53 protein-coding genes, 1 tRNA gene and 1 pseudogene (2 of these 55 only partly in view) are annotated in these 56,703 nt (G+C 71.1%); 37 read left to right on the forward strand and 18 right to left on the reverse strand.

The features are described from left to right. Both E6P78_RS10445 and ligD read right to left on the reverse strand, forming a co-directional pair. Positions 1-449 carry the beginning of a PBS lyase gene (locus E6P78_RS10445; protein WP_136203262.1) on the reverse strand. It extends 1,666 nt beyond the left edge of the window, so the window shows 449 of its 2,115 coding nt (coding positions 1-449); its start codon is at positions 447-449; its stop codon lies off the left edge, out of view. A 148-nt stretch (positions 450-597) separates the two neighbouring features. After that, positions 598-1,494, reverse strand: coding sequence for a non-homologous end-joining DNA ligase (gene ligD / locus E6P78_RS10450; protein WP_136203263.1), 897 nt, complete (start codon positions 1,492-1,494; stop codon positions 598-600). A gap of 62 nt (positions 1,495-1,556) precedes the next feature. Between ligD and E6P78_RS10455 the strand changes: the two genes are divergently transcribed. Beyond that, the gene (locus tag E6P78_RS10455) at positions 1,557-2,723 is read left to right on the forward strand and encodes a Ku protein (RefSeq protein ID WP_136203264.1); all 1,167 of its coding nucleotides are present in this window, start codon (positions 1,557-1,559) and stop codon (positions 2,721-2,723) included. A 143-nt stretch (positions 2,724-2,866) separates the two neighbouring features. On the opposite strand, the gene E6P78_RS10460 is transcribed toward E6P78_RS10455, so the two are convergent. After that, positions 2,867-4,783 (reverse strand): S53 family peptidase, encoded by a 1,917-nt coding sequence (locus E6P78_RS10460; protein WP_136203265.1) that lies wholly within the window; start codon positions 4,781-4,783, stop codon positions 2,867-2,869. Between the two features lie 402 nt (positions 4,784-5,185). On the opposite strand from E6P78_RS10460, the gene glyA (E6P78_RS10465) reads away from it, so the two are divergent. Then, positions 5,186-6,469, forward strand: coding sequence for a serine hydroxymethyltransferase (gene glyA / locus E6P78_RS10465; RefSeq protein ID WP_136203266.1), 1,284 nt, complete (start codon positions 5,186-5,188; stop codon positions 6,467-6,469). 60 nt (positions 6,470-6,529) lie between these two features. On the opposite strand, the gene E6P78_RS10470 is transcribed toward glyA (E6P78_RS10465), so the two are convergent. Further along, positions 6,530-6,835, reverse strand: a complete 306-nt coding sequence (locus E6P78_RS10470) for a DUF397 domain-containing protein (protein WP_136203267.1) — start codon at positions 6,833-6,835, stop codon at positions 6,530-6,532. Beyond that, positions 6,832-7,695 (reverse strand): helix-turn-helix transcriptional regulator, encoded by an 864-nt coding sequence (locus tag E6P78_RS10475; protein ID WP_136203268.1) that lies wholly within the window; start codon positions 7,693-7,695, stop codon positions 6,832-6,834. The genes E6P78_RS10470 and E6P78_RS10475 overlap by 4 nt, the downstream gene beginning before the upstream one ends. A 498-nt stretch (positions 7,696-8,193) precedes the next feature. Here E6P78_RS10475 and E6P78_RS10480 point away from each other — a divergent pair, with 498 nt between their 5' ends. The 3 genes from E6P78_RS10480 to E6P78_RS10490 all read left to right on the forward strand — a co-directional run bounded on the left by E6P78_RS10480 (position 8,194) and on the right by E6P78_RS10490 (position 11,255). Then, on the forward strand, positions 8,194-9,120 hold the full coding sequence (locus tag E6P78_RS10480; protein ID WP_136203269.1) for a MarR family transcriptional regulator: 927 nt from the start codon (positions 8,194-8,196) through the stop codon (positions 9,118-9,120). Between the two features lie 71 nt (positions 9,121-9,191). Then, entirely contained in the window at positions 9,192-9,644 is a 453-nt protein-coding gene (locus E6P78_RS10485) for an ATP-binding protein (RefSeq protein WP_136203270.1), read from the forward strand. A 177-nt stretch (positions 9,645-9,821) separates the two neighbouring features. After that, complete coding sequence (locus E6P78_RS10490) at positions 9,822-11,255, forward strand: ATP-binding protein (protein ID WP_136203271.1); 1,434 nt, start codon at positions 9,822-9,824, stop codon at positions 11,253-11,255. A gap of 102 nt (positions 11,256-11,357) precedes the next feature. On the opposite strand, the gene E6P78_RS10495 is transcribed toward E6P78_RS10490, so the two are convergent. Then, positions 11,358-11,429: transfer RNA gene (locus E6P78_RS10495), tRNA-Arg, on the reverse strand. A 216-nt stretch (positions 11,430-11,645) separates the two neighbouring features. Between E6P78_RS10495 and E6P78_RS10500 the strand changes: the two genes are divergently transcribed. The 25 genes from E6P78_RS10500 to E6P78_RS10620 all read left to right on the forward strand — a co-directional run bounded on the left by E6P78_RS10500 (position 11,646) and on the right by E6P78_RS10620 (position 38,039). Beyond that, positions 11,646-12,059 carry a response regulator gene (locus E6P78_RS10500; protein WP_136203272.1) on the forward strand — a complete coding sequence of 138 codons (414 nt, stop codon included), beginning with the start codon at positions 11,646-11,648 and terminating at the stop codon, positions 12,057-12,059. Positions 12,060-12,106: 47 nt separating this feature from the next. Next, positions 12,107-13,606, forward strand: coding sequence for an ArgS-related anticodon-binding protein NrtL (gene nrtL / locus E6P78_RS10505; protein WP_346765563.1), 1,500 nt, complete (start codon positions 12,107-12,109; stop codon positions 13,604-13,606). A 25-nt stretch (positions 13,607-13,631) separates the two neighbouring features. Further along, complete coding sequence (gene lysA, locus E6P78_RS10510; protein WP_136203274.1) at positions 13,632-15,023, forward strand: diaminopimelate decarboxylase; 1,392 nt, start codon at positions 13,632-13,634, stop codon at positions 15,021-15,023. A 125-nt stretch (positions 15,024-15,148) separates the two neighbouring features. Then, positions 15,149-16,459 (forward strand): homoserine dehydrogenase, encoded by a 1,311-nt coding sequence (locus E6P78_RS10515; protein ID WP_206307776.1) that lies wholly within the window; start codon positions 15,149-15,151, stop codon positions 16,457-16,459. A 6-nt stretch (positions 16,460-16,465) separates the two neighbouring features. Further along, positions 16,466-17,536, forward strand: a complete 1,071-nt coding sequence (gene thrC / locus E6P78_RS10520; RefSeq protein ID WP_136203275.1) for a threonine synthase — start codon at positions 16,466-16,468, stop codon at positions 17,534-17,536. 308 nt (positions 17,537-17,844) lie between these two features. Further along, positions 17,845-18,762, forward strand: coding sequence for a homoserine kinase (gene thrB / locus E6P78_RS10525; RefSeq protein ID WP_136203276.1), 918 nt, complete (start codon positions 17,845-17,847; stop codon positions 18,760-18,762). Between the two features lie 405 nt (positions 18,763-19,167). Next, positions 19,168-21,222 (forward strand): transcription termination factor Rho, encoded by a 2,055-nt coding sequence (rho, locus tag E6P78_RS10530; RefSeq protein ID WP_136203277.1) that lies wholly within the window; start codon positions 19,168-19,170, stop codon positions 21,220-21,222. A gap of 355 nt (positions 21,223-21,577) precedes the next feature. After that, the gene (locus E6P78_RS10535; RefSeq protein ID WP_136203278.1) at positions 21,578-22,678 is read left to right on the forward strand and encodes an LCP family protein; all 1,101 of its coding nucleotides are present in this window, start codon (positions 21,578-21,580) and stop codon (positions 22,676-22,678) included. 143 nt (positions 22,679-22,821) lie between these two features. Beyond that, positions 22,822-23,046, forward strand: coding sequence for a 50S ribosomal protein L31 (gene rpmE, locus E6P78_RS10540; RefSeq protein WP_136203279.1), 225 nt, complete (start codon positions 22,822-22,824; stop codon positions 23,044-23,046). 150 nt (positions 23,047-23,196) lie between these two features. Then, positions 23,197-24,273 carry a peptide chain release factor 1 gene (gene prfA / locus E6P78_RS10545; RefSeq protein ID WP_136203280.1) on the forward strand — a complete coding sequence of 359 codons (1,077 nt, stop codon included), beginning with the start codon at positions 23,197-23,199 and terminating at the stop codon, positions 24,271-24,273. A 52-nt stretch (positions 24,274-24,325) separates the two neighbouring features. Beyond that, positions 24,326-25,171 (forward strand): peptide chain release factor N(5)-glutamine methyltransferase, encoded by an 846-nt coding sequence (prmC, locus tag E6P78_RS10550; RefSeq protein ID WP_136203281.1) that lies wholly within the window; start codon positions 24,326-24,328, stop codon positions 25,169-25,171. A 64-nt stretch (positions 25,172-25,235) separates the two neighbouring features. Continuing rightward, entirely contained in the window at positions 25,236-25,883 is a 648-nt protein-coding gene (locus tag E6P78_RS10555; protein ID WP_136203282.1) for an L-threonylcarbamoyladenylate synthase, read from the forward strand. After that, on the forward strand, positions 25,880-26,521 hold the full coding sequence (locus tag E6P78_RS10560; RefSeq protein WP_136203283.1) for a protein-tyrosine-phosphatase: 642 nt from the start codon (positions 25,880-25,882) through the stop codon (positions 26,519-26,521). The genes E6P78_RS10555 and E6P78_RS10560 overlap by 4 nt, the downstream gene beginning before the upstream one ends. A gap of 120 nt (positions 26,522-26,641) precedes the next feature. Then, positions 26,642-27,901, forward strand: a complete 1,260-nt coding sequence (gene glyA / locus E6P78_RS10565) for a serine hydroxymethyltransferase (RefSeq protein ID WP_136203284.1) — start codon at positions 26,642-26,644, stop codon at positions 27,899-27,901. A gap of 116 nt (positions 27,902-28,017) precedes the next feature. Next, complete coding sequence (locus E6P78_RS10570) at positions 28,018-29,439, forward strand: MraY family glycosyltransferase (protein ID WP_136203285.1); 1,422 nt, start codon at positions 28,018-28,020, stop codon at positions 29,437-29,439. A gap of 262 nt (positions 29,440-29,701) precedes the next feature. Next, positions 29,702-30,139: a hypothetical protein gene (locus tag E6P78_RS10575; RefSeq protein ID WP_136203286.1), complete on the forward strand. Its 438-nt coding sequence runs from the start codon at positions 29,702-29,704 to the stop codon at positions 30,137-30,139. Between the two features lie 226 nt (positions 30,140-30,365). After that, on the forward strand, positions 30,366-31,187 hold the full coding sequence (gene atpB, locus E6P78_RS10580; RefSeq protein ID WP_206307777.1) for a F0F1 ATP synthase subunit A: 822 nt from the start codon (positions 30,366-30,368) through the stop codon (positions 31,185-31,187). 68 nt (positions 31,188-31,255) lie between these two features. After that, entirely contained in the window at positions 31,256-31,504 is a 249-nt protein-coding gene (gene atpE / locus E6P78_RS10585) for an ATP synthase F0 subunit C (RefSeq protein WP_018102636.1), read from the forward strand. Between the two features lie 37 nt (positions 31,505-31,541). Continuing rightward, the gene (locus tag E6P78_RS10590; protein ID WP_018550041.1) at positions 31,542-32,087 is read left to right on the forward strand and encodes a F0F1 ATP synthase subunit B; all 546 of its coding nucleotides are present in this window, start codon (positions 31,542-31,544) and stop codon (positions 32,085-32,087) included. Next, entirely contained in the window at positions 32,084-32,899 is an 816-nt protein-coding gene (locus E6P78_RS10595; protein ID WP_136203287.1) for a F0F1 ATP synthase subunit delta, read from the forward strand. The genes E6P78_RS10590 and E6P78_RS10595 overlap by 4 nt, the downstream gene beginning before the upstream one ends. Positions 32,900-33,036: 137 nt before the next feature. Continuing rightward, positions 33,037-34,608 (forward strand): F0F1 ATP synthase subunit alpha, encoded by a 1,572-nt coding sequence (gene atpA, locus E6P78_RS10600; RefSeq protein ID WP_136203288.1) that lies wholly within the window; start codon positions 33,037-33,039, stop codon positions 34,606-34,608. Positions 34,609-34,611: 3 nt separating this feature from the next. Beyond that, positions 34,612-35,526, forward strand: a complete 915-nt coding sequence (locus E6P78_RS10605) for a F0F1 ATP synthase subunit gamma (RefSeq protein ID WP_136203289.1) — start codon at positions 34,612-34,614, stop codon at positions 35,524-35,526. Further along, a complete protein-coding gene (gene atpD / locus E6P78_RS10610; RefSeq protein ID WP_136203290.1) occupies positions 35,526-36,968 on the forward strand; it encodes a F0F1 ATP synthase subunit beta in 1,443 nt (480 codons plus the stop codon). Before E6P78_RS10605 ends, atpD begins: the two co-directional genes overlap by 1 nt. Before the next feature lie 109 nt (positions 36,969-37,077). Next, a complete protein-coding gene (locus tag E6P78_RS10615) occupies positions 37,078-37,452 on the forward strand; it encodes a F0F1 ATP synthase subunit epsilon (protein ID WP_136203291.1) in 375 nt (124 codons plus the stop codon). Positions 37,453-37,592: 140 nt separating this feature from the next. Further along, positions 37,593-38,039, forward strand: a complete 447-nt coding sequence (locus E6P78_RS10620) for a DUF2550 domain-containing protein (protein ID WP_136203292.1) — start codon at positions 37,593-37,595, stop codon at positions 38,037-38,039. A gap of 279 nt (positions 38,040-38,318) precedes the next feature. Here the strand turns inward: E6P78_RS10620 and E6P78_RS10625 are convergent, their stop codons facing one another. The 3 genes from E6P78_RS10625 to E6P78_RS10635 form a co-directional block, all read right to left on the reverse strand. Then, positions 38,319-40,220 carry a glycoside hydrolase family 18 chitinase gene (locus tag E6P78_RS10625; protein WP_136203293.1) on the reverse strand — a complete coding sequence of 634 codons (1,902 nt, stop codon included), beginning with the start codon at positions 40,218-40,220 and terminating at the stop codon, positions 38,319-38,321. A 179-nt stretch (positions 40,221-40,399) separates the two neighbouring features. Then, the gene (locus E6P78_RS10630; protein WP_136203294.1) at positions 40,400-41,050 is read right to left on the reverse strand and encodes a response regulator transcription factor; all 651 of its coding nucleotides are present in this window, start codon (positions 41,048-41,050) and stop codon (positions 40,400-40,402) included. Beyond that, positions 41,047-42,252, reverse strand: a complete 1,206-nt coding sequence (locus tag E6P78_RS10635) for a histidine kinase (protein ID WP_136203295.1) — start codon at positions 42,250-42,252, stop codon at positions 41,047-41,049. The genes E6P78_RS10630 and E6P78_RS10635 overlap by 4 nt, the downstream gene beginning before the upstream one ends. A gap of 152 nt (positions 42,253-42,404) precedes the next feature. Between E6P78_RS10635 and E6P78_RS10640 the strand changes: the two genes are divergently transcribed. Further along, complete coding sequence (locus E6P78_RS10640) at positions 42,405-42,959, forward strand: hypothetical protein (protein ID WP_136203296.1); 555 nt, start codon at positions 42,405-42,407, stop codon at positions 42,957-42,959. A gap of 24 nt (positions 42,960-42,983) precedes the next feature. Here the strand turns inward: E6P78_RS10640 and E6P78_RS10645 are convergent, their stop codons facing one another. Then, positions 42,984-43,556 carry a cob(I)yrinic acid a,c-diamide adenosyltransferase gene (locus E6P78_RS10645; protein ID WP_136203297.1) on the reverse strand — a complete coding sequence of 191 codons (573 nt, stop codon included), beginning with the start codon at positions 43,554-43,556 and terminating at the stop codon, positions 42,984-42,986. Further along, positions 43,544-43,793: pseudogene (locus tag E6P78_RS10650) on the reverse strand (hypothetical protein); the annotation flags it as partial. The pseudogene E6P78_RS10650 and the gene E6P78_RS10645, both read right to left, overlap by 13 nt. A 70-nt stretch (positions 43,794-43,863) precedes the next feature. Here E6P78_RS10650 and E6P78_RS10655 point away from each other — a divergent pair. The 4 genes from E6P78_RS10655 (at position 43,864) to E6P78_RS10670 (ending at position 48,780) form a co-directional block, all read left to right on the forward strand. Further along, positions 43,864-44,505, forward strand: a complete 642-nt coding sequence (locus tag E6P78_RS10655; RefSeq protein WP_136203298.1) for a TetR/AcrR family transcriptional regulator — start codon at positions 43,864-43,866, stop codon at positions 44,503-44,505. A 131-nt stretch (positions 44,506-44,636) separates the two neighbouring features. Next, entirely contained in the window at positions 44,637-45,485 is an 849-nt protein-coding gene (locus tag E6P78_RS10660; RefSeq protein WP_136203299.1) for a 3-hydroxyacyl-CoA dehydrogenase family protein, read from the forward strand. 237 nt (positions 45,486-45,722) lie between these two features. Then, a complete protein-coding gene (locus E6P78_RS10665; RefSeq protein WP_018102617.1) occupies positions 45,723-46,046 on the forward strand; it encodes an STAS domain-containing protein in 324 nt (107 codons plus the stop codon). Between the two features lie 253 nt (positions 46,047-46,299). Next, complete coding sequence (locus E6P78_RS10670; RefSeq protein ID WP_136203300.1) at positions 46,300-48,780, forward strand: ATP-binding protein; 2,481 nt, start codon at positions 46,300-46,302, stop codon at positions 48,778-48,780. A gap of 60 nt (positions 48,781-48,840) precedes the next feature. Here E6P78_RS10670 and nucS read toward each other — a convergent pair whose 3' ends face one another. Next, a complete protein-coding gene (gene nucS, locus E6P78_RS10675) occupies positions 48,841-49,512 on the reverse strand; it encodes an endonuclease NucS (protein ID WP_136203301.1) in 672 nt (223 codons plus the stop codon). 263 nt (positions 49,513-49,775) lie between these two features. Between nucS and E6P78_RS10680 the strand changes: the two genes are divergently transcribed. After that, complete coding sequence (locus E6P78_RS10680; RefSeq protein ID WP_018102614.1) at positions 49,776-50,168, forward strand: SCO5389 family protein; 393 nt, start codon at positions 49,776-49,778, stop codon at positions 50,166-50,168. Between the two features lie 100 nt (positions 50,169-50,268). Here the strand turns inward: E6P78_RS10680 and E6P78_RS10685 are convergent, their stop codons facing one another. Further along, a complete protein-coding gene (locus tag E6P78_RS10685; protein WP_136203302.1) occupies positions 50,269-51,315 on the reverse strand; it encodes an LLM class flavin-dependent oxidoreductase in 1,047 nt (348 codons plus the stop codon). Positions 51,316-51,513: 198 nt separating this feature from the next. On the opposite strand from E6P78_RS10685, the gene E6P78_RS10690 reads away from it, so the two are divergent. Then, on the forward strand, positions 51,514-51,843 hold the full coding sequence (locus E6P78_RS10690; RefSeq protein WP_136203303.1) for an ATP/GTP-binding protein: 330 nt from the start codon (positions 51,514-51,516) through the stop codon (positions 51,841-51,843). 13 nt (positions 51,844-51,856) lie between these two features. Here E6P78_RS10690 and E6P78_RS10695 read toward each other — a convergent pair whose 3' ends face one another. The 5 genes from E6P78_RS10695 to E6P78_RS10715 form a co-directional block, all read right to left on the reverse strand. Next, on the reverse strand, positions 51,857-52,753 hold the full coding sequence (locus tag E6P78_RS10695; RefSeq protein ID WP_136203304.1) for an ABC transporter permease subunit: 897 nt from the start codon (positions 52,751-52,753) through the stop codon (positions 51,857-51,859). Next, positions 52,750-53,958, reverse strand: coding sequence for an ABC transporter ATP-binding protein (locus E6P78_RS10700; protein ID WP_136203305.1), 1,209 nt, complete (start codon positions 53,956-53,958; stop codon positions 52,750-52,752). The genes E6P78_RS10695 and E6P78_RS10700 overlap by 4 nt, the downstream gene beginning before the upstream one ends. A 159-nt stretch (positions 53,959-54,117) precedes the next feature. After that, positions 54,118-54,897, reverse strand: a complete 780-nt coding sequence (locus tag E6P78_RS10705) for an ABC transporter permease subunit (RefSeq protein ID WP_136203306.1) — start codon at positions 54,895-54,897, stop codon at positions 54,118-54,120. Positions 54,898-54,902: 5 nt separating this feature from the next. Further along, on the reverse strand, positions 54,903-55,898 hold the full coding sequence (locus E6P78_RS10710) for an ABC transporter ATP-binding protein (RefSeq protein ID WP_136203307.1): 996 nt from the start codon (positions 55,896-55,898) through the stop codon (positions 54,903-54,905). Positions 55,899-55,987: 89 nt separating this feature from the next. Continuing rightward, a protein-coding gene (locus E6P78_RS10715; protein WP_136203308.1) for a cellulose-binding protein crosses the window boundary here: on the reverse strand, positions 55,988-56,703 show its 3' portion. It continues 223 nt past the right edge of the window; the window shows 716 of its 939 coding nt (coding positions 224-939); the start codon falls outside the window, past its right edge — the gene reads right to left on this strand; it ends in the stop codon at positions 55,988-55,990.

The following is a 56,703-nucleotide window of genomic DNA, read 5'->3' on the forward strand; positions in this document are numbered from 1 at the left end:
TCGTGCAGGGTGGCCAGGGCGAGCGGGGCGGAGAGCCGTACGCCCCGGTCCTCGTCGGCCATCAGGGGGAAGAACACCCCGGCGCCGGCGGAGACGGCCGCAGCCGCCATCGCGTAGTTCGCCGCGCCCTCCGCCTCGTCCTCGTCGATCTCCTCCTCGTCGTCCTCGTCGAGGTCGATGCCGCCGATGCTGGTCAGCAGCTCGACTATGTCGCCCCGGTCCGGGACCGCCGGATCGACCACCAGCTCGAAGAGGAAGGGGATGCAGGCGAGCGTGCACGCGTAGACGTCGCCCTGGTGGTGCACCGCCCCGTACATCCCGTCCAGGGCGCCTTCGCGCTCCGCGGGATCGGCGGACGCCAGGCCGCGCAGCAGTCCGGGCACGTCGTCCGCAGGCCCGTAGGCATGCTCCATCGAGGCCCAGTCGACCTCTTCGATCCCCGCGAACACGCCATCGCCTCCCCACCGACGTCCACGAAAGCAGTGTCTGGGCAGAGTGTGCACCACGGCTCGGACAATCCGACCACCGCCCGCACGCATTTACCCTTGGACATGACAAGACCCGCGCGCGTGCGGTATGGGTGCGGGGCGCGTACGCCTACGCGGGGTCCGGGATCGGCCGGCCCCGGCCGGGCTCGTGGAGCGGGGCGAGCAGATCGCCGTGGCGGGCCAGCCGCCCGGCCATGTCACCCGCCAGGAAGACCAGATCGCCGGGGGCGCGGCACTGCTCGATCTCCGCCCAGGTGACCGGCGCCGATACGGAGGGCTCGGCCCGTGCGCGCAGGGTGTAGGGCGTGGCTGTGGTCTTCGCGGCGGCGTTCTGGCTGAAGTCCACGAACACCTTGCCCGGCCGCAGCGCCCGCCGCATCCGGTGCACCACCAGGTCCGTGAGCTCCCGCTCCGCCCGGACGGCCAGCCCCTTCGCGTACGCCGAGACCGCCGCCGAAGCGGTGGGGACGATCGGCACCAGCAGGTGCAGGCCCTTGGAGCCCGAGGTCTTCCCGTACGCCTCCAGGCCGTCCTCGGCCAGCCGCTCGCGCAGCCACAGCGCGACCCGGCAGCATTCCACGACCGTGGCGGGCGCCCCCGGGTCCAGGTCGAACACCAGCCGGTCGGCCACCGCGGGCGTCTCGGCCCGCCACTGCGGGGTGTGGAACTCCACCACCAGGTTCGCGGCCCACATCAGGGAGGCCAGATCCTGGACGACCACCTGTTCGGCCGGTTCGCTCTCGCGGTGCGGCACCGTCGTCCTGCGTACCCAGGACGGAGTACCGGGCGGCGGTTTCTTGGCGAAGAACAGCTGCCCGTCCGGCCCGTCCGGGTAGCGCAGGAAGGACACCGGCCGGTCCCGCAGATGCGCGAGCAGGACCTCGGACGCCGTGGCCGCGTAGTAGTGCAGCACCTCGCCCTTGGTGGTGCCGGTGGCCGGATACAGCACCTTGTCCAGGTTGCTCAGTGACAGGCGTCGCCCCTCCACCTCCGTGATCGGCGTCATACGATAAGAATCACACGTAAATAGGTATTTTCTTCGTATATGCGGACGTAAGGGGTGAACCGGTGAGGTCCATCTGGAACGGCGCCATCTCCTTCGGGCTGGTCAGCATCCCGATCAAGCTGGTCAACGCCACCGAGAACCACTCGATCTCCTTCCGGCAGATCCACGTCGAGGACGGCGGCCGCATCCGCTACCGCAAGGTGTGCGAACTGGACGGCGAGGAGGTGACCCCGGCCGAGATCGGCAAGGCGTACGAGGACGCCGACGGCACGATGATCCCGATCACCGACGAGGACCTGGGCAAGCTGCCGCTGCCCACCGCCAAGACGATCGAGATCGTCGCCTTCGTGCCGGCCGACGCGATCGACCCGCTCCAGATGGACGCGGCGTACTACCTCTCCGCCAACGGCGTTCCGGCCGCCAAGCCGTACACCCTGCTGCGCGAGGCGCTGAAGCGGAGCCGGAAGGTCGCGCTCGCCAAGTACGCGCTGCGCGGGCGCGAGCGGCTGGGCATGCTGCGGGTCGTGGACGACGTGATCGCCATGCACGGGCTGCTCTGGCCGGACGAGATCCGCGCCCCCGAGGGCGTCGCGCCGGAGTCCGACGTGACGGTGCGCGACGCCGAGCTCGACCTCGCGGACGCCCTGATGGACACCCTCGGCGAGGTCGACATGGACTCGCTGCACGACGACTACCGCGAGGCGGTCGAGGAGCTGATCGCCGCCAAGGCGTCGGGCGAGGTCCCGGAGCCGGCCGAGAAGGGCACCTCCGGCGGCGGCAAGGTCATCGACCTGATCGCCGCCCTGGAGAGCAGCGTCCGGGCCGCGAAGGAGGCCCGCGGCGAGGAGACGGACGAGGAGGCGGGCGGCGACGGCGGCGAGGGCGACGGCGCGGGCGAGCGGCCCGTCGCCGGCGTCACCTCGATCGCCGACCGCAAGGCGTCCGGCTCCGCCCGCAAGAAGGCCGCCTCGGGCTCCGGCTCCGGTTCCGGCGGCTCGGGCTCCGGCGGCTCCGCGAAGAAGTCCGCCTCCTCGCCCAAGTCCTCCGGAGGTAAGAAGTCCACGGCGGGCACGGGCAAGGCGTCCGCGAAGAAGACGGCCTCCAAGAGCGCGGCCTCCAAGAGCGCGGCCTCCAAGAGCACGGCCAAGAAGACGGCCGCCAAGAAGACGCCGGCCAAGAAGCAGACAGCCTCGAAGAGCGGCACCTCCCGCAAGCGCGCCTCGGCCTGACCGGACCCGCGCGAACCCGGCCGCGTGAACCCGCACGCGGGAGCCCGGCCGCGTGAACCCGGCCGCGTGAACCCGCACGCGGGAGCCCGCACGCACGGGGCCGGCCGCCGAGAACCGGCGGCCGGCCCCACACCCCCCGGAGATCAGCGCCGGCGGTAGGAACTCACATAGCCGGCGGCCGGCGTGCCGACGCCCGTCACGTCGTCGTATCCGCGCACCGCCGACAGCGAGGCGTCCTTGCCCAGGCTCCGCACCGACGTCTTCAGGCCGTCCGCCGCGTCATAACCGTTGGCGAAGTCCACCCGGGCCACCGCCAGGTCACGCCGCGCGCCCAGCGGGTGGTCCGTCACGTCGTGGTACGCCTTCGAGTGGTACCGGGCGTAGATCGCCGGGTTGGCGAAACCGATCGGCCGGCCGTGCTGGGCCTGCTGCACCAGCGCCTGGATGCCGGCGATGACCGGGGCCGCCAGCGAGGTGCCGCCGATGCGGTACTCGTCGTAGCCCAGCGAGCCGTCGGGCAGCGTCTGGGTCTGGCCGACCAGGAAGCCGGTGTTCGGGTCGGCGACGGCCGCGATGTCCGGGGCCGTGCGCATCCGGGTCTTCCCGTTCGCCCTGGCCAGCGAGTCGGGCACGATCCCGCGCTGGTAGGACGGCTGCTTCACGGTGGAGCTGGTGCCGCCGCCCGCGCCCGAGCTGTACGCGCCGGGGAACCCGGTCCAGCTCCGGCCGTCCGCCGCCAGCGGGGCGTTCAGGGTGCCCCAGCCGGTCTCCCACTGGTACGTGTCGTGCTTGCCGACCGCCAGCGACGTACCGCCGACCGAGGTCACCCACGCCGAGTTGGACGGGACGTCGATCTGCTTGGTGCCGGTGGAGGCCACGTTGTCGCCGGCGTCACCGGAGGAGAAGTAGAAGCCGATGCCCTCGACCGCGCCCATCATGAACACCCGGTCGTAGGCGAGCGCCAGATCGGGGGTCTGGTTCGCCTCGATGTCGCCCCAGGAGTTGGAGACGATGTCCGCGAGCCGGTGGTCGACGACCTTGTTCAGCGAGTCGAGCAGGTCGTCGTCGTAGCAGGAGGCGCCGCCCACGTACACGATGTCGGCGGCGGGCGCGACCGCGTGCACGGCCTCGACGTCGAGGGTCTCCTCCCCGTACCAGCCGGAGGCGCCGCACTCCTCGGTCTTCGTGTACGCGTCCGGCAGCACCTGGCGCAGCTGGCCGCGCCGGTAGGCCGCGTCCCCGTTGCGCTTGGCGTACTCGGCGGCGTCCTTCGCGATGGTGGGGGAGGCGTACGCGTCGGTGATCGCGACGGTCACCCCCTTGCCGGTGTAGCTCCCGGCCCCGTACGCGGCGCGCAGCTGCTTGCCGGTGTACCCCTTGACCGCGTACGGCACCTTGGAGCCGTACGCCTTCGGCAGCGAGGAGGCGGTCCTGGAGCCGTAGTACGAGGAGAACGGGCCGGAGTTTCGGAACACATCGTCCGGGGGCGGCAGCACGTCGTCGTGACGTGAGGTGTGCGGGGCGTTGTCCAGGCCGGACACGGCGAGCACGACGTCGCCCAGCGCGGCCGGCACCGAGGCGGTGGAGGCGGGCGCCCGGTAAGTGCGGCTGCCCTTACGGTAGTTGCGCAGCTGGGTGCTGAACGCCTTCTCGGCGGCGGCGACCTCACCGGTGGCCGAGACGTAGTGCTGGTCGGCGCCGGTGACCGTCAGCCCGCTGGACTTCAGCCACGTGCTGACCCGGTCGATCTGCTCCCGGGTGGCCCCGAACCGGGCCTGCGCCTGCGCGGGGCTCAGGTACTTCCCGTACGAGGGGGACTTCGGGTCGGAGACGGCGGCGGCGTAGGCGGCGAGGCCCTTCGCGTCCCGCCCGGCCAGGTGGACCCGGACGGACACCTTCCCGCTGTCGGAGGTGGCTCCCTGGTCGGCCGTGGCGGTGGCCCAGGCCGGCTTGGTGCCCTGCAACGCGTCCCGGGCGCCGGGCGCGGAATCGGCACTGGCGTCGGGTATCCCGAGGGCGAGCGCCCCGGCGAGCAGCGGCAGTGTCACTGCCAGGCTCATCCCGGCGCGTCGTCGGGCGCGGCTGATTCTCAAAACAACCCCCTGCGATGTGGGTCTCGCGGATGGATCATGTGCCGGATGATGTGCACATGTAAGGCGCCACTCTGGCGAGGAACACCTCATGCAGGGGGCATGCATTCACCAAGACTCGGCCAAACGGCCCCGTACGACGGCCGGTTCGTCACAAATCGCCGGGTACCCGAGCCTTGCGTGCCCCGCCCGCCCGCCCGGTAAAGTGCGAGACGCCGCGACTGGCGCGCATCCCCGCGCGGGGTGCTCAGTGGAATCGACCACGAGGGAGCGGCACACCCCGGGCGTGCCCGGGGGCGTCATGCCGGAGAGCCGTCCGCCTGGGCATCCGGGTCCACGCCGCAGCCATGCGACCGACCCGGGAGGAACCCCGTGACCGCGTCCGTACCCGCACAGCCCCGCCACCCCGCCCTGGCGGCAGCCGATCCGGAGCTCGCCGCACTCGTGGCCGCCGAGGAACAGCTCCAGGCCGACACCCTGCGCCTGATCCCCAGCGAGAACTACGTCTCCGCCGCCGTGCTCGAAGCCTCCGGCACGGTGCTCCAGAACAAGTACTCCGAGGGCTACCCCGGCAAGCGCTACTACGAGGGCCAGCAGGTCATCGACCAGGTCGAGACCCTCACCGCCGAGCGCGCCCGCGCCCTTTTCGGCATGGACCACGCCAACGTCCAGCCGTACTCCGGCTCACCCGCCAACCTCGCCGTCTACCTGGCCTTCCTCAAGCCCGGCGACACCGTGCTCGGCATGTCCCTGCCGATGGGCGGCCACCTCACGCACGGCTGGGGCGTCTCCGCCACCGGCACCTGGTTCAACGGCGTCCAGTACGGCGTGCGCCGCGACACCGGCCGCGTCGACCTGGACGAGGTCCGCGACCTGGCCCTCGCCGAGCGGCCGAAGCTGATCTTCTGCGGCGGCACCGCCGTGCCCCGCGAGATCGACTTCGCGGGCTTCGCGGAGATCGCCCGCGAGGTGGGCGCGGTCCTGGTCGCCGACATCGCCCACATCGCGGGCCTGGTCGCGGGCGGCGCCCACCCCTCGCCCGCCCCGCACGTGGACGTCGTCTCCACCACGACGCACAAGACCCTGCGCGGCCCGCGCGGCGCGATGCTGCTCAGCCGCGTCGAGCACGCCCGCGCCCTGGACCGCGCCGTCTTCCCCGGCCTCCAGGGCGGCCCGCACAACCAGACCACGGCCGCCATCGGCGTCGCCCTGAACGAGGCGGCCACCCCGGCGTTCTGCTCCTACGCCCACAGGGTGGTCGCCAACGCGCGAGCGCTGGGCGGGGAACTGGCCGCCCGGGGCTTCGACCTGGTCTCCGGCGGCACCGACAACCACCTGCTCCTGGTGGACCTCACCAGCAAGGACATCCCCGGCAAGACCGCCGCCAAGGCCCTCGACCGCGCCGGCATCGTCGTCAACTACAACGCCGTCCCCTACGACCCCCGCAAGCCCTTCGACCCCTCCGGCATCCGCATCGGCACCCCGGCGCTCACCTCGCGGGGCGTCCCGGGGTCGGAGATGGCGGCCGTCGCGGGGTGGATCGACCGCGTGATCACGGCCGCCCGCGCGGGCGACGAGGCCACGATCGGCGCGGTTCGGGCCGAGGTGAAGGAGCTGATGGCCGGATACCCGGCACCGGGGCTGCCGGTCGCCTGACGCGGCGCGCATGACTGTGCCCCGCACCGGAGTCGACCGGTGCGGGGCACGGCTTGGGGCTCAGCCCCGGGCGGCGTACGTGACGAACTCGCCCCACGCGGCGGGGGAGAGGGCGAGTTCGGGGATGCGCTGGTCCTTGGAGTCCCGGACGTGGACGGCGGCGGGGCAGGCGGCGACCTCGACGCAGCTGTCGCCCTGGGAGCCGCTGTAGCTGGACTTGTGCCAGTCCATTGCCACCTCGACGCAGTTGTCCCCCTCCGAGCCGCTGTAGCTCGACTTGCGCCAGTCCATCGCCACCTCGACGCAATCGTCACCCTGCGAGCCGCTGTAACTGCTCTTGAACCAGGTCAGGCCGGACGTGCTCATAGCGCTCCTCGCATTCGCTTCAGCAGGCTCAGCGAGTCCTCGGGAGTCAGAGCCTGTGAGCGCAGTTTCGCATACCGCTGCTGGAGGATGCTGATCTCTTTCGGGTCGGAAATCAGCCGTCCGTTCTGCTGCCCCTCCGAGTACGCGAACCAGCGGTGCTCAGGAGTCTCGGCCAGCCGCATGGGTCCGTCCGTCCCGGCATGCGATACCCGTCGCGTAGGCATGATCTGAAACTCCACGTTCCAGTTCCCCTCGATCAACTCGATCAGGTGATCAAGGAGTTCACGCGTGACGTCGTCCCCGCCCGTGTGCCGCTCCAGCACCGACTGCTCCACGATGAAGCTGAACGCGGTCGGAGGCTTCCGGCTGACGGACAGCAGTTCCTGACGGGCCATCCGCGCCGCGATCCGCTCTTCCAGCTCCTCAGGGTCCGGCAGGGGCGGTACGTCGAGCGAGATGGCTCGTGCGTACGCCTCGGTCTGCAACAGGCCGGGGATCACCCGGCATTCGTACGTGTAGAGGCTGATCGCCGTCGCCTCCAGGCGTGCCCACTGCACGAACCAACTCGCGAGACCGGCCTGCCGGGTCAGATACGGTGCGGCCTTGCGAAGGGCACCCGTGTTACCGAGCACAGGCTCCGCGCTCTCCACGAAGCCGCGCTCCGGCCAGCGGCGGCCCTGCTCGATGGAGGCGATCGTGTGCTTCGAGTAGCCGACGAGGGCGCCGAACTCCTCGCGGCTCAGGCCCGCGTGTTCGCGTAGGGCATGGACGACCGCGCCGAACGTGCGCAGACTGTCCGAAGCCCCCGGCTCCGTACCGCCCGCAGATCCCGTACCGCCGTCCGTGTTCCCGTAGGCCATCGTGGCCACCTTTCGCGCCGCACCCCGTCGTACCGCTTCTGACTCGGTGTCATGGTCGAGGCGGGGGTTACGTACTGTCCACCAGGCGTGTGCGTACGCTGACGCAGCGTACGCGCTGCGAGCCTGGCGTGAACGGGGATTTCGGCGTTGCGTGCGAAGTGCCGTGCCGGGGCATCGACCACCTGTGCGTTCCGGCCGCACGGTCGGGTCTCGGGTCTCGGGTCTCGACTCTTGGGTCCCGGGCGGTGTGTTCGGGGTGCCCTTGGGCTTCGAGATCCAAGACCCGAGCGGTGTTTTCCATCCGGCGGGGAGGGCGGGAAGGGGAAACCCTCCCACCCTCCCCACCCCGTCACGGCCAGCAAGTATGACTAATAGTGAGCGAGTTGCAGCGGAAAGTCGCGACTGCTTACGGTGCCCCCAACGAAACGACCCCGACGCGGTGTTCTCGCACCGGCCGGGGTCTGACCCAAGATCGACACCCAATGAAAGACCGATCTCATGGCTGCCCAGCACTTTAGCCCCGCCCCCTCCGCGCCCGAAGCCCCACGCCCGCACCGCACGGCCAACTCCGGCTACGGCAAGCAGACCGTCCCCGGTCAAGATCCCTCCCGCCCCGCCGACTTCGCCTCCCTGCCCGAGCGTGAGCGGTACGTCGCGGCTTACGTCGACCGCCTTCCCGACGGGGCCGCCATGGACATCAAGTCGCTGGCCAAGGACCTCCCCCTGTACGGCCAGATGGCCATCGGCACCGCCCTGCGCGCCCTCGCCGTGGCGGGCCACCTGCGGCGCGTGCGGCGGCGGGTCGAAGGGGACGGCACGTGCCGCTGGGTGACGTACACCTACTGGTCCCGGACCGCCCGCGACAACGAGTGGTGGATCACCGCGCTCTCCGGCTCGGCCGCCGCCCCGCATGCGGAGCCGGTGGACGTACCCCCGCAGCGCACCGCCGAGCGCCCTGCCCCCAAGTCGCCCGTGCCCCCGCAGTCGGAAGCCGCCGCCCCGCCTTCCGCCGCCTACCTCGCCCTCGCCGGACTCGGCCGCCGTGAACCCCGGCTGGCGCTCTCCGCCGCCGACTGCGCCGCCCTGGAACCGCTCGCCGCCGCCTGGTTCGCACGCGGTGTCGGCGCCGAGCACCTGACGTCGGCGCTCACGGCCGGGCTGCCGGAGGCCGTCACGCACCCGCTCGGCCTGGTACGCCGCCGCCTCGCCGACAAGATGCCGCCGCACCTGCCGGACGCGACGGGCCCCGCGAGCGGGCTCCGGGTGGAGTGTGTCGAATGCGGCCGCCCCGGTCCGGCGGACGCCCTCCCGGACGGCCTCTGCCGCCCGTGCCGGGTCTCGTACACCCCGTCCGTGACCCCGGACGGCGCCCCTGGAGTCTCGGCCCGCGTCGCCGGGCTCCGGGGGCTGATGCGGACACCCTGAGTGCGTACGCTCACCCTGAGTACGCGGCCGATCACTGGTGCGCGGTGTGGACGTACCGCCAGATTGGGGGCATGACACCACTGCCCATCGCGGTCGCCCCTCAAGCTCCGGCCACCGCAAGCGCGTTCACCCAGCGCTTCAGCTCCACCCCGCGCGGCGCCCGGCTCGCCCGGCGGCTCGCCCTGCACCAGCTCGACGCCTGGGGCGTGCCGCACGGCACCACGGCATCCGACACCGTCGCCGTGCTCGTCGCCGAACTCGCCGCCAACGCCGTCACGCACGGCCGCGTCCCCGGCCGGGACTTCGAGCTGGTCGTCCGGCTCACCGGCCGCACCCTCCGTATCGAGGTCTCCGACGCCCGGGGCGAACGCCGCCCGCCCGCCGGGGGCGTGACCGAGCCCGCCCCGCTCGCCGAGGAGGGCCGGGGGCTGCTCCTGGTGGGCGCGCTCGCCGACAGGTGGGAGGTGCTGGACCGTGCCCGCGTCGGCAAGACGGTCGTGGCCGAACTGGACCTGCCCCTCTGACGGTGGACTGCGGGACAGGGGGCCGCACGCAGCGAGGTGCGGCCCTGTGCTCGCGGATTCCCGACCCGTCGTCTCGGCGGGGCTGCCGACGGCGGCGGTAGAAGCGGGCTAGTCTAAGTAAGATTCAATCTACGTAATATCGAATCTATGTTTCATGGAGATCGGGTTGGGGCTCTGATGGAGTTCAAGGGCAGGTCCGCCGACCTGGATCAGCTGGCTCGGCAGCTGGGCCTGGTGGTCGGCGGTACGGGCGCCACCCGTGGCCAGGCTGTGATCCTGACGGGCCGGCGTCGAGTGGGCAAGTCTCGTCTGGTTCAGGAGTTCTGCGACCGTTCAGGGCTTCCCTACGCGCTCTTCCAGGCGACCCGGGGACGCAATGCCGTGGCCGAGCGGGCGGACTTTGCCGCGACGCTGGCGCATTCCCCTCTTCCCGGGGCCGATCTGGTGGCCGGGCTGCAGGCTTCCGACTGGAACCAGGCGCTGCGCTCCCTGGCGGTCGCGGTTCCGGACGATGTCCCGAGCATCGCGGTGCTCGACGAGGTGCCGTGGCTGGTGGAGCAGGACGGGGAGTTCGAGGGGGCGCTGCAGACGGTCTGGGACCGGCACCTGTCCGCCAAGCCTGTCCTGTTGGTCCTGGTCGGCAGTGACCTGTCGGTGATGGAGGCGCTGCAGTCCTATGGGCGCCCGTTTTTCGGCCGGGCGGCCAAGATGACCGTACAGCCGCTGCATCTGGCCGATGTGCAGGCGATGACCGGGCTTGACGCGGCGGAAGCGGTGGACGCGCTGCTGATCACCGGAGGGTTCCCGGAGATCGTTCAGTCCTGGCGGCCGGGGACGAGCCCCGGAGACTTCCTGCGCGAGGCTGTGTCCAACCCGCTTGCGCCGCTGTTGGTGGCGGGCGAACTGTCGTTGCTGGGGGAGTTTCCCGAGGCATCCCACTCGCGCGCGATCCTGGAAGCGGTCGGCAGCGGCGAGCGGACCTTTTCCACCATTGCCGCACAGGCCGGCGGTGTGGGCGCGCTGCCCTCGGGCACGCTGTCTCCGTTGTTGAACACGCTGCTGGCCAAGCGCGTCCTGGCCGCTGACCTGCCGCTCTCCGTCAAGGCGGACAGCAAGAACAAGCGCTACCGGATCGCCGATCCGTATCTCCGGTTCTGGCTGGCCTTCCTGCGGCGCGGGATCCCGCTCATCGAGCGTGGCCGTGGTGATCTGGCGCTGGAGCGCATCGAGCGGTCGTGGACGACCTGGCGGGGCCGGGCCGTCGAGCCGGTCGTCCGCGAGTCGCTGCTGCGGCTGCTGCCCGATGAGAGGTGGCCGCGGACGGAGGCGGTCGGGGGCTGGTGGAACCGGCAGAACAACCCGGAGATCGACCTGATCGGAGCCGACCGTGAACCCGTGGCGGGGCAGGTCGACTTCATCGGCTCGGTGAAGTGGCTGGAGTCGCTGCCGTTCGGCCGTCGTGAGTACGACGCCCTGGTACGGGACATGCTCGCCGTGCCCGGTGCGGGGCCGGACACGGCGCTGGTCACGGTGTCCCGTTGCGGTGTCGAGGGCGATCTGCCTCTGGCAGCGCACTGGGGCCCGGAGGACCTTGTCCGTGCCTGGCGGTAGCCGGGGAAAAGGCGGGGGACCACGGAGTCTCCGGCATGGAACAAGAAAGCCTCTGACTTGCATTTCTGCAGGTCAGAGGCTTCTTTAGCACTTCTCGCGAAGTGCCCCCGGCAGGATTCGAACCTGCGCACCCGGCTCCGGAGGCCGATGCTCTATCCCCTGAGCTACGGGGGCGTATCGCTGTGCTGCTCGGCGACGGGTGAAACACTACCAGCTTCCTCGGGGTGCCCGTGAACAGGTATTCCGCGTCATCGCGCGGGGGCCGGCCGCTCGTCGCACACACATCCGGCCAACCTCGGCGCCCCCCGTCCGGGGACGGAAGTGGGCAAAACCCGGACGCAGCCCCTCCGCTCCGCCTACTCTCGAAGGGTGTCAGGGGCATGCGGCCGCGTGCTTGTTGTCGACGACAACAAGGTCATCCGGCAGTTGATCAGGGTCAATCTCGAGCTTGAGGGCTTCGAGGTCGTGACCGCGGGCGATGGTGTCGAGTGTCTGGATCTGGTGCACCGGGTCCGCCCCGATGTCATCACGCTCGATGTCGTCATGCCCCGGCTGGACGGTCTCCAGACGGCCACCAGACTCCGGTCCGATCCGCGCACGGGTCATCTGCCCCTCGCGATCGTCAGCGCCTGCACGCCGTACGAGGTGGACAACGGGGTCGCGGCCGGTGTCGACGCGTTCCTCGCCAAGCCCTTCGAGCCGAGCGAGCTGGTGCGGCTCGTGCGGCGGCTGGTGGAGCGCGGGCGGCCGCCCGTCCTGGACGGCGGGCCGGGTGCCGGGCGGGCGGAGAGCGCCGCGGGCTGACCGTGCGGCGGGATCGTGACCGCCGGACGGGCCCGATGGCTGACCGCATGGCGAAACCGGTTCGCGAAGGGCCCCCCCTCCTCCCATACGCTGGACCCGTGACCCCCGTCGACCTCTCCGCGACCGTGCTGCACGCCGTGCGGCGTGCGGTCAGCGAGGACGCCTTGCGCGCGCCCGTGCCCGCGCGCGTACGGGTGGAGAGGACTCGGCCCGGCGGCCACGGCGACTACGCCAGCGCCGTCGCGCTCCAGCTGGCCGGGCCCGCCGCACTGTCCGCCCGCGAGGTGGCCGAGATCCTCCGCGACCGGCTCGCCGGAGCGCCCGGCATCGCGAGCGTCGAGATCACCGGCCCCGGCTTCCTCAACTTCACGCTCGACGCCTCCGCCGGCGCCGCCGCACACCACGCCCTCGTGCACCGGGTGCGGGAGGAGGGGGAGCGGTACGGGTACGGGGACGACCTCGCCGGACAGCGACTGGGCGTCGTCCACGCCCGCGAGGTCCGGGCCGCCGTCACCGCCGACGCGGTCCGCCGGCTGCTGACCGCCCAGGGGGCCGTCGTACGCCTCAGCTGCGAGGGGGAGCCGGACGCGGACTGGGCTCGGCTCGGGGTCGCCGCCGACGCGTACGGGAAGCCGCCGGCCGGGCCCGGCGCGGACCGGCAGCCGCCCGGCGTCGCCGCCGACGCCCACGGGCAGCGGCCCGGCGCGGGCCGGCAGGCGGCGGACGCCGTCACCGCCGACGCCGTCCGCCGCCTCCGGCGCGCCCAGGGCGCCCTCGTACGCGTCAGCTGCGAGGGGGAGCCGGACGCGGACTGGACGCGGCTCGGGGTGAGTGCCGACGCGTACGGCAAGCCGGCGGCCGGGAAGGCCGGCGCGAGCCGGCAGGTGCTGGGCGCCGCCGCCGACGGACACGGGCAGCCGCCCGCCGCGCCTGCTGCGGGCCGGCAGCGGGCCGACGCGCACGGAGGCCGGGCGGTCGAAGGGCCCGCCCCTGCCGGTCCGGGGACCCCCACCCCGCCGGCCCCGATACGCCCCGTCCCCGCCGGCGAGACCGCCGCCGCACTGCTCACCCGCCTCGGCCCCGACGCCACCCGCTGGGGCCTGCTCCGGCCCGCCGGACACGACCGGGCCGCTCTCGGACCGGACCTCCTCGTGCAGACCGAGGCCAACGCCCTCTTCCGGGTCCGCTACGCACACGCCCGCGCCCGCGCGCTCGGCCGGGGCGCCGCGCTGCTCGGGCTCACCGCCGCCGGCCCCGGCGAGGGCATCGAGGCCCACGAGGCGCCCACCCTGCTCGCGCTGCTCGCCGATTACCCCGCCGTGCTCACCGCCGCCGCCCGGCACCGCGCACCCGACCGGCTCGCCCGGCACCTCGAAGCGGTCGCGGGCGCCTTCTTCGACTTCCACGACGCCGCCCCACCGCTGCCCGTCGGGGACGAGAAACCCTCGGCCGCCCACCGCTCCCGGCTGGCCATCGCCGAAGCCGCCGGGACGGTGCTGGCCGGCGGCCTGTCCCTGCTCGGCGTCAGCGCGCCCGAACACCTCTGAAGACCCGAGAGAGCAGAGCCACACGATGAGCCGATCCGCACACCCCGCCGGGCCCCGTCACGCCGACGTCATGGCGGAGGGCCACTACACCGCCCCCGCCGACGACCTCAACGCCCTGGACGAGAAGGTGTGGTCCCGCACCGTCACCCGGGACGAGCACGGCGCCCTGACCGTCGGCGGGATCGAAGTCTCCCGTCTCGCCGAGGAGTTCGGCACCCCCGCCTACTTCCTGGACGAGGCCGACTTCCGGGCCCGCTGCCGCGCCTGGTCCGACGCCTTCGGGCCCGGCGCCGACGTCTTCTACGCCGGCAAGGCGTTCCTGTCCCGGGCCGTCGTGCGCTGGCTCAAGGAGGAGGGGCTCAACCTCGACGTCTGCTCGGGCGGCGAGCTGACCACCGCCCTGGACGCCGGGATGCCCGCCGAGCGCATCGCCTTCCACGGCAACAACAAGACGGTCGAGGAGATCGAGCGGGCCGTCTCGGCGGGCGTCGGGCGCATCGTCCTCGACTCCTTCCAGGAGATCGTCCGCGTCGCGCACATCGCGCGGCGGCTCGGCAGGCGCCAGCCCGTACAGATCCGGGTCACCGTCGGCGTCGAGGCGCACACCCACGAGTTCATCGCCACCGCCCACGAGGACCAGAAGTTCGGCATCGCGCTGGCCGGGGGACAGGCCGCCGAAGCGGTGCGCCGGGCGCTCACCCTGGACGGGCTCGAACTCATCGGCATCCACTCCCACATCGGCTCGCAGATCTTCGACATGGCCGGCTTCGAGGTCTCCGCCCGCCGCGTCGTCCAGCTGCTCGCCGAGGTGCGCGACGAGCACGGCGTCGAACTGCCCGAGATCGACCTCGGCGGCGGCCTCGGCATCGCGTACACCTCCGAGGACGACCCGCGCGAACCGCACGAGATCGCCAAGTCGCTCGGCGACATCGTCACCCGCGAGTGCGAGGCGGCCGGGCTCGCCACCCCCCGCATCTCCGTCGAGCCCGGCCGCGCCATCGTCGGCCCGACCGCCTTCACGCTGTACGAGGTCGGCACCATCAAGCCCCTGGAGGGGCTGCGCACCTACGTGAGCGTCGACGGCGGCATGTCGGACAACATCCGCACCGCGCTGTACGACGCCGAGTACAGCGTCACGCTCGCCTCGCGCACCTCGGACGCGGAACCGATGCTCGTCCGGGTCGTCGGCAAGCACTGCGAGAGCGGCGACATCGTGGTCAAGGACGCCTTCCTGCCGTCCGACCTGGCCCCCGGCGACCTGATCGCCGTGCCCGCCACCGGCGCGTACTGCCGCTCCATGGCGAGCAACTACAACCACGCCCTGCGCCCGCCGGTGATCGCCGTGCGCGACGGGCGGGCGCGGGTCGTCGTCCGGCGCGAGACGGAGGAAGATCTCCTGCGTCTCGACGTCGGCTGATGCCGTATTTCCGGGGGAGTACCACGGAGCCCCCGTAAACATCTCAGAATCCGGACGGGCGGCGGGAACGCCCGTCCGGTGAGTGAGACTGGTCCGTACAACAGATGTAAAGGAAACGAGGTCGGATGATGCGTACGCGTCCGCTGAAGGTGGCGCTGCTGGGCTGTGGAGTGGTCGGCTCAGAGGTGGCGCGCATCATGACGACGCACGCCGACGACCTCGCCGCGCGCATCGGCGCGCCGGTGGAGCTCGCCGGCGTCGCCGTGCGCCGGCCCTCCAAGGTGCGTGAGGGCATCGACCCCGCCCTGATCACCACGGACGCGACCGCCCTGGTCAAACGGGGCGACATCGACATCGTCGTGGAGGTCATCGGTGGCATCGAGCCCGCCCGTACGCTCATCACCACCGCCTTCGAGCACGGCGCGAGCGTCGTCTCCGCCAACAAGGCGCTGCTCGCCGAGGACGGCGCCGCCCTGCACGCCGCCGCCGAGCAGCACGGCCGGGACCTCTACTACGAGGCCGCCGTGGCCGGCGCCATCCCGCTGGTACGCCCGCTGCGCGAGTCCCTGGCGGGCGACAAGGTCAACCGGGTGCTCGGCATCGTCAACGGCACCACCAACTTCATCCTCGACAAGATGGACACCAGCGGCGCCGGCTACTCCGAGGCGCTGGACGAGGCCACCGCCCTCGGGTACGCGGAGGCCGACCCGACCGCCGACGTCGAGGGCTTCGACGCCGCCGCCAAGGCCGCGATCCTGGCCGGCATCGCCTTCCACACCCGGGTGCGGATCGGCGACGTGCACCGCGAGGGCATCACCGAGGTCACCGCCGCCGACATCGCCTCCGCCCGCCGCATGGGCTGCACCGTCAAGCTCCTCGCCATCTGCGAGCGCGCCGCCGACGGGGCCTCGGTGACGGCCCGGGTGCACCCCGCGATGATCCCGCTCAGCCACCCGCTGGCCTCCGTGCGCGAGGCGTACAACGCGGTGTTCGTGGAGGCGGAGGCGGCCGGGCAGCTGATGTTCTACGGCCCCGGCGCGGGCGGGGCGCCGACCGCGTCCGCGGTCCTCGGCGACCTCGTGGCCGTCTGCCGCAACAAACTCAACGAGGCCCCCGGGCCCGGCGAGTCCGCGTACACGCGTCTGCCGGTGAGCCCCATGGGCGACGTCGTCACGCGGTACCACATCAGCCTCGACGTGGCCGACAAGCCTGGCGTGCTCGCCCAGGTCGCGACGGTCTTCGCCGAACAGGGCGTATCCATCGACACGGTCCGCCAGAAGGGCCGGCCGGACAGTCAGGAATCCGGCGGCGAGGCCTCCCTCGTCGTCGTCACCCACCGCGCGCCCGACGCCGCCCTCTCCGGGACCGTCGAGGCGCTGCGCAAGCTCGACACCGTGCGCGGTGTCGCCAGCATCATGCGTGTTGAAGGGGAGTAAGGACCCATGACCACCAAGGGCACCCACCAGTGGCGCGGCATCATCGAGGAGTACCGGGGCCGTCTCCCGGTCACGAGCACGACGCCGGTCGTCACGCTCCGTGAGGGCGGTACGCCGCTCGTCCCCGCTCAGGTCCTCTCCGAGCGCACGGGCTGCGAGGTGCACCTCAAGGTCGAGGGCGCCAACCCCACCGGGTCCTTCAAGGACCGCGGCATGACCATGGCCATCACCCGGGCCAAGGAGGAGGGCGCGCAGGCCGTCATCTGCGCCTCCACCGGCAACACCTCCGCCTCCGCCGCCGCGTACGCGGTCCGGGCCGGCATGGTCTGCGCCGTCCTCGTGCCGCAGGGCAAGATCGCGCTCGGCAAGATGGGCCAGGCGCTGGTGCACGGCGCCAAGATCCTCCAGGTCGACGGCAACTTCGACGACTGCCTGACGCTGGCCCGCTCGCTCTCGGACAACTACCCGGTGGCGCTGGTCAATTCGGTCAACCCGGTCCGTATCGAGGGCCAGAAGACCGCCGCGTTCGAGATCGTGGACGCGCTCGGTGACGCCCCGGACATCCACGTCCTGCCGGTCGGCAACGCGGGCAACATCACCGCGTACTGGAAGGGCTACACCGAGTACGCCGGCGACGGCATGTCCACGCACAAGCCGCGCATGTGGGGCTTCCAGGCCTCCGGCTCCGCGCCCATCGTGCGCGGCGAGGTCGTCAAGGACCCGTCGACCATCGCCACCGCGATCCGGATCGGCAACCCGGCCTCCTGGAACTACGCGCTGGCCGCCCGGGACGAGTCGGGCGGCTTCATCGACGAGGTCACGGACCGTCAGATCCTCTCCGCCTACCGGCTGTTGGCCTCCCAGGAGGGCGTCTTCGTGGAGCCCGCGTCGGCCGCGTCCGTGGCCGGACTGCTCAAGGCCGCCGAAGAGGGCAAGGTCGACCCCGGGCAGAGGATCGTCTGCACGGTGACCGGAAACGGCCTCAAGGACCCGGACTGGGCCGTCGCGGGCGCCCCGCAGCCGGTCACCGTCCCGGTCGACGCGGCCGCCGCCGCCGAGAAGCTGGGCCTGGCCTGACAGCGCGGCGCACCCCGGGAGCCCGGTCCGCACGACGGGCCCCCGGGGCGCGACGGTGACAACGCGTCGTCAGAAACACCGCCCGACCGGCCCTTTCCTGGCCGGAGAGCGCACCGCGGGGGTGCGACACGCATCGTGCGCCTCCCGTGCGCCCTATGTCGCCACAGAACCTTCCTTCGATAAGCTGTACCCAACCCGCCCCGCCGCATCTGCCGGGGTGCCCGGGCCGTTGCGACTCCCCCCGAACAATCCCCCGCAGCCGCAGCGCCCCGAATCCCCGCCGCCTCACAAGGAGAGTCGTCACAGCGATGGCCGGTCCCGCCTTCCGAGCCGCCGCCGTCCGGGTGCGCGTCCCCGCGACCAGCGCCAACCTGGGCCCCGGTTTCGACGCCCTCGGCCTGTCGCTCGGCCTGTACGACGACGTCGTCGTCCGCGTCGCCGACTCCGGACTGCACATCGACATCGCCGGTGAGGGCGCGGACACCCTGCCCCGCGACGAGAAGCACCTGCTCGTACGGTCCCTGCGCACCGCCTTCGACCTGCTCGGCGGACAGCCGCGCGGCCTGGAGATCGTCTGCGCCAACCGCATCCCGCACGGCCGCGGCCTCGGCTCGTCCTCCGCCGCCATCTGCGCCGGCATCGTCGCCGCCCGCGCCGTGACGACCGGCGGCGACGCCCGCCTCGACGACGCGGCCCTGCTGGAGCTCGCCACCGAGATCGAGGGCCACCCCGACAACGTCGCGGCCTGCCTGCTCGGCGGATTCACGCTCGCCTGGATGGACGGAGCGTCGGCCCGCGCCATCAGGATGAACCCAGCGGATTCCATCGTTCCGGTGGTTTTCGTCCCCGGCAAGCCGGTGCTCACCGAAACCGCCCGCGGACTGCTGCCGCGCACCGTCCCGCACGTCGACGCCGCCTTCAACGCGGGCCGCGCCGCCCTCCTCGTCGAGGCCCTGACCAGGCGGCCCGAGCTGCTGCTCACGGCCACCGAGGACCGGCTGCACCAGGACTACCGGGCACCGGCCATGCCCGAGAGCGTGGAACTCGTGGGCCGGCTGCGCGCCGAGGGCGTCCCGGCGGTCATCTCCGGCGCCGGACCGACGGTGCTGGCACTGGCCGAGGACGGTGCGGCCGACAAGGTCGCCCGACTGGCGGGCGAGGGGTGGGCGGCCAACCGGCTCACTCTCGACGCCCAGGGCGCGAGCGTCCTGCCGCTCGCTCCCTAGAGCGGGAGGCTGCTGGCCCAGAAGTGATTGCCGGTGAGTGAGAGGGGGAATGTTTGTTGGAGCCGGTAGTGTTAATCTCAAGTCTGCAATCGACGTCCATGAGGCGCGTTGCTCCGTGTCCCTTTCCGGGACCACCATTTCTTCCGGGAGCCTCCCCAACTGCCTGAGCAGCCTGCCTGAGCAGTTGCGAGCACGCTCCGGAACCGGCACGACACCCCTCGCTCGTCCAGGAGTGGGCCGAGCAGGGGGATGCTCGCGCCGGGCCCATGCACACGTTCATCTCTCCGCCGTTCTACCCGGCGGACCACCGCCCCGGCACGGTCCGCACCACCGAGGACCGAAGCCGGACAGCACAACCGGTCGCCGAGCCAGAAGGCCGACGTCCGCTCCAGGGAAGGACCCTTCGTGAGCGACACCACCGATCTGATGGGCGTGACTGCCGACAAGAGCGTCGACAGCGCCGCGCCCGCCGAAGGTGCTGCCACTGGCACCACCGCACGGCGCCGCCGCTCCGGCACCGGCCTTGAGGGCATGGTCCTGGCCGAGCTGCAGCAGGTCGCGTCCGGCCTCGGCATCAAGGGCACCGCGCGGATGCGCAAGAGCCAGCTGATCGAGGTCATCAAGGAGGCCCAGGCCGGCGGCGGCTCCTCCGCGCCCAAGGCCGCCGCCCCCGCCGAGGCCGCGGAGACCAAGCCGAAGCGCCGCGCGACCTCCAAGGCGCGCACCGGTGCGGGCGACGAGACCCCGGCCGCCGAGCCCGCCGACAAGGCCGCGGCCCAGCAGCAGATCGACATCCCCGGCCAGCCGGCCAGCGACGAGCAGCCCGCGGGCGAGCGCCGTCGCCGCCGCGCGACCGCTCAGGCGGGCAGCCCGGAGAACAAGCCGGACGCCAAGGCGCAGACCAAGGACCGGGCGCAGGACGAGCCGAAGCAGGAGCAGAAGCAGGAGGCTCCCGCCGAGGACCGCCCCGAGGCCAAGGCCGAGGCCGCCGCGGACAACGCCGAGGGGCGTCGCGGGGACCGCCAGGAGCGCGGCCAGCGCGGTGAGCGGGGCGACCGCGGTGAGCGCCGTGAGCGCCAGCGCGACCGCCGGGGCAAGGGCGACGACCAGGGCGGCGGCCAGGGCGGCGGCCAGGGCGGCGGCCAGGGCGGTCGGCGCCAGAGCGGCGGCCAGGGACAGAACCAGGGTGGCGGCGGCCCCCAGGACGACGGCTTCGATGACGAGGGCGGCCGGCGCGGCCGGCGCGGGCGCTACCGCGACCGCCGCGGCCGTCGTGGCCGCGACGACTTCGCGAGCGACGCCCCGCCCGTCAGCGACGACGACGTCCTGATCCCCGTCGCGGGCATCCTGGACATCCTCGACAACTACGCGTTCATCCGTACCTCCGGCTACCTGCCGGGCCCGAACGACGTGTACGTCTCGCTCGCCCAGGTCCGCAAGAACGGCCTGCGCAAGGGTGACCACGTCACCGGTGCCGTGCGCCAGCCCAAGGACGGCGAGCGCCGCGAGAAGTTCAACGCGCTGGTCCGCCTCGACTCGGTCAACGGCATGGCGCCCGAGACCGGCCGCGGCCGCCCCGAGTTCCAGAAGCTGACGCCGCTCTACCCGCAGGACCGGCTCCGCCTGGAGACCGACTCCAACGTCCTGACGACGCGGATCATCGACCTGGTCGCCCCCATCGGCAAGGGCCAGCGAGGCCTGATCGTGGCCCCGCCGAAGACCGGTAAGACCATGATCCTCCAGGCCATCGCCAACGCGATCACGGTCAACAGCCCCGAGTGCCACCTGATGGTCGTCCTGGTGGACGAGCGTCCGGAAGAGGTCACCGACATGCAGCGGTCGGTGAAGGGCGAGGTCATCTCCTCGACCTTCGACCGTCCCGCCGAGGACCACACCACCGTCGCCGAGCTGGCCATCGAGCGCGCCAAGCGCCTCGTCGAGCTGGGTCACGACGTGGTCGTCCTGCTGGACTCGATCACCCGTCTGGGACGTGCGTACAACCTCGCCGCCCCGGCCTCCGGGCGCATCCTGTCCGGTGGTGTCGACTCGACCGCGCTCTACCCGCCGAAGCGCTTCTTCGGTGCCGCGCGCAACATCGAGGACGGCGGCTCGCTGACCATCCTGGCCACCGCGCTGGTCGAGACCGGCTCGCGCATGGACGAGGTGATCTTCGAGGAGTTCAAGGGCACCGGCAACATGGAGCTCAAGCTCGACCGCAAGCTCTCCGACAAGCGGATCTTCCCGGCGGTGGACGTCGACGCGTCCAGCACCCGCAAGGAGGAAATCCTGCTCGGCAGCGATGAGTTGGGGATCGTCTGGAAGCTGCGCCGGGTGCTCCACGCCCTCGACCAGCAGCAGGCCATCGAGCTCCTTCTGGACCGGATGAAGAAGACCCAGTCCAACGCGGAGTTCCTGCTCCAGATCCAGAAGACCACGCCGGCCCCGGGCAACAACGACTAGTCGTAGTCCCTCCGGCAGCAGGACACAGGGCCGCCCCCGCACTCCGGTGCGGGGGCGGCCCTGTGCCGTACGCCGTGGCCGTTCCGAGACCTTCGCCACACGGCCGCCCCCGCCCTCGGCCGCCGCCGGTTGCCTGTAGGCGCCACGAAACCGCAGGTGAACGCCGGATCACCGGCTGTCTCCGCCCGCCCGGAGGCCGTCCGGTGCTTACCCGGAGGTCACGGGGGGCTGTGCAACCCTTCTTGTCGCCGCCGCGTCGTACCCATGAGTGACGAACAACAGCGACAAAGCGGCACAGAGGCCCGAACACCGCTGCAGGGGGTAGCCGGGAGCAGTCGACGGAACGAGGAGACCGATGAGCGAGCAGAGCGGGAGCAGCAGCCGAATACGGGCCACCGGCAAGCGCCGGAGAAGGCCGTCCCGCCGCCGCAGGGCGACCCGCACAGCCGTCTGGAGCCTGGCCGGCGTGATCGTCGTCGGCGGAGCGGGGCTCGGGTACGCCTACGTCCACCTCAACGGCAACCTCCAGGCCGTCGACATCAACACCGCGCTCGGCAAGGACCGCCCCGTCAACGTCGACAACGGCTCCGAGGACATCCTCGTCCTCGGCTCCGACTCCCGCTCCGGCGCCAACGGCGAGTACGGCACCGACGAGGGCGCGGCCCGCTCGGACACCGCGATGGTCGTCCACGTCAACAAGGGCCACAAGTCCGCGAGTGTGGTCTCCATCCCGCGCGACACCCTCGTCACCCGGCCCGACTGCACCGGCGACGAGAGCGGCCGGCCCGTCGCCGGACAGCAGCGGGCGATGTTCAACACGGCGTACGAGGTCGGCGGACCGGCCTGCGCGGTCAAGACCGTCGAGTCGATGTCCGGGATACGCATGGACCACTACGTCGAGGTCGACTTCACCGGCTTCAAGGAGCTGGTCGACAAGCTCGGCGGCGTCGAGATCACCACCCGGCAGGCGATCAACGACCCCAAGAGCCATCTGAACCTCGCACCCGGCACCCACACCCTGGACGGCGAGCAGTCCCTCGGCCTGGTCCGCACCCGCAAGAGCGTCGGCGACGGCAGCGACCTCGGCCGCATCCAGCTCCAGCAGGCCTTCATCAAGGCGCTGATGCAGCAGGCAAGGAGCGTCGGCGTCCTCGACGGCACCAAGCTCTACGGCATCGCGGACACCGCCACCAAGGCCATCACGACCGACTCCGACCTCGGCTCGGTCACCAAGCTCGCCAGCTTCGCGAGCGGCCTCAAGGGGCTCGACTCCGACGACGTCCACATGGTGACCCTGCCCGTGCGGTACGACCCCGCCGACCCCAACCGCGTCGTCCCGCTGGAGAAGGCCGCCGAGCAGGTGTGGGACGCGCTGCGCCGGGACCGCCCGATCCCCGCCTCCGCCACCGAGCAGTCGGCCGGCGACAAGGGCGACGCGGGGCGGATCGTCCAGTGATCCGGTCCGCCGGGGAATACCTGGCCGTCCACCCCGGTTTTGGGAGATACGGCCGGTCCTGGCAGACTGGTACGTCGGCCCCGGTTCACGGACGCGCAATCCGCGCGTACGACCCGGTGCCCTCCCGAACCTAGGAGAAACCCTTGAAGCGCGACATCCACCCCCAGTACGTCGAGACGCAGGTCAGCTGCACCTGTGGCGCGTCGTTCACCACCCGGTCCACGCTGGACAGCGGCACCATCCGTGCCGACGTCTGCTCCGAGTGCCACCCGTTCTACACGGGCAAGCAGAAGATCCTCGACACCGGTGGCCGCGTGGCCCGCTTCGAGGCCCGCTTCGGCAAGGCCGCCGGCACCGCCAGCAAGTAGCGAGCCGTCCGCGCCGGTCCGCGGCGCCCTCTTCCCGGGGGCGCCGTGGCCGGCGTTTTTTCCGGCCGGGGCACGGAACCCTCCGCACCCCGCCCGGCAGGCAACCGCCGGCCGGCAGGCACGACCAGCGAAGGAACCAGGAGCCCGAAGATGTTCGAGGCGGTCGAGGAACTGATCGGCGAGCACGCCGATCTCGAGAAGCAGCTCGCGGACCCCGCGGTCCACGCCGACCAGGGAAACGCGCGCAAGCTCAACAAGCGCTACGCCGAGCTGACCCCGATCGTCGCCACGTACCGCTCCTGGAAGCAGTCCGGTGACGACATCGACACCGCCCGCGAGCTCGCCGCCGACGACCCGGACTTCGCCGCCGAGGCCAAGGACCTGGAGAAGGAGCGCGAGGACCTCACCGAGAAACTCCGCCTCCTGCTCGTACCCCGCGACCCCAGCGACGACAAGGACGTGCTCCTGGAGATCAAGGCCGGGGCGGGCGGCGACGAGTCCGCGCTGTTCGCCGGCGATCTGCTGCGCATGTACCTGCGCTACGCCGAGCGCGTCGGCTGGAAGACCGAGATCATCGACTCCACCGAGTCCGAGCTCGGCGGCTACAAGGACGTCCAGGTCGCCGTGAAGACCAAGGGCGGCAACGGGGCCACCGAACCCGGCCAGGGCGTGTGGGCCCGGATGAAGTACGAGGGCGGCGTGCACCGCGTGCAGCGCGTGCCCTCCACGGAGTCCCAGGGCCGCATCCACACCTCCGCCGCCGGCGTCCTCGTGACGCCCGAGGCCGAGGAGGTGGACGTCGAGATCCACGCCAACGACCTGCGCATCGACGTCTACCGCTCGTCGGGCCCCGGCGGCCAGTCCGTCAACACGACCGACTCCGCCGTCCGCATCACGCACCTGCCCACCGGCGTCGTCGCCTCCTGCCAGAACGAGAAGAGCCAGCTCCAGAACAAGGAGCAGGCCATGCGCATCCTGCGCTCCCGGCTGCTGGCCGCCGCCCAGGAGGCCGCCGAGCAGGAAGCCTCGGACGTACGTCGCAGCCAGGTGCGCACGGTCGACCGGTCCGAGAAGATCCGTACGTACAACTTCCCGGAAAACCGCATCTCGGACCACCGCGTCGGCTTCAAGGCGTACAACTTGGACCAGGTGCTCGACGGAGACCTGGACGCGGTGATCCAGGCCTGCGTCGACGCCGACTCCGCGGCCAAGCTCGCCGCCGCCTGAGCCCACCGCCTGAGCCCACCGCCCCGCTCGTGACCCCGTACGGAGAACCGCGATGAACCTGCTGCTCGCCGAGGTGGCCCAGGCCACCCAGCGGCTGGCCGACGCCGGTGTTCCCTCACCGAGATTCGATGCCGAGGAACTCGCCGCGTTCGTGCACGGCGTCAAGCGGGGCGAGCTGCACAACGTGCCGGACGCCGACTTCGACGCCCGCTACTGGGAGACCGTCGCCCGCCGCGAGGCCCGCGAACCGCTCCAGCACATCACCGGACGCGCCTTCTTCCGCTACCTGGAGCTCCAGGTCGGACCCGGCGTCTTCGTGCCCCGGCCGGAGACCGAATCGGTCGTCGGATGGGCCATAGACGCCGTCCGCGCGATGGACGTCGTCGAGCCGCTGATCGTCGACCTGTGCACCGGCTCCGGCGCCATCGCCCTCGCCATGGCCCAGGAGGTGCCGCGCTCCCGCGTGCACGCCGTGGAGCTGTCCGAGGACGCCCTGAAGTGGACCCGGAAGAACGCCGAGAACTCCCGGGTCACCGTGCACCGCGGCGACGCGCTCACCGCCCTGCCCGAGCTCGACGGCCAGGTCGACCTGGTCATCTCCAACCCGCCGTACATCCCGCTCACCGAGTGGGAGTACGTGGCGCCCGAGGCCCGCGACCACGACCCCGAGATGGCGCTCTTCTCCGGCGAGGACGGCCTCGACACCATCCGCGGCATCGAGCGCACCGCCCACCGCCTGCTGCGCCCCGGCGGCCTCGTCGTCATCGAGCACGCCGACACCCAGGGCGGCCAGGTGCCCTGGATCTTCACCGAGGAGCGGGGCTGGGCCGACGCGGCCGACCACCCCGACCTCAACCGGCGCCCCCGGTTCGCCACGGCCCGCAAGGCGATGCCGTGACCGGGGCCCGTCACCCGTACGACCCGTACCAGCCCTACCCGTACATGCTTGAGGAGGCCGGCTGATGGCACGGCGATACGACTGCAACGACGCGACCGACCGTACGACGGGTCTGCGCGAGGCCGCGTCAGCCGTCCGCCGCGGAGAACTCGTCGTGCTGCCCACCGACACCGTGTACGGGATCGGCGCGGACGCCTTCAGTTCACAGAGCGTCGGTGACCTGCTGGAGGCCAAGGGGCGCGGCCGCAACATGCCCTCGCCGGTCCTCATCGGCTCGCCCAACACCCTGCACGGCCTGGTCACCGACTTCTCCGAGCAGGCCTGGGAGCTGGTCGACGCGTTCTGGCCCGGCGCCCTGACCCTCGTCGCCAAGCACCAGCCCTCGCTGCAGTGGGACCTCGGCGACACCCGGGGCACCGTCGCCGTCCGGATGCCGCTGCACCCGGTCGCCATCGAACTGCTCACCGAGGTCGGTCCGATGGCCGTCTCCAGCGCCAACCTCACCGGCCACCCCTCGCCGGAGACCTGCGACGCCGCCCAGGAGATGCTGGGCGACTCCGTCTCCGTCTACCTCGACGGCGGGCCGACCCCGGGCATCGTGCCGTCCTCGATCGTGGACGTCACCGGCAAGGTGCCCGTCCTGCTGCGCGCCGGCGCGCTCTCCGCGGAGGACCTGCGCAAGGTGGTACCCGACCTCGAGGTGGCCAATTGACCGCCCCCGAGGGGCGTGGCATAGCGGGGCGGGCCGACACTTTCCGCATCCTCCACGTCAGCACCGGCAACGTCTGCCGCTCGCCGATCACCGAGCGGCTGACCCGCCATGCCCTGGTGGACCGCCTCGGAGACCCGCTCCAGGGCGGGCTGATCGTGGAGAGCGCCGGCACCTGGGGCCACGAGGGCGCCCCGATGGAGGCCAACGCCGAGGTGGTGCTCGCGGACTTCGGGGCCGACGCCACCGGCTTCACCGGCCGTGAACTGCTCGACGAGCACGTGATCCGCGCCGACCTGGTCCTCACCGCCACCCGCGACCACCGGGCCCAGGTGATCTCGATGGGCCACTCGGCCGGGCTGCGCACCTTCACGCTCAAGGAATTCACCCGGCTGGTCCGGGCCATAGACCCGGCGACCCTGCCCGACGCCCGCGAGGAGGGCGTCGTGGAGCGCGCCCGCGCCCTGGTGAGGGCCGCCGCCGCGCTGCGCGGCTGGCTGCTGGCGCCGACCGCGGAGGCCGACGAGGTGTACGACCCGTACGGCGCCCCGATCACGTTCTTCCGGTCCATCGGCGACGAGATCAGCCAGGCCCTGGACCCGGTCGTCACCGCGCTGACCGGCGTCTCCGCGCCGCACTGAGGGGCCTCAGGGCGGCCCGGGGCGGGCCGGGCGCACCATGGGCCCGCGACAGCGGGCAGCGGGCCCGACACGGGCCTACATCGGCGCTGACGCCACTCCTCCCCAGGCCCGGAGCCCCCGATACCGGTCACCCACGCTGCCGCACCCTCCGCCGCCGACGGCCTGCCGCAGGACTTCGGCGCCCTGCTCCACGAGGACCCGGAGATCGCCGGCGTACTGCTGGCGGAGCTGGACCGGCAGTCCGGCACCCTCCAGCTCACCGCCGCCGAGAACTTCGCCTCGCCCGCCGTCCTGGCCGCCCTCGGCTCCCCCCTCGCCAACAAGTACGCCGAGGGCTACCCGGGCAGCCGCCACCACGGCGGCTGCGCACAGGCGGACGCCGCCGAGCGCATCGCAGTCCAGCGGGCCACCGCGCTCTTCGGCGCCGAGCACGCCAACGTCCAGCCGCACTCCGGCTCCTCCGCCGTCCTCGCCGCCTACGCCGCGCTGCTGCGCCCCGGCGACACGGTCCTGGCGATGGGACTCCCGTACGGCGGCCACCTCACCCACGGCTCGCCCGCCAACTTCTCCGGCCGCTGGTTCGGGTTCATCGGCTACGGGGTGGACCCCGAGAGCGGGCTGATCGACTACGCGCAGGTCCGCGCCCTGGCCCGTGCGCACCGCCCCAAGGCGATCGTCAGCGGCTCCATCTCCTACCCCCGCCACCCGGACCACGAGCTGTTCCGGGAGATCTGCGACGAGGTCGGCGCGTACCTGATCGCGGACTCGGCGCACCCGATGGGGCTGATCGCCGGGGGAGCGGCGCCGAGCCCCGTGCCGTACGCGGACGTGGTCTGCGCGACCACGCACAAGGTGCTGCGCGGGCCGCGCGGCGGGATGCTCCTGTGCGGCGCCGAGCTGGCGGAGCGCGTCGACCGGGCCGTCTTCCCGTTCACCCAGGGCGGCGCCCAGATGCACACGGTGGCCGCGAAGGCCGTCGCGTTCGGCGAGGCGGCGGCGCCGTCCTTCGCCGCGTACGCGCACCGTGTGGTGGCGCACGCCCGGGAGCTGGCCGCCGACCTCGGCGACGAGGGCTTCGAGGTCACCACGGGCGGCACGGACACCCACCTGATCGTCGCCGACCCGGCCCCGCTCGGCGTCGACGGCCCCACCGCACGGGCCCGGCTGGCCGCCGCGGGCATCGTGCTCGACACCTGCGCCCTGCCGCACGGGGACGCCCGGGGTATCCGGCTGGGCACCGCGGCCGTCACCACCCAGGGCCTGGACGAGCGGGACATGGCACGCCTGGCGGTACTGATCGGCGCCGCAGTGCGCGGGGAGGGCGACGTCCTGGACCGGGTCCGGGAACTGGCGGCGCTCCACCCGCCCTACCCCGGGTGACATCGCCCGTTTGTCCGCGATGACGGCGGTCCGTGCAACCATCACGGGGTCATCTGTGTCCCTCACCATGGGACCGACCTAGTTAAGGTGTGGGCTGAGATGGCCGGCGACATTTTCTGGGGCAGCCCGTGCGTGACTATTTGCTGACACTCTGTGTCACGGCCGCTGTGACCTACCTGCTCACCGGTCCGGTGCGTAAGTTCGCCATCGCGGTCGGGGCGATGCCCGCGATCCGTGCCCGGGACGTCCACCGCGAACCGACCCCGAGGCTCGGCGGCATCGCCATGTTCGGCGGGCTGTGCGCGGGTCTGATCGTCGCCAACCACCTGGCCAACCTCGACGGCGTCTTCGAGCTCTCCAGCGAACCGCGGGCACTGCTCTCCGGGGCGGCGCTGATCTGGCTGATCGGGGTGCTGGACGACAAGTTCGAGATCGACGCCCTGATCAAGCTCGGCGGGCAGATGCTCGCCGCCGCCGTCATGGTCCTCCAGGGCCTGACGATCCTGTGGCTGCCGATCCCGGGCGTCGGCACCGTGGCCCTCACCCCGTGGCAGGGCACGCTGCTCACCGTGGCGCTGGTCGTGATCACGATCAACGCGGTCAACTTCGTGGACGGCCTGGACGGTCTGGCGGCGGGCATGGTCCTCATCGCCGCCGCCGCGTTCTTCCTGTACACCTACCGGCTCTGGTACGGGCACACGATCGAGGCCGCCGCCCCGGCGACGCTGTTCGCGGCGATTCTGATGGGCATGTGCCTCGGCTTCCTGCCGCACAACATGCACCCGGCCCGGATCTTCATGGGCGACTCCGGATCGATGCTGATCGGCCTCGTCCTGGCGGCCGGCGCGATCTCGGTGACCGGGCAGGTGGACCCGGACACCATGAAGATCTTCGAGGGCAGTGAGCGTCAGGCGACCCACGCGATGCTGCCGGTCTTCATCCCGTTGCTGCTGCCGCTGACCATCATCGCGATCCCGGCGGCCGACCTGGTCCTCGCGATCGTGCGGCGCACCTGGAACGGCCAGTCGCCCTTCGCGGCGGACCGCGGCCACCTGCACCACCGGCTGCTGGGGATCGGCCACTCGCACAGCCGGTCGGTGCTGATCATGTACTTCTGGTCGGCGCTGATCGCCTTCGGCGCGGTGGGCTACTCGGTGCACTCGACGTCCATGTGGATCGTGCTGGTGATCGTGGGGCTGAGCGCCCTGGGGCTGATCCTGCTGCTGATGCCGCGCTTCACCCCGCGTGCGCCGCACTGGGCGGAACGCTTCGTGCCGCCCCGCTACCGCCGCAGACGGCAGGGGCCCGGGGCGGAGGCTTCCGAGGCCGTGGAGGGCCAACAGGGGCCCGTGGACGGCCAGATGGACCGGGACGGGGCGGACGGATCGCAGGAGGGTCCGCAGGGCGGCGCGGGGGAGCGCGAGGCCGCGGCGACTGCCCCGGTCGCGGCAGGTGTCCCGGGCGTCAACGGAGCGACCGCGGTCGGCCACCGATCGCGTTTCGCGGACCGCCGCGAGGCCGGTTCCACCCGCCGGTGAACCCGGGCATAGCCGTCCATTAGCAGACAAACCCAAAGTCCGCATCGCTCACACGTGTCCGTTGGTCCTCACGTGTGACAGCAAGCACACTTTCTTGGTAAAGACCTCATCAAATAGTTTGTGATAGCGTTCACGAAGCCCGGTGACAGAGCCGGAGGACCTGCTGTAGCACGGTCCATCGGCCCGAGGCATCGACTCGGACCGGGCCTACGCTCGTCCATGACGACACACTGCCCACCCCCCTGCAAGCGGAGCTGCCGCCATGCCGTCCAACGACGTCCGGACTCTCCTCCAGACCGCCGTACCCACCGCTGTCGCCGGCGCCGTAGCCGTCGCGATCAGCGCTGGTGTCGCCGGCGGCAAGGGAGCCCTGGGCGCGGTCTTCGGGACGGTCGTGGTCATCCTCTTCATGGGGATCGGACTCATGGTCCTGCAGCGGACCGCCCGGTCCATGCCCCACCTCTTCCAGGCGATGGGACTCGCGCTCTACACGGCGCAGCTCCTGCTGCTGTTCATCTTCGTCGCCGTATTCAAGAACACTTCCCTGTTCAACCCGAAGGCCTTCGCGATCACGCTGGTCGCGACGACCCTCGTGTGGATCGGCGCACAGGCGCGTGCGCACATGAAGGCCAAGATCCTTTACGTGGAACCCGAGTCCGACAAGGGCGAGAAGCCCAGGAAACCGGGGTCCGAAGCGTGAAGGGTAGGGGCGGAATAAGTGCGGGGTCAGGACCCTGCTATCGTCCGGTTCCAACTGCGGCACTGCGGGCGCGTGCATGTGAGCTGACGCCTGCTCGATCGCGAGGCTCACATGCCTGACTGCCGCTCACACATCCGAAACACCAGTCCAGTGCCGAACCGCGGCTGTGCGCCGCGCCGACACAACGAGGTTGCCGTACCTATGCGCCACGCTGAAGGAGCCCGCGGTGAGTGCTGACCCGACACAGGTGCTCGCCTTCGAGACCGATTGCCACCTCTTCGACGGATGTGGCTTTCCGGCACCCGGCCTGCACTCGTTCCTGTTCGAACCCCTCTGGGGCGACGCGGACAGCAACTTGTACTTCAACAAGACGATGCTGCTGGCCCTGCTCGGCTCGGTCATCATCGTTGGCTTCTTCTGGGCCGCCTTCCGCAAGCCGAAGTTGGTGCCCGGCAAGCTCCAGATGACGGCTGAGGCCGGCTACGACTTCATCCGCCGCGGCATCGTCTACGAGACGATCGGCAAGCGCGACGGCGAGAAGTACGTCCCGCTGATGGTCTCCCTGTTCTTCGTCATCTGGATGATGAACCTCTGGTCCATCATCCCGGTTGCCCAGTTCCCCGTGACGGCGATCATCTCGTACCCGGCGATCCTCGCCGGAATCGTCTACCTCCTGTGGGTCGGTCTGACCTTCAAGAAGCACGGTTTCGTCGGAGCCCTCAAGAACTTCACCGGCTACGACAAGAACCTCGGCGGGGTCCTGCCGCTCTCGATGACCATCGAGTTCTTCTCGAACCTCCTGGTCCGGCCGTTCACGCACGCGGTCCGACTCTTCGCCAACATGTTCGCGGGCCACACGCTCCTGCTGCTCTTCACGATCGCCAGCTGGTACATGCTCAACGGCATCGGCATCGCCTACGCAGGTGTGTCGTTCGTGATGGTCCTCGTGATGACGGCCTTCGAACTCTTCATCCAGGCTGTTCAGGCCTATGTGTTCGTGCTGCTGGCCTGCAGCTACATCCAGGGCGCTCTTGCCAAGGGCCACTGAGCACCCCACCTCCTGAAGCACCCGGTGGCCAACCCCCACCGGACATTGAAAGAGAAGGAAGAACCGGCATGTCCGCTCTCCAGACCCTCGCCGCCGGCGTCGAAATCAAGGGCAACCTCGGCTCGATCGGTTACGGCCTCGCCGCGATCGGCCCCGGCGTCGGCATCGGCATCATCTTCGGTAACGGCACCCAGGCGCTCGCCCGTCAGCCCGAGGCTGCCGGTCTCATCCGCGCCAACCAGATCCTCGGCTTCGCCTTCTGTGAGGCGCTCGCCCTGATCGGTCTGGTCATGCCGTTCGTCTACCCGACCTCCTGACCGGTCGCGAACAGCCCATTCGACGGAAGGCACTGACGTGAACCCCCTGGTTCAGCTCGCGGCGGAGGAAGCGGAAAACCCGCTCATTCCGCCGATCCCTGAGCTCGTCATTGGCCTCATCGCTTTCGTCATCGTCTTCGGCTTCCTCGCCAAGAAGCTCCTCCCGAACATCAACAAGGTTCTGGAAGAGCGCCGCGAGGCCATCGAAGGCGGTATCGAAAAGGCCGATGCGGCCCAGACCGAGGCCCAGAGCGTTCTTGAGCAGTACAAGGCTCAGCTCGCCGAGGCCCGCCACGAAGCCGCTCGTATGCGCCAGGAGGCGCAGGAGCAGGGCGCCGTGATCCTGCAGGAAATGCGCGAGGAGGGGCAGCGCCAGCGCGACGAGATCGTCGCCGCCGGCCACGCCCAGATCGAGGCCGACCGCAAGGCCGCCGCCTCGGCGCTGCGCCAGGACGTGGGCAAGCTCGCCACCGACCTGGCCGGCAAGCTCGTCGGCGAGTCCCTGGAGGACCACGCCCGGCAGAGTGGCACCGTCGACCGCTTCCTCGACGAGCTCGAAGCGAAGGCCGAGGCCGTCCGATGAACAGCGCGAGCCGCGAGGCACTGGCTGCCGCACGCGAGCGTCTCGACGCGCTGACCGACAGCACGTCGGTCGACGCGGCGAAGCTCGCCGAGGACCTGGCCGGCGTCACGGCGCTGCTGCACCGCGAGGTGTCGCTGCGCCGGGTCCTGACCGACCCGGCGCAGCCCGGCGAGGCCAGGGCCGAGCTGGCAGCCCGGCTGCTCGGCGGCCAGGTGGGCGGCGAAGCCGTCGATCTGGTCTCCGGCATGGTCCGCTCGCGCTGGTCGCAGTCGCGTGACCTGGTCGACTCGGTCGAGGAGCTGGCGAACACCGCCGACCTCACCGCCGCCCAGCGCAACGGTGACCTGGACGACGTGGAGGACGAACTCTTCCGGTTCGGCCGCATCGTCGCCTCGGACACCGGTCTGCGTGCCGCGCTCACCAGCCGGACCGCGACCTCCGCCGCCAAGGGCGAGCTGCTGCGCAGCCTGCTCGGCGGAAAGGCGCGGCCCACCACCGAGCGCGTCATCGTGCGGCTTGTCACCCAGCCGCGTGGACGTAGCCTGGAAGCGGGACTCGACTCCCTCTCCAAGCTCGCCGCGGAGCGCCGGGAGCGCACGGTCGCGATCGTCACCTCGGCGGTGCCGCTCAGCGACCGGCAGAAGCAGCGCTTGGGCGCGGCCCTGGCGAAGATCTACGGCCGGCAGATGCACCTGAACCTGGACGTGGACCCCTCGGTCCTCGGCGGGATCGCGGTGCGGGTCGGTGACGAGGTCATCAACGGCACCGTCGCGGAGCGCCTCGACGAGGCGACCCGCCGCATGGCCGGCTGACACAAGCGCAGCGCAACAGAACAGAGCAAGACCAGCGGCCCGGTTGGGCCGTGCAGAAATTGCAGAAGATTCCTGGGGGTCGGCCCCCAGACCCCCTTAAGAAACTTCGGGCCCAACAAGGAGAGCAGGGAACCCAGATGGCGGAGCTCACGATCCGGCCGGAGGAGATCCGGGACGCGCTGGAGAACTTTGTCCAGTCGTACAAGCCGGACGCGGCCTCGCGCGAGGAGGTCGGTACGGTCAGCGTTGCCGGCGACGGCATCGCGAAGGTGGAGGGCCTGCCCTCCGCCATGGCGAACGAGCTGCTGAAGTTCGAGGACGGCACCCTCGGTCTCGCCCTCAACCTCGAGGAGCGCGAGATCGGTGCGATCGTCCTCGGCGAGTTCAGCGGAATCGAGGAGGGCCAGCCGGTGCGCCGCACCGGCGAGGTGCTCTCCGTCGGCGTCGGCGAGGGCTACCTCGGCCGCGTCGTCGACCCGCTTGGCAACCCGATCGACGGTCTCGGCGAGATCGCGACCGACGGCCGCCGCGCCCTCGAGCTGCAGGCCCCTGGCGTCATGGTCCGTAAGTCGGTGCACGAGCCGATGCAGACCGGCTACAAGGCCGTCGACGCGATGGTGCCGATCGGCCGCGGCCAGCGTCAGCTGATCATCGGCGACCGTCAGACGGGTAAGACCGCTCTGGCCGTCGACACGATCATCAACCAGCGCGACAACTGGCGCTCGGGCGACGTGAACAAGCAGGTGCGCTGCATCTACGTCGCCATCGGTCAGAAGGGCTCCACCATCGCCTCCGTGCGCGGTGCCCTCGAAGAGGCCGGCGCGCTCGAGTACACAACGATCGTCGCCGCCCCGGCGTCCGACCCGGCCGGCTTCAAGTACCTGGCGCCGTACACCGGTTCGGCCATCGGTCAGCACTGGATGTACCAGGGCAAGCACGTCCTGATCATCTTCGACGACCTCTCGAAGCAGGCCGACGCCTACCGCGCCGTGTCGCTGCTGCTGCGCCGTCCGCCGGGCCGCGAGGCCTACCCGGGCGACGTCTTCTACCTCCACTCGCGTCTGCTGGAGCGCTGCGCCAAGCTCTCCGACGACATGGGTGCGGGTTCGATGACGGGCCTCCCGATCGTCGAGACCAAGGCGAACGACGTGTCGGCGTTCATTCCGACCAACGTCATCTCCATCACCGACGGCCAGTGCTTCCTGGAGTCCGACCTGTTCAACGCCGGCCAGCGCCCGGCCCTGAACGTCGGTATCTCGGTCTCCCGCGTCGGTGGCTCCGCCCAGCACAAGGCCATGCGCCAGGTGTCCGGCCGGCTCCGCGTGGACCTCGCCCAGTACCGCGAGCTGGAGGCGTTCGCCGCCTTCGGTTCCGACCTGGACGCGGCCTCGAAGGCCTCGCTGGAGCGCGGTAAGCGCATGGTCGAGCTGCTGAAGCAGCCGCAGTACGCCCCGTTCCCGGTCGAGGAGCAGGTCGTCTCCGTCTGGGCCGGCACCAACGGCAAGATGGACGACGTCCCGGTCGAGGACATCCGCCGCTTCGAGTCGGAACTGCTGGAGTACCTGCGCCGCGAGCGCAAGGACCTCCTGACCAGCATCCGCGAGGGCGCCAAGATGTCCGACGACACGCTGCAGGCGATCGCCGACGCCGTCGCCGCCTTCAAGCAGCAGTTCGAGACCTCGGACGGCAAGCTCCTGGGCGAGGGCTGACCGATGGGCGCTCAGCTTCGCGTTTACAAGCGCCGCATCCGCTCCGTCACCGCCACGAAGAAGATCACCAAGGCGATGGAGATGATCGCCGCCTCGCGCATCGTCAAGGCGCAGCGCCAGGTGGCGGCGTCGACGCCGTACGCGACCGAGCTCACCCGTGCGGTGACCGCGGTGGCGACCGGCTCCACCACCAAGCACCCGCTGACCACCGAGGCCGAGACCCCGACCCGGGCCGCGATCCTGCTCATCACGAGCGACCGCGGTCTGGCCGGCGGTTACTCCTCCAACGCCATCAAGGCCGCGGAGAAGCTGACCGGGCGGCTGCGCGGTGAGGGCAAGGAGGTCGACACGTATGTGATCGGCCGCAAGGGTGTCGCCTACTACGGCTTCCGCGAGCGCAAGATCGCGGACTCGTGGACCGGCTTCACCGACAGCCCGACGTACGCGGATGCCAAGCGGGCGGCTGCTCCGCTGATCGAGGCGGTCACCCAGGAGACCGCCGAGGGCGGCGTCGACGAGCTGCACATCGTCTTCACGGAGTTCGTGTCGATGATGACGCAGAACCCGGTCGACGACCGGATGCTGCCGCTCAGTCTCGGTGCCACGGAGCAGGAGGACGGCAAGGGCGAGATCCTGCCGCTCTTCGACTTCGAGCCGTCGGCGGAGGACGTCCTCGACGCCCTGCTTCCGCGGTACGTCGAGAGCCGCATCTACAACGCGCTGCTGCAGGCCGCTGCTTCCGAGCACGCCGCCCGCCGCCGCGCGATGAAGTCGGCCACCGACAACGCCGGTGAGCTCATCAAGACGCTCTCTCGGCTTGCCAACGCGGCCCGCCAGGCCGAAATCACCCAGGAAATCAGCGAGATCGTCGGTGGTGCCAGTGCGCTGGCCGACGCGACCGCGGGGAGTGACAAGTAATGACGACCACAGTTGAGACGGCCGTTGCCACGGGCCGCGTCGCCCGGGTCATCGGCCCGGTCGTCGACGTGGAGTTCCCCGTCGACGCGATGCCGGAGATCTACAACGCGCTGACCGTCGAGGTGGCCGACCCGGCCGAGGACGGCAAGCTCAAGAAGCTGACGCTCGAGGTCGCCCAGCACCTCGGTGACGGCGTGATCCGCGCGATCTCGATGCAGCCCACCGACGGCCTGGTCCGCCAGGCCCCGGTGACCGACACGGGCACGGGCATCACGGTTCCCGTCGGCGATGTCACCAAGGGCAAGGTGTTCAACACCCTCGGCGAGATCCTGAACAAGCCGGAGGCCGAGTCCGAGGTCACCGAGCGCTGGCCGATCCACCGCAAGGCGCCCAACTTCGACCAGCTCGAGTCCAAGACCGAGATGTTCGAGACCGGCGTCAAGGTCATCGACCTCCTCACCCCGTACGTCAAGGGTGGAAAGATCGGTCTGTTCGGTGGTGCCGGTGTCGGCAAGACCGTGCTGATCCAGGAGATGATCTACCGCGTCGCCAACAACCACGACGGTGTGTCGGTGTTCGCGGGCGTCGGTGAGCGTACCCGTGAGGGCAACGACCTCATCGAGGAGATGGCCGACTCCGGCGTCATCGACAAGACGGCGCTCGTCTTCGGCCAGATGGACGAGCCGCCGGGGACGCGTCTTCGGGTCGCCCTGGCCGGTCTGACCATGGCGGAGTACTTCCGCGATGTGCAGAAGCAGGACGTGCTCTTCTTCATCGACAACATCTTCCGGTACACCCAGGCCGGCTCCGAGGTGTCCACCCTGCTCGGCCGTATGCCGTCCGCGGTGGGTTACCAGCCGAACCTGGCCGACGAGATGGGTCTGCTCCAGGAGCGCATCACGTCGACCCGCGGTCACTCGATCACCTCGATGCAGGCGATCTACGTCCCCGCGGACGACCTGACCGACCCGGCGCCGGCCACCACCTTCGCCCACCTCGACGCGACGACGGTTCTCTCCCGTCCGATCTCCGAGAAGGGCATCTACCCGGCCGTGGACCCGCTGGACTCGACGTCCCGCATCCTCGACCCGCGGTACATCGCCGAGGACCACTACGCGGCGGCCATGCGTGTCAAGGGGATTCTCCAGAAGTACAAGGACCTCCAGGACATCATCGCGATCCTCGGTATCGACGAGCTGGGCGAGGAGGACAAGCTCGTTGTCCACCGTGCCCGTCGTGTCGAGCGCTTCCTGTCGCAGAACACCCACGTCGCCAAGCAGTTCACCGGCGTGGACGGTTCGGACGTGCCGCTCGACGAGTCGATCGCCGCGTTCAACTCGATCTGCGACGGTGAGTACGACCACTTCCCCGAGCAGGCGTTCTTCATGTGCGGTGGCATCGAGGACCTGAAGGCCAACGCCAAGGAGCTCGGCGTCTCCTGAGCCCCCGGCTCACCGAGGGGGGCGGGTGCGTCCCGTCCCCCTCACCACGCCCCGTAGAATTGACCCAACACCCGGCACGACCGCCGGGTGGTGACCCGAGGAGCCACCCTTGGCTGCTGAGCTGCACGTCGAGCTGGTCGCCGCGGACCGCAGTGTCTGGTCCGGCGAGGCCACCCTGGTCGTCGCGCGCACCACGTCCGGCGACATCGGCGTCATGCCCGGTCACCAGCCGCTTCTGGGTGTGCTGGAATCGGGCCCGGTGACGATCCGTACGAGCGACGGCGCGACCGTCGTCGCCGCGGTGCACGGCGGTTTCATCTCCTTCGCGGACGACAAGCTCTCGCTTCTCGCCGAGATCGCGGAGCTGGCCGACGAGATCGACGTCCAGCGCGCGGAGCGTGCGCTGGAGCGTGCGAAGTCGGACACGGACGCCGCTTCCGAGCGGCGCGCCGAAGTACGACTGCGTGCGGTGGCGGCACACTAGCCACCTCACGACAAGGCTTTACCCTCAGCCGCGGCCCGTGCTGGAGACCCCTCCAGACCGTGTCGCGGCTGAGGCGATGCAGATGCAGGTGAAGTTCGGACGGTATCCGTTTACTCGACGACGCGAGGAGGTCGGTGGAGATGTTCCTCGCACTGTTGGTGGGCGGGCTGGTCGTCGCACTGGTCGCGATTGGACTCTTCGTCTTCGGTCTGCGCCGGCGGCTGATTCAGCGCTCCGGCGGGACCTTCGACTGCAGCCTGCGGTGGAACATTCCCGCCGAGCCCGATCTGTCGGGCAAGGGCTGGGTGTACGGCGTCGCCCGCTACAGCGGCGACAGGGTGAACTGGTTCCGGGTCTTCAGCTACTCGCCGCGTCCGCGCCGGGTGCTTGAGCGGTCCGCGATCGAGGTCGTGGCCCGTCGCCTGCCCGAGGGCGAGGAGGAACTGGCCCTCCTCTCCGACGCCATCGTGCTCGGCTGTCTCCACCGGGAGACCCGCCTGGAGCTGGCGATGAGCGAGGACGCGCTGACCGGCTTCCTCGCCTGGCTGGAGGCGGCTCCGCCCGGCCAGCGGGTCAATGTGGCTTGATAGGGGTCTCGCCGGCAGGGGGCACCTCCCGGACGGAGTCCGGGGGAGGGTGAACGTGGTGTAGGGCCTGTCCGTCGGACAGCCCTTGGGGGCGCCTTTCCGCAGCCGTCAGCCGCTGGCTGACGGCTGCGGCGCTTGCCGCGTGGTGCCGGCCGATGACTGGCGGCTTGGCTACGTGGCGCCGGCCGGCGGCGGTAGGAACGCGAAAACCGGGGAGACAGGGGGCGGACCTGTCTCCCCGGTGCTTTCGGGGGTTACGCGATGTGCGGTGCCGTGGTGCTAGTTCAGGCCGTTGTGCATCGCGTTCACGAGTTCACCGTTGCTGGTGTCCCCGCTGAATTCCCAGAAGAACGCGCCTCCCAGGCCCTGGTTCTTCGCCCAGGTCATCTTCGAGCCGATGGTGGCCGGGGTGTCGTAGCTCCACCAGTTGGTGCCGCAGTGCGCGTACGCCGTGCCGGCGATGGTGCCGGTGGCGGGGCAGCTGTTCTTGAGGACCTTGTAGTCCTCGATGCCCGCCTCGTACGTGCCCGGGGCGGCGCCGGTGGCGGTGCCGCCGGGGGCGTCCTGGGTGACGCCGGTCCAGCCGCGGCCGTAGAAGCCGATGCCGAGCAGCAGCTTGGAGGCGGGGACGCCCTTGGCCTTCAGCTTGGCGATCGCGTCGGCGGAGGTGAAGCCGTCCTGCGGGATGCCGTTGTACGAGGTCAGCGGGGAGTGCGGGGCCGTCGGGCCCTTCGCGTCCCAGGCGCCGAAGAAGTCGTACGTCATCACGTTGTACCAGTCGAGCGACTGCGCGGCGCCGGCGTAGTCCGCCAGGTCGAGCTTGCCGCCGGTGGAGCCGTCGGCCGAGATGGCGGCGGTGACCAGGTTGTTGCTGCCGAACTTCGTGCGCAGCGCCGAGGTGAGCTTCTTCAGCGAGTCCGGGCCGCTGGTGTCACAGGTCAGGCCGCAGGCGTTGGGGTACTCCCAGTCGATGTCGATGCCGTCGAAGACATCGGCCCACCGCGGGTCCTCGACCAGGTCGTAGCAGGACTGGGCGAACGCGGCCGGGTTCTGGGCCGCCTGGCCGAAGCCGCCGGACCAGGTCCAGCCGCCGAAGGACCACAGGACCTTGATGTTCGGGTACTTCGCCTTGAGCTTGCGCAGTTGGTTGAAGCTGCCGCGCAGCGGCTGGTCCCAGGTGTCGGCCACGCCGTCTACGGACTTGTCGGCCGTGTACGCCATGTCGTAGTCGGCGTAGGAGTCGCCGATGGTGCACTTGCCGCCCTGGACGTTGCCGAAGGCGTAGTTGATGTGCGTGATCTTCGCGGCCGAACCGGAGGTGTCCAGGTTCTTGACGTGGTAGTCCCGGCCGTAGACGCCCCAGTCGGTGAAGTAACCGAGGTTGACCTTGCCGCCGGTGTTGCCGTTGCCGTCACCGTCACCGTCACCGTCACCGTTGCCGCCACCGGTGGTGTGCACCTTGACCGCGCCGCTGACCGGGCCGGTCTGGTCGGCGGTGTCACGGGCCTGCACGGTGTACGAGTAGTCGGTGCCCGCGGTGAGGCCGGTGTTGGTGTACGTGGTGCCGGTGACCGTGGCGACGACCGCGCCGTCCCGCAGGACGTCGTAGTTCTTGATGCCGTGGTCGTCGGTGGCCGCGGTCCAGCTGAGCTTCGCCGAGGTGTCGGTGATGTTGCTCGCGGTGGGGGTGCCCGGCGCCGAGGGGGCGTTGTCGCCGGGGACGCTGCCGCCGTCGCAGGATGCGCCGTTCAGTGTGCAGTTGGTGGCGGCGCCGCTGCCGGAGCCGGTGCCGTTGAAGCCGAAGGAAACGCTGGCGCCCGGGGCGACCGTTCCGTTCCAGCCGACGTTCTTGGCGGTCCAGTGGTTGCCCGTGTGGGTGACGGTGGCGTCCCAGGCGGAGCCGACGGCGGTGCCGCTGGGGAAGTCCCACTCGATGGTCCAGGAGCTGAGGGCGGTGGTGCCGGTGTTCTTCACCGTCCACTGGCCCTCGAAGCCGCTGCCCCAGTCGGACTTCTTGAGGTACGTGGCCGTGGCGGAGGTCGCCGCCTCGGCGGGGGAGGCCATGCCGACCATGGCGGCAAGGGGAAGGAGCAGTGCGGTGAGGCCCGCGACGGCTCTTGTTCTGGTGGCTTCTCCGGACCCGAGTCTGAATCGGGTCCGGCGGGGGGTCTCAGTGCTCAACGGTGCTCCTCGGGAGAGGTCCGGACATACGGGGTGGTCCGTGGACTGCAAACCCTGCGCCGCCCTGAGCCCGCTTTGTCATGGCAGGCTCACCGCAGTGTGCTCGGTGAGATTAGGAAGGTCTGGACCAATCGTCAAGAGGTCTGGACCAAAGTTCGGCGTCCTGATGGGAATAAACCTCAGACGCCCAACTCCTGGGCCAGCACAGCCGCCTGAACCCGGCTCCGCAGCTCCAGCTTCCCCAGCAACCGGCTGACGTGCGTCTTCGCCGTCGCCTCGGCCATGGACAACCGCACGGCGATCTCCGCGTTCGACAGCCCCTCGCCCAAGCATCCCAGCACCTCGCGCTCGCGCCGGGTCAGCGTCTCCAGCACCGCCGAGTCGGGCGCCCCCGACGGCCGTACGGGGGCGGAGCCGGCGAACTCCGCGATCAGCCGGCGCGTCACCGCCGGGGCGATCAGCCCCTCGCCGCGCGCCACCGTGCGGACCGCGTCGAGCAGCCCACGCGCCTCGGTGTCCTTCAGCAGGAAGCCCGACGCCCCGGCGCGCAACGCGCCGAACACATAGGCGTCCAGGTCGAAGGTGGTCAGCACCAGCACGTCCGGGAGATGCTCGTCCACCACCTGCCGGGTGGCCGACACCCCGTCGAGCCGCGGCATCTGTACGTCCATCAGCACCAGGTCCGGACGCAGCTCGCGGGCCAGCCGCACCGCCTCCTCGCCGTCGCCCGCCTCCCCGACGACCTCGATGTCCGGCGCGCTGCCCAGGATGAGCACCAGCCCCGCCCGTACCGCCGCCTGGTCCTCCGCGACCAGCACCCGGATCGTCATGACCACATCCCGCCTTCCGTACCGTCCGGGACGGGCAGCCGTGCCCGTACCCGCCACAACCGCGCATCGTCCCCTCCCGCCACCGGGCCCGCCTCGAACTCCCCGCCGAGCAGCGCCACCCGCTCCCGCATCCCCACGAGACCGGCCCCTGACCCCGGTGCGCGCGGCCCCGTCCGGTCGCCGAGCACGCTGCTCACCTCCACCGTCAGCAGCCGCTCCGTCTGCCCGAGCCGGACCGTGACCGGGCCCGGCGCCGCGTGCTTGAGGGCATTGGTCAAGGACTCCTGCACGATGCGGTACGCGGCCGGCTCGACCGGCGCCGGCAGCCGCTCCCGGTCCGCCCGGGTGTCCTCCAGGACGCAGCTCAGCCCACTGGACGCGGCGCTCGCCCGGTGCTGCTCGACCAGCGCGTCCAGTGAGGCCGGCGTCGGCGAGCTGCTGGGCTCCGGGTCGGCCGATCCGGTGCGCAACAGCCCGATCAGACGGCGCATTTCGGCCAGACCCTCGACGCTGTTCTCACGGATCACCCCGAGGGCGTTGCGCGAGGTCTCCGGCTCGTCGATGGAGAGCGCGGCGGTGGAGTGGATCGCGATGGCGGACAGGTGGTTGGCGACCATGTCGTGCAGCTCGCGCGCCATCCGGGCCCGCTCGGCGGTCACCGCCTGGGTGCGGTCCATCTCGGCGAGCAGGGCGATCTGGTCGGCGCGCAGCCGGGCGGCGTCGGCGGCCTCGCGGTGGTTGCGGACGCTGACCCCGGTGAGGGCGGGAGCGAACGCGACCAGGGCGGTGAGGATGCCGACGAGCAGGGCCTCGGCGTCGCGGAACCAGGCCAGGAAGCCGATCGTGACCCCGACGGTGATCAGGAACGTGGTCACCGGGATGCGGCGGGCGGCGGCCGGGGTGCCGTAGAGGACGGCCGCGTACATGATGTCCGTGAACATCAGCACGGTCGCCAGGTTTCCCGGGGTGAACTGGTCGGCGACCAGCGCGAGGGTGCCGATGACCAGCGCGGTCTGCGGTGCGCCGCGGCGCAGCGGTTCGAGCCCCGCCATCACCGTGAGCGGGACGAGAGCGGTCCAGGACGCGTCGAGCGGGCGGCCGTTCTGCATGCGCAGCCCGAGCAGCGACAGGACCGCTCCGCCGAGCAGTCCGACGGCCGCGATCAGGATGTCGTGGCGGTGGGGGCGGGCCGAGGAGAACACCTGCCCATCCAACACGTACGGCCCGCCGCCGCACCTGTGCTCGGCGGGCGATCCGCCACTACATCGAAGGATGCAGTCGCCTTTCGTCACCGGGGCCGACGACCGGCGGCGGCGCGGGCGGGAGCCTGGAGGGGAGGGAAAGGAAACGGACCGTGATCGTCACACTGATCGTCGCCTGCGAGATCGCCTTCTGGGTGCTGCTGGCCGCCGGCCTGGCGCTGCGCTACGGGGCGCGCAGGCCGCGCCTGGGCGCCGCCGTCCTGCTGTGCGAACCGGTGCTCGAACTCGTCATGCTCGTGGTGACCGCCGTCGACCTGAAGAACGGGGCGGCCCCCGACTGGAAGCACGGGCTCGCCGCCGTCTACATCGGCTTCACGGTGGGCCTCGGGCACTCCACCATCAAGTGGGCCGACGCCCGGGTCGCCCACCGCTTCGCCGGCGGCCCGCCCCCGGTGAAGCCGCCGAAGTACGGGACGGCGCGGGCCGTGCACGAGTGGCGGGTCGCCGGCCGGTGGACCGTGGCCGCGGTGACGGCGCTGGCGCTGCTCCAGGCGGCGGTCTGGTACGTGGGCGGCGACGGGGACGTGTCCTCGTTGCAGTCGTGGCAGCGGACGATGCTGTTCGTGATCGGGATCAACCTGGTGATCGCGGCGAGCTACACCGTGTTCCCCGAGCGGGAGCCCCACAAGGGCCCGCCCGCGAGCTGATCCCCTCGCGGGCGGCCCCCCGGCTCAGCGCTCGCCGCCCGGCACCCACAGGATGTCGCCGACCTCCTTGTTCGCCACCCGGGCGAGGATGAACAGCAGGTCGGAGAGGCGGTTGAGGTAGGTGGCGGTCAGCGCGTTCATCACCTCGCCGTGCACCTCCATCGCGGCCCAGGTGGAGCGCTCGGCCCGCCGGACCACGGTGCACGCCTGGTGGAGCAGCGCGGCGCCCGGCGTACCGCCCGGAAGGATGAAGCTGCGGAGCTTCTCCACCTGCTCCAGGTAGTGGTCGCAGTCCGCCTCCAGCTTGTCGACGTAGCTCTGCTCGACCCGCAGCGGCGGGTACTCCGGGTTCTCGACCACCGGCGTCGAGAGGTCGGCGCCCACGTCGAACAGGTCGTTCTGCACGCGGACGAGGACCTTCACGACGTCGTCGGACAGCTGCCCGAGGGCGATCGCGGTACCGATGACCGCGTTGGCCTCGTTGGCGTCGGCGTACGCGGAGATCCGCAGATCGGTCTTGGCGGTCCGGCTCATGTCACCGAGGGCGGTGGTGCCCTTGTCGCCGGTACGGGTGTAGATGCGCGTCAGATTGACCATGCGGCCAGCCTAGTTAGGCCCCGGCCTTCTTGAAGACACGTGTGCCCACGGTCACGGCGAGTGAAGGCGTCCTGGAGCGTGGCGCCGGGGGAGCCCGGCGTAGCGGGTCTTCAGCGCGTCCGGTGTGCCCTCCGCGGCCACCAGGCCCCGGTCGACCACGACCAGCCGGTCGGCGAGGGCGTCCGCCTCGTCCAGGTAGTGCGTGGTGAGGACGACGGTGGTGCCGGACTCGTCGCGAAACAGAGGCACTTAAATATTGCGGTGACTACAAATATTCAGGAGCCCCAGAGCGATCTACGATGGAGTCATGGCTGAGGGACTCAGGGAGCGCAAGAAGCGGCAGACCAGGCAGTACCTCTCGGACCTGGCCACCGGCCTGTTCCTGGAGCGGGGCTTCGACGCCGTCACGATCGCCGAGATCGCGCACGCCGCCGACGTCTCGGTCAACACGGTCTACAACTACTTCCCCACCAAGGAGGACCTCTTCCTCGACCGCGGCGCCGGCATGATCGAGCGCCTCTCCCGGTACGTCAGGGGGCGGGACGAGGGCGAGTCCGCGGCCGACGCCGTCCTGCGGGAGCTGCGCGTCCAGGTCGAGAGCGTCTCGCCCACCGTCGGGCTGATGGAGGGGTACGCCCGCTTCATGCGGGTCATCGAGGGCGCCGACGGCCTCAAGGCCCGCCTGTGGCTCATCCAGCAGGAGGCCCAGCAGCACCTGGAAGCGACCCTCACCGAGGTGTCCGGTGCCGCGCCCGGGGACGGGACGCCGGTCCTGGTGGCCGGTCAGCTCTCCTGGGTCCACAGCACACTCATGGCCTACGTCGGCCGCGAGATGGTCGCCGGACGCAAGGCCGCCGAGGTCTCCCGGGACGCCCTCGTCCTGCTCGACGACATCGAGGACCTGCTGGGCGAAAAGGTGCTCAACTACGCCCGCCGCACCGCCGAATGACACATCCTGGTGTGATGTCCGTCATTTGAGACGTGACGCGCATCTCTTCGCGGCCCCAGCGCCCGCCACGGGTACTAACCTCCGCCGGAGGGCATGGACCAGAACCATTGACAAGACACAGGGGTGCCAACGTGGCCAGGAAGCTCGCCGTCATCGGAGCCGGACTCATGGGGTCCGGCATCGCTCAGGTCTCCGCCCAGGCGGGCTGGGACGTCGTCCTGCGCGACGTCACCGACGAGGCGCTGACCCGGGGCCGCGACGGCATCAAGGCCTCCTACGACAAGTTCGTCGCCAAGGGCAAGCTCGAAGCCGCCGACGCCGAGGCCGCGCTCGGCCGGATCACCACGACCACCGACCTGGACGCCGTCGCCGACGCGGACATCGTGGTCGAAGCCGTCTTCGAGAAGCTGGAGGTGAAGCACGAGATCTTCCGGACCCTCGACAAGATCGTCCGGGACGACACCGTGCTCGCCTCCAACACCTCCGCCATCCCGATCACCAAGATCGCGGCCGTGACGGAGCGCCCGGAACGCGTCGTCGGCGTCCACTTCTTCTCGCCGGTCCCGATGATGCAGCTCTGCGAACTCGTACGCGGCTACAAGACCAGCGACGAAACCCTCGCCACCGCGCGGGAGTTCGCCGAGTCCGTCGGCAAGACCTGCATCGTCGTCAACCGCGACGTGGCCGGCTTCGTCACCACCCGGCTGATCTCGGCGCTCGTGGTCGAGGCCGCCAAGCTCTACGAGTCGGGCGTCGCCACCGCCGAGGACATCGACACCGCCTGCAAGCTCGGTTTCGGCCACGCCATGGGCCCGCTCGCCACCGCCGACCTCACCGGCGTCGACATCCTGCTGCACGCCACGGGCAACATCTACACCGAGTCCCAGGACGAGAAGTTCGCCGCCCCGGAGCTGATGCGCCGGATGGTCGATGCAGGTGACATCGGGCGCAAGAGCGGGCAGGGCTTCTACACCTACTGATCATTTTCGGTCCGGTCCGGCTGATCTGCCGTCAATCAGGCCGGGTGCCAGTCGGGGAACGCCGGCCGCGACCGGCTGAGCCACCGGGGTCCGCGGCCATCCCGCATCACTCCTCGGAGTGAATTCGGTATCGGTTCGCTTACAGACGGCAACTACCCTGTCGCTGCCGCAGTCAGTTGGGGCAGAGACAGTTTCGGACAGACGGACCGGGCCACGGAGCATTCCAGGGGAGCGCATATGCACATCAGGGGCGACCACGCCGAGCTGGTCGTCGGGGGCCGCCTCGACGTCCGAAGCGCGGCGGACGCCCGTACGGTCCTGCACTCGGCCCTCGACGACGGCGTCGGAGATCTGGTGCTCGACCTGACCGAGCTGGATTCGTGGGACGCCACCGGACTCGGCGTCATCATGGGCGCACACCGCAGGGCCGGACGCGCCGGACGGCGCCTCGTGCTGCGCGGCGTACCCCCGCAGATGCAACGCCTCCTGGTGGCCACCCGGCTGCACCGCATCCTCGCCATCGAGGGCGGGATCGCCGCGGAGTCGCTGCCGCGCGTCTGAACGCGCCCGGCGGGGGGACGCGCCGTGTCCCCGGACGGACCCTCGGTGACCGTGCGGTTCGAAGGCGCACAATCCTCACGAGACCGTGATCTGTGGGGCGGCGAGCCACCCCGGATGTTCGTAGATACTGTGCGAAGGTTTAGGGTTCGGCCGTCTGCCGATTGACGGACCCACCCGGCGGACACCGGACCGTGAGCGGACGTGCGAGGCCGGGAGGGGCAACCGTGCTCGACGCGTCTTGGGGGCTTTGGCGATGGACCCGATACACCGGGGGCCGGAAGAGTTCGGCCACGACAGCGAAGGCTCCGCCGAGGAAGCCGGCCGGCGCCGTCCCTCCCGCGATCCGCTGACTCCGGATTTCGGTCAGCAAACACCGCAACAGGCCCGCGTCGTCAGGCTCGTCGCCGGCGACCTGCTGCTCACCGTCAACCCCGTCGACGGCAGCGAGGTCGAGCTCTGCCCGCCCGGCGAGCAGCCCGCCGCGCCCGTCCGCCGCACCCCCGCCGAGCGCGCCGACCGCGCCCGCGCCGCCGCACCCCCCGTGCCGCCCGGCCCGCCCCTCCTCCAGCTCCCCCTGCTGCGGCGCGAGGACGAACGCGAACGGCTGAGCCGCCTGCTCGCCCGCGGACGCTCGGTCCGGCTCACCGGCCCCGCGGGCTCCGGCCGCACCGCCCTGCTCGACGCCGTCGCGGCCGACTGCGCCGAACTCGCGCCAGACGGGGTCGTCCGCCTCAGCGGCTACAAGCGCACCGTCACCGACCTGCTGCACGGACTCTTCGACGCCGTCCACGACGCACCACTGCACCGCCCCGACCGCCCCCTGCTCCTGGAGAAGCTGCGCTCCGTCGGAGCCGTCGTCGTCCTGGACGACCTGGAGTTCGGCGGCGCGGCCCTGGACGAACTGCTCGACGCGACCCCCGAGTGCGCCTACCTGCTCGCCGCCACGCCCGACGTCCCCGCGCCCGGTGCCGACTCCCACCTCGAAGAGGTCTTCCTCACCGGCCTCGACCGCGCCACCTCCGTCGACCTGCTGGAACGGGTCGTCGAGCGGCCGCTCACCGAGGAGGAGGCCAACTGGGCCGGAGACCTCTGGTTCGAGTCCGAGGGCCTGCCCCTGCGCTTCGTCCAGGCCGGCGCCCTGCTGCGCCAGCGCGACCAGCTGCGCACCGACCCCACCGCGTACGACGAGTACGGCTACCTGGAGAACCGGCCCGCCGACGCGCCCCCGGCCCCCGATGACGCCGCCGAGGCGGAGGACACCGGGACACCGCTGCCCAGCCTCGGCGAGGGCGCGGCGCCCGCCGCCCTGCTCGCCTCCCGGCTGAGCGGCGCCGCACGCGACACGCTGCGCTTCGCGGTGGCGCTCGGCGGCGAGGTGCCGCACCAGGCCCACCTGCCGGCGCTCGTCGGGGACACCCACGCCGACGCGGCACTCGGTGAGCTGGCCGGCTGCGGCCTGCTCTCCCCGGCCGGCTCCCGCTACCGGCTGGCCGCCGGTGTGCTCGCCCAGCTGGTCGCCGCCGGATACGACGACGAGGCCGCCGACCGGGCACGCGCGGCCGCCCAGCACTACGCCTGGTGGACCGGCCACCCCTCGGTCACCCCCGCCCGGGCCACCGCCGAGGCCGACGCGATCATCGCGGCCATGACCCAGTTGGTGCCGGGGGAGGAGGCGGGGCAGACGAGCGCCGCCGTGCTCCTGGCCCGCAGCGCCGCCCCCGCCTTCGCGGCCGGGCTGCACTGGGGTGCCTGGGAGCGGGCCCTGCGGATCGGTCAGGAGGCCGGCCGGCTCGCCGGGGAGGTCGCGCAAGAGGCCTACTTCCACCATGAGTTGGGTGTCCTCGCGCTCTGCACAGGCAATCCCGGCCGGGCCAGGGCCGAGCTGGAGACCTCCATCAGCATGCGCGGGGCGCTCGCCGACAAGAGCGGCGCGGTGGCCGGCCGGCGGGCGCTCGCCCTGGTGGAGGACCGCGCCGGGGGCCCGGCCGGGAGCGGTCCGCCCGCGGGCGACGAGACACCGGCCGGGCCGTTCGAGGTGCCCCCGCCCCTGGCTGTGCCCGCCGTCCCGCCGGTCCCGGTGCAGCGCGCGTTCGACGACACGGCGGTGGTGCCCCGGCAGGAGGCGCCCATGGCCGGCAAGGGGCCCGAGCGGGGCGGCCCCTTGGCGCTCCTGGGCGGGGCCCGGCGCAACCTGGTCGCGGCGGGCGCGGGCGTGCTGCTGGCCGGGGTCCTCGGCACGGTGGTGACGCTCGGGCTGACGTCGAGCAGTGACCCGCAGGGCGACCCCGGCGCCTCGACCGAGCAGTCGGTGACCGAGGACGACGGCATCGAGGACGGAGACGTCACGGCCGACGAGCCGGCGGACGGTGCGACCCCGACGGTCAGGGAGTCGGGCTCCGCGTCCACGTCGGCTACGCCCGGACCCTCGGGCAGCGGGTCGGCGCCGGCGGACGCGGTGTCGCCTTCGGCGACGTCTTCGGCGGTGGAGACGCCCTCGTCTCCGGATGCGCCGTCGTCGCCCTCGGCGACGGAGTCGTCCGGGGTGCCGTCCGGGACGACGAAGCCGGCGCCCACGAAATCGGCCACGGCGTCGAGCAGCCAGGGGCCCTCGGAGCCGGAGTCGGAGTCCCCGAGCCCTACGGAGACGGAGGGGGAGCCGTCGACGACGCCGGACACCTCCGACTCCGCGAGCGGGCCCTCCGGCGGGGTGAGCGGGAGTCCGTCGGTGCTCTAGCCGGTGCGGGTGCGTCCCGGCCGAGCTCTTGTCCGCAATCGCCGGACGGGCTTCAAGGGCTCAGAACAGTCGCAGCTTGTCGTCCTCGATGCCCCGCATCGCGTCGTAGTCGAGGACCACGCAGCCGATGCCTCGGTCCGTGGCCAGGACGCGGGCCTGGGGCTTGATCTCCTGGGCGGCGAAGATGCCCTTCACGGGTGCCAGGTGCGGGTCGCGGTTCAGCAGCTCCAGGTAGCGGGTCAGCTGCTCCACGCCGTCGATGTCACCTCGCCGCTTCAGCTCGACGGCCACCGTCTGCCCGTCGGCGTCGCGGCACAGGATGTCGACCGGGCCGATGGCCGTGAAGTACTCGCGGCGGATCAGCGTGTAGCCCTCGCCGAGGGTCTCGATCCGGTCGGCCAGCAGTTCCTGGAGGTGCGCTTCCACGCCGTCCTTGATCAGCCCCGGATCGACGCCCAGCTCGTGGGACGAGTCGTGGTGGATTTCCTCCATCGTGATGATCAGTTTTTCGCCCGCCTTGTTCACCACGGTCCAGACGCCCTCGGTGTCGCCGCTGCCCTCCTTCAGGGTGCAGGGCGGCGACATCCAGTTGAGCGGTTTGTACGCCCTGTCGTCGGCGTGAATCGACACGCTCCCGTCCGCCTTCACCAGGATGAGACGGGGAGCGGAGGGCAGGTGGGCCGTGAGCCGGCCCGCGTAGTCCACGGAGCAGCGGGCGATGACGAGACGCATGGTCGGCAACGCTACTCGACGTGGGGGGCTCGACGCGATTCACGAGTCCGCCGCCCCCGCCCCTTCCGGACCTGACGCTTTCTGTCTTGCCCCTCTTTGAACCCCTTCGTTATTGGCCGGTTGTGTTCCCAATCTCCTGGTGCGGCCCGGACTGCGCCCTTACCGTGGATGCAGGAGGTCGTCGTGTGTGCACGCTGCGTCGCCGCCCTCCTTCCCTGCCCGTAAGGCTCCGGCACTCCGCCGGGGTCGCGAGAGGAGAACCCATGTCGCTCGACGTCTCACCGGCGCTGTTGGAACAGGCCGAGCGAGGCGAGGTCGACGAAGCCGACTTCGTCGACTGCGTCCGGACCTCCCTGCCCTACGCATGGGAGATGATCAGCTCGTTGGTGGCTCAGCTGAAGGTCGACGGCGGGGAGTTCGCCGACAACCAGACGCCGCCGCCCAACGAGCAGGCACGTGGTCAGCTGCTGCGTGCGCTCGCGAGTGATGCGATACGCGGCGCGCTGCAGCGGCACTTCGGGGTGCGTCTCGCATTCCAGAACTGCCACCGCGTCGCGGTGTTCCCGCTGGACGCCTCGGTCGACGACCGACTGGCCAAGTTCACCTCGGTGAGGGGCCAGTTGCTCAACCAGTCGCCCGAACTACGGGACTGCTGAACGCTTGCGCTGCCGTTCCGGGCCGCGGGAGGTGCAACTGGTCCGGGGCGGCAGCTCCCGTACGTACATCGCTGTACACCGTCATGCGGGTGTGCGGGGGTCATTCGAGGAGTGGCAGCACCTCGGTGCCCAGCCGCGCTACGTTCTCCTCCGTGGCGACGAGATCTCCGGAACCCTCCACCAGGAGCGCGAAGCGGGTGATGCCCGTGCGCTCGGCGGTGGCCGCGAGGCGGTCGGCCGCCAGCCCCGGTGTGCCCACCGGATGAAGGCCGCACAGCAGCTCCGCGTAACCCACCGGGTCCCGCATCACGCGGTGCCGGCCGTCGACCGTCACATGCGCGCCCAGCCCCTGGCGCAGCCAGCCCGGCATCGCCTTCACCAGCGTCTCGACGGCGTCCTCGGTGCGGTCGGCGATCTGGGCCACCCCCGCCGATACGTGCCCCGCCCCGTGCACCCGCTCCGACGGGTGGCCGGCCGCCAGCGCGCGGGACCGCCACAGCGCGACCATCTCCGCCTTCTCCTCGTCCCCGCAGTGCATGCCGAGCAGCATCGGCAGGCCGTTCGCGGCGGCGAGTTCCACGCTCGTGCGCGAGGTGCACGCGACGATCACCTCGGGGCCGCCGGAGCCCTCCGTGCCGCCCTCCCCGCCGAGCAGTTCGTCGGCCCGGGGGACGACCGCCACCTCGCGGAAGCCGTACCGCTCGCCCCGGCCCGCCACGCGCGGTTGCCGCAGCCAGTCGAGCAGGAGCCCCAGGGACTCCGGGAAGCCCTTCTCGTACGCCTCCAGGCCGCCGCCGAACACCTCCAGGTCCACCCACGGACCGCCCCGGCCCACCCCGAGGCTGAACCGGCCGCCGCTGGTGAGGTGGAGCAGCGCGGCCTGCTCACCGAGCGCGACCGGATGCTGGGTGGGCAGCACGCTCACCGCCGTACCGACGCGGATGCGGCGGGTGCGGCCGAGCAGCTGCGCGGCCAGCGTGACGGCGGACGGGCACACCCCGTACGGCACGAAATGATGTTCGGCCAGCCAGACCGAGTCCAAGCCGGACTCCTCCGCGACCTCGGCGGACCGGATCGCGCGGTGCAGCGCTTCCCCCGGCCCCTGTCCCGGAAACTGGGCTGCCAGTACGAACGTTCCCACACGCATCGCCAATTGCCTCCTTGCGGCCGACGCGGCTCTCCCCTATTGGCAACAACGTCTGACACGTGCCAAAGGCACGGTCCGGGGCCGAGTTGTTGCGATTTTCCGGTAACCCGCACCGCGCGTGACATGAGGAGGCGGGTACCCCGCCCGAATGGCCCTACGCTGGACGGGAACTGCCCAGCCTGCCCCGTGAGGTGTCACGTGTCCCCGCGCCGCAACCGCCCCCGAGGCGGCGAGAGCCCCAACGACAGCGCGAGCGAGTTGGGGGCCCGGTACGGCGGGGGCGGGCGCTCGGAGGAGTGGCAGGGCGAGGAGTGGTCCGTGCGCCCGGTCAGCGGCGCGAGCGCGGTGGGCAAGCGCTACCGGTGCCCCGGCTGCGACCAGGAAATCCCGTCCGGCCTCCCGCACCTGGTGGCCTGGTCCGAGTACGGCGGGGTGGACGACCGCAGGCACTGGCACAAGGCCTGCTGGAACGCGAAGGACCGCCGCACCACACGGGTGCAGCGGTCCAGGAACGCGCCTCGGTACTGAGGGGCGGCTCGGCTCAGACGTCGCGCTGGTTCATCGCCAGGTACGCGCCGCCCATGGCCACCGCGGTCACGCCGAGCAGAATCCACAGCGGGTCCCAGCCGGACGAGCCGCCGGACGAGCTGACCGAGTTGTCGTAGAAGATGCTCAGCTGGTTGGGGATCGAGTACTCCAGCAGCTTCTCCTGCAGCGTCCGCAGCGAGTCGGAGAACATGAAGATGGCCAGCACGAGCGGCAGCAGCACCACGCCGATCATGACGGTGATCGCCCCGGCCGAGTGCCGGATCAGCGCGCCGACCGCCAGCGCGAGCAGCCCCAGCGTCGCGATGTAGAGGCCGACGCCGACCGTGGCGCGCAGCCACTCCTCGCCGCTGGGCGCCGCGGCGTCCAGCACGGACGTCTGGATCAGGGCGACGACCGACGTCATCACCGTGGTGATGACGAAGGTGAGCAGGAAGAAGACGAGCGCCTTGGCGCCGAGCACCCGGCCCCGGCTCGGGCAGGCCGTCAGCGTCGTACGGATCATGCCGGTGCCGTACTCCGAGGCGATCGTCATCACGCCGAGCGTGATCACGCAGATCGTGCCGAGCAGTACGCCGAAGAAGCCGAGGCTCAGCACCGGGGTGTCGCCCATGTCCGAATCGGACGCGGCGACCGCCACGGCCGTGAGCACCCCGATGACCAGCAGGAGCGCGGTCATGACGCCGAGCGTCCACATGGTCGAGCGCACGGACCGGATCTTGGTCCACTCGGAGGCGATGGCGTCACCGAGCGTGGCGGGACGCATCGGGATCGGCGAGTTGTAGAAGCCCTGGGGCTGCTGGTACGCCTGCTGCTGCGGTGCGGCCTGCTGGTACGGCGCCTGAGGCGCTTGCGGTGCCTGCGGTGCCTGAGGCGTCGGCGGCGTGGTCATCGGGGGTCCTCGCTGGTGTCGCGCTTGGTCAGGTCTGCGGGGGCCTCGGCGGGCGCCGCCGGGGCGGGAGCGGTGGCCACCGGCGCGGGGGCCGGGGGCGTGGGCGCGGGCGCCTGCGCCGGGGCGGTGGGCGCCGGGGCGGCCGCGTACGGGTTCTGTCCGGGCGGCGGCGGGGCGTACCAGCCCTGCTGCGGCACATCGGGCACGGGCTGCTGCGGCGGGGCGTACCCCGGCTGCTGCCCGTATCCGGCGTACGGCGGCTGCTGCTGGAGGTGGGCCTTCTGGTCCACCGTCGAGCGGTAGTCCACGGCACCCTGCGTCATCCGCATGTACGCCTCCTCCAGCGAGGCCTGGTGCGGCGAGAGCTCCCACAGCCGGACGTCCGACTCATGGGCCAGGTCGCTGATCCGGGGCAGCGCCAGGCCGGTGACCCGCAGCGCCCCGTCCGGCTCGGGCATGACGCTGCCGCCCGCCTCGGTCAGGGTGGTGGTGAGCTTCTCGCGCTGCTCGGGCGTCTCGTCCGGTACGCGGACCCGGGCGAAGTCGGCCGAGTTGGCCGAGATGAAGTCGGTGATGCTCATGTCGGCCATCAGCTGGCCGCGGCCGATCACGATCAGGTGGTCGGCGGTGACGGCCATCTCGCTCATGAGGTGGCTGGAGACGAAGACCGTGCGGCCCTCGGACGCCAGCATCTTCATCAGGTTGCGGACCCAGAGGATGCCCTCGGGGTCGAGGCCGTTGACCGGCTCGTCGAAGAGCAGCACCTGCGGGTCGCCCAGCAGCGCGGCCGCGATGCCGAGCCGCTGCCCCATGCCCAGCGAGAAGCTCTTGGAACGCTTGCGGGCCACGTCCTGGAGGCCGACCACACCCAGCACCTCGTCCACCCGGGCGTCCGGGATGCCGGCCAGCTGGGCCAGCGAGAGGAGGTGGTTGCGGGCGCTGCGGCCGCCGTGCACGGCCTTGGCGTCGAGCAGGGCGCCCACCTGGCGGGGCGCGTTCGGCAGGTTGCGGAAGTCATGGCCGCCGATGGTCACTCGGCCGGCCGTCGGCCGGTCCAGGCCGAGGATCATGCGCATGGTCGTGGACTTGCCCGACCCGTTGGGACCGAGGAATCCGGTGACGGTACCCGGCCGCACCTGGAAGGAAAGGTTGTACACGGCCGTCTTCGCGCCATAGCGCTTGGTCAGGCCGACTGCCTCGATCATGCTCCAGCCCCATCGACTTATCTGTCGTCGGGGCACAGGCCGTCCGGCCGTACGCCCCCCGTATGAGTGAGGAGGATATCCAGGCCTTGACGGTTCCGGCCAAGTCGTTACCGGGGCGAGTCCCGCCCGGGGCGGCGGGCCGGAGCCCGCCGCCCCCGCTCAGGCGTCCCGCTTCTTGAGTACGAGGAACCCGCCGATCACCGAGGCCGCCACCCACGCCACCATGATCAGCAGCCCGGCCCACGGCCCGTACGGCGACGGGTTGCTGTTCAGCGCGTCCGGCACCACCTGCATGATCTTGGAGCCCGCCTGGTCCGGGAAGTACTGGGCGACCTTCTTGGCGCCCGGCACGGCCGACAGGATCTGCGAGACCAGGAAGAAGAACGGCATCAGGATGCCGAGCGACAGCATGGAGCTGCGCAGCATCGCCGCCACACCCATGGAGAAGACCGCGATCAGCCCCATGTAGAGACCGCCGCCGACGACCGCCCGCAGCACGTTCTGCGCGCCGATGTCCGTACTGTGGTCGCCCAGCAGCGCCTGGCCGAGGAAGAAGGTGGCGAAACTGGTGGCGAGACCCACCACCAGCGCCAGCACCCCGGCCACCAGCATCTTGCTGAGCAGGAAGGTCGCACGCTGCGGCACGGCCGCCAGCGAGGTGCGGATCATGCCGGAGCTGTACTCCGTACCGACCACGAGCACCCCGAACACCACCATCGCCAGCTGACCGAGAATCATCCCGGAGAAGCTGATGAGGGTGGGGTCGAAGGTGGCCCGCTCCGCGTCGGCGAGCTGGTCGAACTGGGAGTTCATCACCGCGCACAGGGCCGCGCCCATCGCGACGGTGACCACGAACGCCGAGATGAGCGTCCAGATGGTGGAGGAGACCGTCCGGATCTTGGTCCATTCGGAGGTCAGGACCGCGGGGACCGAAGCCATCGTCGTCACGCCCCCTTTCCGCTGTCGGGCCGCTGGTTCCACTGGCCCCACTGATCGCCCCACTGCTGACCCTCCGGGGGTGGCGCGCCGCCCGGCCCCGAGTGCGCGTGGTACTCCACCGAGCCCGCCGTCATCTGCATGAACGCCTCCTCCAGCGACGCCCGCTGGGCGCTCAGCTCGTGCAGCACGATCGTGTGCCGGGCGGCCAGCTCGCCCATGTCCTCGGTGGTGGCGCCGTCCACCTCCAGCGCGCCGTCGCCCGCCTCGACGGCGACGACGCCCTCCTCGTGCAGCACATCGCGCAGCCGCTCCCGCTGCGGGGAGCGCAGCCGGACGTAGCTGCGGGAGTTCTCCTGGATGAAGTCGGCCATCGACGTGTCGGCGAGCAGCCTGCCCTGGCCGATCACGATCAGGTGGTCGGCGGTCAGCGCCATCTCGCTCATCAGGTGCGAGGAGACGAAGATCGTCCGGCCCTGTCCCGCGAGCGTCTTCATCAGGTTCCGAATCCAGTGGATGCCCTCGGGGTCAAGTCCGTTGACCGGCTCGTCGAACATCAGGATCTCGGGATCGCCCAGCAGCGCCGAGGCGATGCCGAGCCGCTGGCCCATGCCGAGCGAGAAGCCCTTGGACTTCTTCTTCGCCACCGCCGTCAGCCCCACGGTGTCCAGGACCTCCGCCACCCGGCTCTCGGGGATGCGGTTGCTCTGGGCCAGGCACAGAAGGTTGTTGTACGCGCTGCGCCCCCCGTGCATCGACTTGGCGTCCAGCAGCGCGCCGATGTATTTGAGGGGTTCGGCTAGGTCGCGGTAGTGCTTGCCGTCGATGCGCACGGAACCGCTCGTGGGGTTGTCGAGACCGAGCATCATCCGCATCGTGGTGGACTTGCCCGCCCCGTTGGGTCCCAGAAAACCCGTCACCATTCCCGGTTTGATCACGCACGACAACTGGTCGACGGCGACCTTGTTCCCGAAACGCTTCGTAAGTCCGTCAAGCTCGATCATGCGTTCACGCTAGAACGACCGCGTGCCCGGCGCCACCACAAAGGCGGAACCGGGCACGCGGGAATCGGTGCGGGTGCTGCTGACCGGCGTCAGCGGGTCTGCTGGGCCGGGACGCCGCGGGAGGCGGGCTCCTCGTCGGCGGGGGTGCCGGCGGCTGCCACGGCGGCACCCGTCAGCGTCGCCAGCATCTCGCGGACGTTCGTCAGCTGCGCGTTGATCGAGTCGCGGCGGTTGGTGAGGGCCGCGAGCTCGCGCTCCGACTCGCTGCGGATGCGGTCGGCCTTCGCGTTGGCGTCCGCCACGATGTCCTCGGACTGGCGCTGCGCGGTCTCCACCGTCTGACGGGCCCGGCGCTCGGCGTCCGTACGGAGCTTCTCGGCCTCCAGGCGGAGCTGCTCGGCGCGGTGCTCGATCTCGGCCAGACGCTTCTCGGCCTTGGCCTGACGGGACGCGAGGTCGCGCTCCGACTGGTCGCGCCGCTTGGCGAGGTTCGTCTCGAAGTCCGCGGCGGCCTGAGCGGCCTTGGCACGGGTCTCCTCGAAGAGGGCGTCGGCCTCCTCCCGCTTCTGCGCCGCGTCCTTCTGCGCGTCCGCGCGCAGCGTGGTGGCCTCGCCCTTGGCCTTGTCGACGATGCGGACGCCGTCGTCCTCGGCCTTGGCCTTGCGCTCGGAGGCGAAGGTCTCGGCGTCGTTGCGCACCTGCTGGGCGGCGGACTCGGCGAGCTCGCGGTGCTGCTCGGCGGCGCGACGGGCCTCCTCACGCAGGTCCTTCGCCTCCTCCTCGGCGAGGCGGAGGATCTTCTCCA

It is taken from the genome of Streptomyces sp. A0958 (genome assembly GCF_004795035.1).
Taxonomy (GTDB): Bacteria; Actinomycetota; Actinomycetes; order Streptomycetales; family Streptomycetaceae; genus Streptomyces.

What these genes read in the sequence shown, in the direction of transcription:
- ligD (WP_136203263.1), bottom strand. Translation starts at nt 1,494, where the DNA reads ATGACGCCGATCACGGAGGTGGAGGGGCGACGCCTGTCACTGAGCAAC.
- E6P78_RS10460 (WP_136203265.1), bottom strand. Translation starts at nt 4,783, where the DNA reads ATGAGCCTGGCAGTGACACTGCCGCTGCTCGCCGGGGCGCTCGCCCTC.
- E6P78_RS10470 (WP_136203267.1), bottom strand. Translation starts at nt 6,835, where the DNA reads ATGAGCACGTCCGGCCTGACCTGGTTCAAGAGCAGTTACAGCGGCTCG.
- E6P78_RS10475 (WP_136203268.1), bottom strand. Translation starts at nt 7,695, where the DNA reads ATGGCCTACGGGAACACGGACGGCGGTACGGGATCTGCGGGCGGTACG.
- E6P78_RS10480 (WP_136203269.1), top strand. Translation starts at nt 8,194, where the DNA reads ATGGCTGCCCAGCACTTTAGCCCCGCCCCCTCCGCGCCCGAAGCCCCA.
- E6P78_RS10485 (WP_136203270.1), top strand. Translation starts at nt 9,192, where the DNA reads ATGACACCACTGCCCATCGCGGTCGCCCCTCAAGCTCCGGCCACCGCA.
- E6P78_RS10490 (WP_136203271.1), top strand. Translation starts at nt 9,822, where the DNA reads ATGGAGTTCAAGGGCAGGTCCGCCGACCTGGATCAGCTGGCTCGGCAG.
- nrtL (WP_346765563.1), top strand. Translation starts at nt 12,107, where the DNA reads ATGGCGAAACCGGTTCGCGAAGGGCCCCCCCTCCTCCCATACGCTGGA.
- lysA (WP_136203274.1), top strand. Translation starts at nt 13,632, where the DNA reads ATGAGCCGATCCGCACACCCCGCCGGGCCCCGTCACGCCGACGTCATG.
- E6P78_RS10515 (WP_206307776.1), top strand. Translation starts at nt 15,149, where the DNA reads ATGATGCGTACGCGTCCGCTGAAGGTGGCGCTGCTGGGCTGTGGAGTG.
- thrC (WP_136203275.1), top strand. Translation starts at nt 16,466, where the DNA reads ATGACCACCAAGGGCACCCACCAGTGGCGCGGCATCATCGAGGAGTAC.
- thrB (WP_136203276.1), top strand. Translation starts at nt 17,845, where the DNA reads ATGGCCGGTCCCGCCTTCCGAGCCGCCGCCGTCCGGGTGCGCGTCCCC.
- E6P78_RS10535 (WP_136203278.1), top strand. Translation starts at nt 21,578, where the DNA reads ATGAGCGAGCAGAGCGGGAGCAGCAGCCGAATACGGGCCACCGGCAAG.
- prfA (WP_136203280.1), top strand. Translation starts at nt 23,197, where the DNA reads ATGTTCGAGGCGGTCGAGGAACTGATCGGCGAGCACGCCGATCTCGAG.
- prmC (WP_136203281.1), top strand. Translation starts at nt 24,326, where the DNA reads ATGAACCTGCTGCTCGCCGAGGTGGCCCAGGCCACCCAGCGGCTGGCC.
- E6P78_RS10555 (WP_136203282.1), top strand. Translation starts at nt 25,236, where the DNA reads ATGGCACGGCGATACGACTGCAACGACGCGACCGACCGTACGACGGGT.
- E6P78_RS10575 (WP_136203286.1), top strand. Translation starts at nt 29,702, where the DNA reads ATGCCGTCCAACGACGTCCGGACTCTCCTCCAGACCGCCGTACCCACC.
- atpE (WP_018102636.1), top strand. Translation starts at nt 31,256, where the DNA reads ATGTCCGCTCTCCAGACCCTCGCCGCCGGCGTCGAAATCAAGGGCAAC.
- E6P78_RS10595 (WP_136203287.1), top strand. Translation starts at nt 32,084, where the DNA reads ATGAACAGCGCGAGCCGCGAGGCACTGGCTGCCGCACGCGAGCGTCTC.
- atpA (WP_136203288.1), top strand. Translation starts at nt 33,037, where the DNA reads ATGGCGGAGCTCACGATCCGGCCGGAGGAGATCCGGGACGCGCTGGAG.
- E6P78_RS10605 (WP_136203289.1), top strand. Translation starts at nt 34,612, where the DNA reads ATGGGCGCTCAGCTTCGCGTTTACAAGCGCCGCATCCGCTCCGTCACC.
- atpD (WP_136203290.1), top strand. Translation starts at nt 35,526, where the DNA reads ATGACGACCACAGTTGAGACGGCCGTTGCCACGGGCCGCGTCGCCCGG.
- E6P78_RS10620 (WP_136203292.1), top strand. Translation starts at nt 37,593, where the DNA reads ATGTTCCTCGCACTGTTGGTGGGCGGGCTGGTCGTCGCACTGGTCGCG.
- E6P78_RS10630 (WP_136203294.1), bottom strand. Translation starts at nt 41,050, where the DNA reads ATGACGATCCGGGTGCTGGTCGCGGAGGACCAGGCGGCGGTACGGGCG.
- E6P78_RS10645 (WP_136203297.1), bottom strand. Translation starts at nt 43,556, where the DNA reads ATGGTCAATCTGACGCGCATCTACACCCGTACCGGCGACAAGGGCACC.
- E6P78_RS10655 (WP_136203298.1), top strand. Translation starts at nt 43,864, where the DNA reads ATGGCTGAGGGACTCAGGGAGCGCAAGAAGCGGCAGACCAGGCAGTAC.
- E6P78_RS10665 (WP_018102617.1), top strand. Translation starts at nt 45,723, where the DNA reads ATGCACATCAGGGGCGACCACGCCGAGCTGGTCGTCGGGGGCCGCCTC.
- E6P78_RS10670 (WP_136203300.1), top strand. Translation starts at nt 46,300, where the DNA reads ATGGACCCGATACACCGGGGGCCGGAAGAGTTCGGCCACGACAGCGAA.
- nucS (WP_136203301.1), bottom strand. Translation starts at nt 49,512, where the DNA reads ATGCGTCTCGTCATCGCCCGCTGCTCCGTGGACTACGCGGGCCGGCTC.
- E6P78_RS10680 (WP_018102614.1), top strand. Translation starts at nt 49,776, where the DNA reads ATGTCGCTCGACGTCTCACCGGCGCTGTTGGAACAGGCCGAGCGAGGC.
- E6P78_RS10685 (WP_136203302.1), bottom strand. Translation starts at nt 51,315, where the DNA reads ATGCGTGTGGGAACGTTCGTACTGGCAGCCCAGTTTCCGGGACAGGGG.
- E6P78_RS10695 (WP_136203304.1), bottom strand. Translation starts at nt 52,753, where the DNA reads ATGACCACGCCGCCGACGCCTCAGGCACCGCAGGCACCGCAAGCGCCT.
- E6P78_RS10700 (WP_136203305.1), bottom strand. Translation starts at nt 53,958, where the DNA reads ATGATCGAGGCAGTCGGCCTGACCAAGCGCTATGGCGCGAAGACGGCC.
- E6P78_RS10705 (WP_136203306.1), bottom strand. Translation starts at nt 54,897, where the DNA reads ATGGCTTCGGTCCCCGCGGTCCTGACCTCCGAATGGACCAAGATCCGG.
- E6P78_RS10710 (WP_136203307.1), bottom strand. Translation starts at nt 55,898, where the DNA reads ATGATCGAGCTTGACGGACTTACGAAGCGTTTCGGGAACAAGGTCGCC.